This window comes from Streptosporangium sp. NPDC002607, from assembly GCF_053592655.1.
Window position 1 is genome coordinate 56645 of record NZ_JBSFWD010000019.1, and the last position, 57671, is coordinate 114315.

Annotated in this window: 42 protein-coding genes, 4 tRNA genes and 1 pseudogene (2 of these 47 running past the window's edge); 30 read left to right on the forward strand and 17 right to left on the reverse strand. The window is 71.2% G+C overall.

What is annotated here, in order from left to right:
* Both ACWD3H_RS22120 and pgsA read right to left on the reverse strand, forming a co-directional pair.
* Window positions 1-265, reverse strand: the 5' portion of a protein-coding gene (locus ACWD3H_RS22120) for a phosphatidylinositol mannoside acyltransferase (protein ID WP_451956301.1). The gene continues 650 nt to the left of window position 1, outside the view; the window shows 265 of its 915 coding nt (coding positions 1-265); it begins with the start codon at window positions 263-265; its stop codon lies off the left edge, out of view.
* 11 nt (window positions 266-276) lie between these two features.
* Entirely contained in the window at window positions 277-894 is a 618-nt protein-coding gene (pgsA, locus tag ACWD3H_RS22125; RefSeq protein WP_355553598.1) for a phosphatidylinositol phosphate synthase, read from the reverse strand.
* Window positions 895-1168: 274 nt separating this feature from the next.
* Between pgsA and ACWD3H_RS22130 the strand changes: the two genes are divergently transcribed.
* The 3 genes from ACWD3H_RS22130 (at window position 1169) to ACWD3H_RS22140 (ending at window position 7370) form a co-directional block, all read left to right on the forward strand.
* On the forward strand, window positions 1169-3301 hold the full coding sequence (locus ACWD3H_RS22130) for an elongation factor G-like protein EF-G2 (RefSeq protein ID WP_355553595.1): 2133 nt from the start codon (window positions 1169-1171) through the stop codon (window positions 3299-3301).
* A 159-nt stretch (window positions 3302-3460) separates the two neighbouring features.
* The gene (locus ACWD3H_RS22135) at window positions 3461-5047 is read left to right on the forward strand and encodes a glycoside hydrolase family 10 protein (protein ID WP_451956302.1); all 1587 of its coding nucleotides are present in this window, start codon (window positions 3461-3463) and stop codon (window positions 5045-5047) included.
* Between the two features lie 208 nt (window positions 5048-5255).
* Complete coding sequence (locus ACWD3H_RS22140; protein ID WP_451956303.1) at window positions 5256-7370, forward strand: hypothetical protein; 2115 nt, start codon at window positions 5256-5258, stop codon at window positions 7368-7370.
* Here ACWD3H_RS22140 and ACWD3H_RS22145 read toward each other — a convergent pair.
* On the reverse strand, window positions 7313-7864 hold the full coding sequence (locus tag ACWD3H_RS22145) for an HIT family protein (RefSeq protein WP_350927251.1): 552 nt from the start codon (window positions 7862-7864) through the stop codon (window positions 7313-7315). The genes ACWD3H_RS22140 and ACWD3H_RS22145 overlap by 58 nt on opposite strands.
* A 183-nt stretch (window positions 7865-8047) precedes the next feature.
* On the opposite strand from ACWD3H_RS22145, the gene ACWD3H_RS22150 reads away from it, so the two are divergent.
* Entirely contained in the window at window positions 8048-8713 is a 666-nt protein-coding gene (locus ACWD3H_RS22150) for an Asp23/Gls24 family envelope stress response protein (RefSeq protein WP_451956304.1), read from the forward strand.
* Window positions 8714-8797: 84 nt separating this feature from the next.
* Here the strand turns inward: ACWD3H_RS22150 and thrS are convergent, their stop codons facing one another.
* Window positions 8798-10765 carry a threonine--tRNA ligase gene (gene thrS / locus ACWD3H_RS22155; protein ID WP_355553582.1) on the reverse strand — a complete coding sequence of 656 codons (1968 nt, stop codon included), beginning with the start codon at window positions 10763-10765 and terminating at the stop codon, window positions 8798-8800.
* 68 nt (window positions 10766-10833) lie between these two features.
* Complete coding sequence (locus tag ACWD3H_RS22160; RefSeq protein ID WP_355553579.1) at window positions 10834-11439, reverse strand: glycoside hydrolase family 25 protein; 606 nt, start codon at window positions 11437-11439, stop codon at window positions 10834-10836.
* Window positions 11440-11532: 93 nt separating this feature from the next.
* Here ACWD3H_RS22160 and dapD point away from each other — a divergent pair, with 93 nt between their 5' ends.
* A complete protein-coding gene (gene dapD, locus ACWD3H_RS22165; protein WP_355553576.1) occupies window positions 11533-12510 on the forward strand; it encodes a 2,3,4,5-tetrahydropyridine-2,6-dicarboxylate N-succinyltransferase in 978 nt (325 codons plus the stop codon).
* A gap of 176 nt (window positions 12511-12686) precedes the next feature.
* On the forward strand, window positions 12687-13301 hold the full coding sequence (locus ACWD3H_RS22170) for a phosphatase PAP2 family protein (RefSeq protein ID WP_355553573.1): 615 nt from the start codon (window positions 12687-12689) through the stop codon (window positions 13299-13301).
* 25 nt (window positions 13302-13326) lie between these two features.
* Here ACWD3H_RS22170 and ACWD3H_RS22175 read toward each other — a convergent pair whose 3' ends face one another.
* The 5 genes from ACWD3H_RS22175 to ACWD3H_RS22195 form a co-directional block, all read right to left on the reverse strand.
* The gene (locus ACWD3H_RS22175) at window positions 13327-14223 is read right to left on the reverse strand and encodes an LLM class F420-dependent oxidoreductase (protein WP_451956305.1); all 897 of its coding nucleotides are present in this window, start codon (window positions 14221-14223) and stop codon (window positions 13327-13329) included.
* 97 nt (window positions 14224-14320) lie between these two features.
* On the reverse strand, window positions 14321-14983 hold the full coding sequence (locus ACWD3H_RS22180; RefSeq protein WP_350927237.1) for a potassium channel family protein: 663 nt from the start codon (window positions 14981-14983) through the stop codon (window positions 14321-14323).
* A gap of 133 nt (window positions 14984-15116) precedes the next feature.
* The gene (recQ, locus tag ACWD3H_RS22185) at window positions 15117-17015 is read right to left on the reverse strand and encodes a DNA helicase RecQ (RefSeq protein WP_451956306.1); all 1899 of its coding nucleotides are present in this window, start codon (window positions 17013-17015) and stop codon (window positions 15117-15119) included.
* Window positions 17016-17147: 132 nt separating this feature from the next.
* The gene (locus ACWD3H_RS22190) at window positions 17148-20747 is read right to left on the reverse strand and encodes a discoidin domain-containing protein (protein WP_451956307.1); all 3600 of its coding nucleotides are present in this window, start codon (window positions 20745-20747) and stop codon (window positions 17148-17150) included.
* A 788-nt stretch (window positions 20748-21535) separates the two neighbouring features.
* Window positions 21536-21607 (reverse strand) — tRNA-Val (locus ACWD3H_RS22195).
* A 464-nt stretch (window positions 21608-22071) separates the two neighbouring features.
* Between ACWD3H_RS22195 and ACWD3H_RS22200 the strand changes: the two genes are divergently transcribed.
* Entirely contained in the window at window positions 22072-22488 is a 417-nt protein-coding gene (locus ACWD3H_RS22200) for an SsgA family sporulation/cell division regulator (RefSeq protein WP_350927231.1), read from the forward strand.
* Between the two features lie 36 nt (window positions 22489-22524).
* Here the strand turns inward: ACWD3H_RS22200 and ACWD3H_RS22205 are convergent, their stop codons facing one another.
* Window positions 22525-23157: a DUF305 domain-containing protein gene (locus ACWD3H_RS22205; RefSeq protein ID WP_451956308.1), complete on the reverse strand. Its 633-nt coding sequence runs from the start codon at window positions 23155-23157 to the stop codon at window positions 22525-22527.
* A gap of 71 nt (window positions 23158-23228) precedes the next feature.
* On the opposite strand from ACWD3H_RS22205, the gene ACWD3H_RS22210 reads away from it, so the two are divergent.
* On the forward strand, window positions 23229-24614 hold the full coding sequence (locus ACWD3H_RS22210; RefSeq protein WP_451956373.1) for an LVIVD repeat-containing protein: 1386 nt from the start codon (window positions 23229-23231) through the stop codon (window positions 24612-24614).
* A 72-nt stretch (window positions 24615-24686) separates the two neighbouring features.
* On the opposite strand, the gene ACWD3H_RS22215 is transcribed toward ACWD3H_RS22210, so the two are convergent.
* From ACWD3H_RS22215 to ACWD3H_RS22230, 4 genes and pseudogenes are all read right to left on the reverse strand, one after another.
* Window positions 24687-25517, reverse strand: coding sequence for an aminotransferase class IV (locus tag ACWD3H_RS22215; RefSeq protein ID WP_355562178.1), 831 nt, complete (start codon window positions 25515-25517; stop codon window positions 24687-24689).
* A gap of 17 nt (window positions 25518-25534) precedes the next feature.
* Window positions 25535-26533 (reverse strand): chorismate-binding protein, encoded by a 999-nt coding sequence (locus ACWD3H_RS22220; RefSeq protein WP_355562181.1) that lies wholly within the window; start codon window positions 26531-26533, stop codon window positions 25535-25537.
* 114 nt (window positions 26534-26647) lie between these two features.
* Window positions 26648-26758 (reverse strand): annotated as a pseudogene (locus tag ACWD3H_RS22225) (LysR family transcriptional regulator); the annotation flags it as partial.
* A 415-nt stretch (window positions 26759-27173) separates the two neighbouring features.
* Window positions 27174-27377: a helix-turn-helix transcriptional regulator gene (locus ACWD3H_RS22230; protein ID WP_451956309.1), complete on the reverse strand. Its 204-nt coding sequence runs from the start codon at window positions 27375-27377 to the stop codon at window positions 27174-27176.
* Window positions 27378-27439: 62 nt separating this feature from the next.
* Between ACWD3H_RS22230 and ACWD3H_RS22235 the strand changes: the two genes are divergently transcribed.
* Together ACWD3H_RS22235 and ACWD3H_RS22240 are read left to right on the forward strand one after the other, a co-directional pair.
* Window positions 27440-28684 (forward strand): RNA-guided endonuclease InsQ/TnpB family protein, encoded by a 1245-nt coding sequence (locus ACWD3H_RS22235; protein WP_451956310.1) that lies wholly within the window; start codon window positions 27440-27442, stop codon window positions 28682-28684.
* Window positions 28685-28775: 91 nt separating this feature from the next.
* Window positions 28776-29045: a RidA family protein gene (locus ACWD3H_RS22240; RefSeq protein WP_451956374.1), complete on the forward strand. Its 270-nt coding sequence runs from the start codon at window positions 28776-28778 to the stop codon at window positions 29043-29045.
* Between the two features lie 25 nt (window positions 29046-29070).
* Here the strand turns inward: ACWD3H_RS22240 and hutH are convergent, their stop codons facing one another.
* On the reverse strand, window positions 29071-30618 hold the full coding sequence (hutH, locus tag ACWD3H_RS22245; protein WP_350927217.1) for a histidine ammonia-lyase: 1548 nt from the start codon (window positions 30616-30618) through the stop codon (window positions 29071-29073).
* A 150-nt stretch (window positions 30619-30768) separates the two neighbouring features.
* Here hutH and ACWD3H_RS22250 point away from each other — a divergent pair.
* The 4 genes from ACWD3H_RS22250 to ACWD3H_RS22265 all read left to right on the forward strand — a co-directional run bounded on the left by ACWD3H_RS22250 (window position 30769) and on the right by ACWD3H_RS22265 (window position 32519).
* Window positions 30769-30840 (forward strand) — tRNA-Gly (locus ACWD3H_RS22250).
* 25 nt (window positions 30841-30865) lie between these two features.
* Window positions 30866-30936, forward strand: a tRNA-Cys gene (locus tag ACWD3H_RS22255).
* Window positions 30937-30950: 14 nt separating this feature from the next.
* Window positions 30951-31025 (forward strand) — tRNA-Val (locus ACWD3H_RS22260).
* Between the two features lie 567 nt (window positions 31026-31592).
* A complete protein-coding gene (locus ACWD3H_RS22265; RefSeq protein WP_451956311.1) occupies window positions 31593-32519 on the forward strand; it encodes an NAD(P)H-binding protein in 927 nt (308 codons plus the stop codon).
* A 4-nt stretch (window positions 32520-32523) separates the two neighbouring features.
* On the opposite strand, the gene ACWD3H_RS22270 is transcribed toward ACWD3H_RS22265, so the two are convergent.
* Entirely contained in the window at window positions 32524-34062 is a 1539-nt protein-coding gene (locus ACWD3H_RS22270) for an MFS transporter (RefSeq protein WP_451956312.1), read from the reverse strand.
* Between the two features lie 476 nt (window positions 34063-34538).
* Between ACWD3H_RS22270 and ACWD3H_RS22275 the strand changes: the two genes are divergently transcribed.
* The 16 genes from ACWD3H_RS22275 to ACWD3H_RS22350 all read left to right on the forward strand — a co-directional run.
* Window positions 34539-35231 carry a TetR/AcrR family transcriptional regulator gene (locus ACWD3H_RS22275; protein WP_355562194.1) on the forward strand — a complete coding sequence of 231 codons (693 nt, stop codon included), beginning with the start codon at window positions 34539-34541 and terminating at the stop codon, window positions 35229-35231.
* A 272-nt stretch (window positions 35232-35503) separates the two neighbouring features.
* The gene (manA, locus tag ACWD3H_RS22280) at window positions 35504-36604 is read left to right on the forward strand and encodes a mannose-6-phosphate isomerase, class I (RefSeq protein ID WP_451956313.1); all 1101 of its coding nucleotides are present in this window, start codon (window positions 35504-35506) and stop codon (window positions 36602-36604) included.
* Between the two features lie 175 nt (window positions 36605-36779).
* Window positions 36780-38441 carry an AMP-binding protein gene (locus ACWD3H_RS22285; protein ID WP_451956314.1) on the forward strand — a complete coding sequence of 554 codons (1662 nt, stop codon included), beginning with the start codon at window positions 36780-36782 and terminating at the stop codon, window positions 38439-38441.
* Window positions 38438-39478: an alcohol dehydrogenase catalytic domain-containing protein gene (locus ACWD3H_RS22290; protein WP_451956315.1), complete on the forward strand. Its 1041-nt coding sequence runs from the start codon at window positions 38438-38440 to the stop codon at window positions 39476-39478. The genes ACWD3H_RS22285 and ACWD3H_RS22290 overlap by 4 nt, the downstream gene beginning before the upstream one ends.
* A 1-nt stretch (window position 39479) precedes the next feature.
* Complete coding sequence (locus tag ACWD3H_RS22295) at window positions 39480-42122, forward strand: family 78 glycoside hydrolase catalytic domain (protein WP_451956316.1); 2643 nt, start codon at window positions 39480-39482, stop codon at window positions 42120-42122.
* A complete protein-coding gene (locus tag ACWD3H_RS22300; protein ID WP_451956317.1) occupies window positions 42119-43648 on the forward strand; it encodes a carboxylesterase family protein in 1530 nt (509 codons plus the stop codon). The genes ACWD3H_RS22295 and ACWD3H_RS22300 overlap by 4 nt, the downstream gene beginning before the upstream one ends.
* A gap of 129 nt (window positions 43649-43777) precedes the next feature.
* On the forward strand, window positions 43778-45895 hold the full coding sequence (locus ACWD3H_RS22305; RefSeq protein ID WP_451956318.1) for an alpha-L-fucosidase: 2118 nt from the start codon (window positions 43778-43780) through the stop codon (window positions 45893-45895).
* Window positions 45896-46193: 298 nt separating this feature from the next.
* A complete protein-coding gene (locus tag ACWD3H_RS22310) occupies window positions 46194-47558 on the forward strand; it encodes an MFS transporter (RefSeq protein WP_451956319.1) in 1365 nt (454 codons plus the stop codon).
* Between the two features lie 104 nt (window positions 47559-47662).
* On the forward strand, window positions 47663-48472 hold the full coding sequence (locus ACWD3H_RS22315) for a TIGR03084 family metal-binding protein (RefSeq protein ID WP_451956320.1): 810 nt from the start codon (window positions 47663-47665) through the stop codon (window positions 48470-48472).
* A gap of 19 nt (window positions 48473-48491) precedes the next feature.
* Window positions 48492-50126 carry an acyl-CoA carboxylase subunit beta gene (locus ACWD3H_RS22320; RefSeq protein ID WP_451956321.1) on the forward strand — a complete coding sequence of 545 codons (1635 nt, stop codon included), beginning with the start codon at window positions 48492-48494 and terminating at the stop codon, window positions 50124-50126.
* Window positions 50123-52171, forward strand: a complete 2049-nt coding sequence (locus ACWD3H_RS22325; RefSeq protein ID WP_451956322.1) for an acetyl/propionyl/methylcrotonyl-CoA carboxylase subunit alpha — start codon at window positions 50123-50125, stop codon at window positions 52169-52171. Before ACWD3H_RS22320 ends, ACWD3H_RS22325 begins: the two co-directional genes overlap by 4 nt.
* Window positions 52168-53940, forward strand: a complete 1773-nt coding sequence (locus ACWD3H_RS22330) for an acyclic terpene utilization AtuA family protein (protein WP_451956323.1) — start codon at window positions 52168-52170, stop codon at window positions 53938-53940. Before ACWD3H_RS22325 ends, ACWD3H_RS22330 begins: the two co-directional genes overlap by 4 nt.
* Window positions 53937-54686 (forward strand): enoyl-CoA hydratase-related protein, encoded by a 750-nt coding sequence (locus ACWD3H_RS22335; protein ID WP_451956324.1) that lies wholly within the window; start codon window positions 53937-53939, stop codon window positions 54684-54686. The genes ACWD3H_RS22330 and ACWD3H_RS22335 overlap by 4 nt, the downstream gene beginning before the upstream one ends.
* 282 nt (window positions 54687-54968) lie before the next feature.
* On the forward strand, window positions 54969-55778 hold the full coding sequence (locus ACWD3H_RS22340; RefSeq protein ID WP_451956325.1) for an SDR family NAD(P)-dependent oxidoreductase: 810 nt from the start codon (window positions 54969-54971) through the stop codon (window positions 55776-55778).
* Window positions 55779-55836: 58 nt separating this feature from the next.
* On the forward strand, window positions 55837-57012 hold the full coding sequence (locus tag ACWD3H_RS22345; protein ID WP_451956326.1) for an acyl-CoA dehydrogenase family protein: 1176 nt from the start codon (window positions 55837-55839) through the stop codon (window positions 57010-57012).
* Between the two features lie 124 nt (window positions 57013-57136).
* Window positions 57137-57671 carry the 5' portion of an SDR family NAD(P)-dependent oxidoreductase gene (locus ACWD3H_RS22350; protein ID WP_451956327.1) on the forward strand. The gene runs 401 nt beyond the window's last position, so 535 of the gene's 936 nt are visible here — the first part of the coding sequence; its start codon is at window positions 57137-57139; the stop codon falls past the right edge of the window.

The following is a 57671-nucleotide window of genomic DNA, read 5'->3' on the forward strand; positions in this document are numbered from 1 at the left end:
AAACCTCGTGGAAGTAGCGGAAGTAGGAGCGCATGCCGTCGCGGCTGAGCTCCCGGATCGCCGGGTCGCCCGGCGAGGTGCCCTTGACCCTGGCGAGGTTGGCCTCCAGCCTGAGCACCGACTTTCCCCGGTGCCTCCACAGCCGGTCGGCGGCGGCGCGGAAGGCCCAGGCGGTGAGCCGCTCGGGCAGGCGGGGCACGATCCTCCATCCGGCGCCGAACGCGGCCGCGACGAGACGGTCCTGGGGGGAGGGCTTGTCTGTCATCGATTTTCCGATCAGCGGAGGGGCCGGGGCGAGGTGGAGACGGCCTGCCGGCGCACGTGCAGCAGGCGCTGGCCGACCGTGACCGCACTGGCCGCGGCGAGCAGCCAGAGCCCCGCGGCCAGGATGTACGGCACACCGAGGCCGCCGAGGCCGGCCGAGACCAGACCCACCACCAGGCGCTCCGGCCGCTCGGCGAGACCGACGTCGCATGTCATGCCCAGCGCCTCCGCCCTGGCCTTGACGTAGGACACCACCGCTCCGGCGACCAGGCAGAACAGCGCGACCCCCGCCAGCGTCCGCTGATCGCTCACGATGAACCAGAACACCAGCCCGGAGAAGATTCCCGCGTCGCCGACCCTGTCGAGCGTGGAGTCGAGGAAGGCGCCCCAGGTGCTTCCCACGCCCGTCATCCTGGCCATGACCCCGTCGAGGAGGTCGGCCAGCACGAAGAAGGTGATCACCATCGTGCCCACGAACAGCTGGCCCCGGGGGTAGAAGAACAGCGCGGCGGCGACGGTGCCGAGCGTGCCCACGGCGGTGACCGCGTTGGGGCTGATCCCGCGGCGGGTGAGTGCCCTGCCCAGCGGGGTCAAGACTCGGGTGACGGCGGGGCGCAGAAGTTTCAGCATCGCGCTCCGATCGTAGGCCACCCGGCCTGAGAGCGCGCATCGGCGAGCCGTGTGACAAGGCGTTGCCGTCACGGCGAGAGCTCTCCGGAGGAGGCTCGGACACCTAGCGATCAGACTTCCCGCTCGCAATAGGATCGCCCCACCCCTCTTGTGATATTCGCCACATGGGTATTTGGTGAACACACCGCGTCCATGCGGTGTATGGACGCGGCAGCGGATCCCGGGGGTGGGCCCCACCAGGCCGCGCCCCTTCGGCAACGACGCGGGAGGCGATGTGGCGGAGAGAGCAACCGGCGGAACAGCGGGAGCCGCGGGGAGGGCACCCACGGTCGATCAGCCGGACAAGATAAGAAACGTCGTGCTGGTCGGCCATTCCGGTGCCGGGAAGACAACGCTCGTGGAGGCGTTGCTGGCCGCGACCAAGACCATCCAGCGGCCCGGCCGGGTCGAGGACGGCACGACGGCCAGCGACTTCGACGAGGTCGAGGTGCGCCAGCAGCGCTCGGTGAATCTCACCGTGGCCCCCGTGATCCACAACGACATCAAGATCAACCTGCTGGACACGCCCGGCTACGCCGACTTCGCCGGCGACCTGCGCGCCGGGTTGCGCGCGGCCGACGCGGCGCTGTTCGTCGTCTCGGCCGTCGAGGGCGTGGACGGCCTGACCAGGATGCTCTGGGAGGAGTGCGCGGCGGTCGGGATGCCCCGCGCGGTCGTGATCACCAAGATCGACCACCAGCGGGCGAACTTCGAGGACGTCCTCGCCGCCTGCCAGGAGGCCTTCGGCGACGGCGTCTCGCCGCTGTACCTGCCGGTGGTGACCAACGGCAGGGTGAACGGCCTGATCGGGCTGCTGAGCCAGAAGTTCTACAACTACGCGACCGGCACCAGGACGGAGAACTCCCCAGGCCCGGCCTACGCCGACCAGATCGAGATCTACCGGGGCACCCTGATCGAGGGCATCATCCAGGAGAGCGAGGACGAGTCCCTGATGGACCGTTACCTCTCCGGCGAGGAGATCGACACCAAGGCCCTCATCGGGGACCTGGAGAAGGCCGTCGCGCGCGGCGGCTTCTACCCGGTGCTGGCCGCGGGGACCGGCGTGGGCGCGCTGGAGGTCCTGGAGCTCATCACCCAGGGGTTCCCATCGCCACCCGAGCACCCGATGCCGGAGATCACCTCGATCGACGGCCGGCCCGTCGCCGGTATCACCTGTGACCCCGACGGGCCGCTGGTCGCGGAGATCGTCAAGACGACCAGCGATCCGTACGTGGGCCGGATCAGCCTGGTGCGGGTCTTCTCCGGCACGCTGCGCCCCGACATGACGGTGCACGTCTCGGGGCACGGCCTGGCCGACCGCGGGCATGAGGACCACGACGTGGACGAGCGCATCGGGGCGCTCTCCTCGCCGCTGGGCAAGCTCCAGCGGACGACCGCCAAGTGCGTGGCCGGGGACATCGCGGCGGTGGCCAAACTGTCACGCGCGGAGACCGGCGACACCCTGTCGGACCGGGAGAACCCGCTGGTGATGAAGGCCTGGACGATGCCGGAGCCGCTGCTGCCGGTGGCGATCCAGCCCAAGTCCAAGGCCGATGACGACAAGCTGAGCCAGGCGCTGCAGCGGCTGGTCGCCGAGGACCCGACACTCCGGCTGGAGCACAACCCCGAGACCCGCCAGCTCGTGCTGTGGTGTATGGGCGAGGCCCACACCGACGTGCTGCTGGAGCGGCTGAGCAGGCGGCACGGTGTGGAGGTGGAGAAGATCGAGCTGCGGGTGCCGCTCAGGGAGACCTTCGGCGGCCGCTGCCAGGCCCTGGGCCGCAACGTCAAGCAGACCGGCGGCCACGGCCAGTTCGCCGTCTGCCACCTGGAGGTCGAGCCCCTGCCGTCCGGCGGCGGCTTCGAGTTCGTGGACAAGATCGTCGGCGGCGTGGTGCCGCGCCAGTTCATCCCATCGGTGGAGAAGGGCGTACGCACCCAGATGCAGCGCGGGGTCCTCGCCGGCTACCCCATGGTGGACGTGCGGGTGACGCTGTACGACGGCAAGGCCCACTCGGTCGACTCCTCCGACATGGCCTTCCAGATCGCCGGGGCGCTCGCGCTGAAGGAGGCCGCGACCAAGGTGCCCACGCTGCTGCTCGAACCTGTCGACGAGGTGTCCGTGCTGGTCTCCGACGAGCACGTGGGCGCGGTGATGTCCGACCTGTCCTCGCGCAGGGGCCGCGTGCTCGGCACGGAGCCGGTGGGGGTGGGACGTACCCTGGTCAGGGCCGAGGTGCCCGAGCTGGAGATCACCCGGTACTCGATCGATCTGAGATCCATGTCACACGGCACGGGGACGTTCCAGCGGGTCTTCCTGCGCTACGAGCCGCTCCCGTCACATCTGGTGGAGAAGGTCACCGGCTGATCGGGCGATGAGGCGTGTGCCCGGCGGCACGTCGCCACCAGGTGGACACACCCCATCGGACACACGCCTCCCAGCACGCACTCGCATAACAAAATCATCACGGAACGATTTCTTTTTTCCGGCCAGAGCACACCGGTCCAGGTGCCAGACTTGGGAACCATGCGAAACGGACGCCCTCTTCTGGCCGCTGCCGCCCTCGCCGTTCTGACCACGGGTGCCGCATACACCTTCGGCCCCGACACCGCGCCGGCCCGGCCCAAGGGCGCCAAGAGCTCGGCGGTCTCGGCCGAAACGGCGGGAGCGACGACCTCCACCTCGGCACAGTGCCCGGTGGATGTGAGGTACCCCAAGCGGCAGTTGCGCGGGGTGTGGATCGCCACGGTCAAGAACATCGACTGGCCCTCGCGGACCGGTCTGTCCGCCGCCCGGCAGCAGGCGGAGTACGTCAGGATCCTCGACAACGCGGTCAAGCGGCGGTTCAACGCGGTGTTCGTCCAGATCCGCCCGGCCTCCGACGCGCTGTACAGGTCGAACCTGGAGCCGTGGTCGCAGTATCTGACCGGCACCGCGGGCAAGGACCCCGGCTGGGACCCGCTGCCCTTCCTCGTCGCCGAGGCCCATCGGCGCGGCCTGGAGTTCCACGCGTGGTTCAACCCCTACCGCGCCTCCCCCGACGGCGACCTGTCCAGGCTGCCCGCGAACCACCCCGCCCGGGTCCACCCCGAGTGGATCGTCAAGCACGGCGGCCAGGCCTACTACAACCCCGGCCTGCCCGCGGTCCGCGATCACGTCACCAAGGTCGTCAAGGACGTGGTGACCCGCTACGACGTCGACGGGGTCCACTTCGACGACTACTTCTACCCCTATCCCTCCGGGAACGCGAGGTTCGCCGACGACGCAGCCTTCGCCAAGTACGGCAAGGGCGCCAAGCTCGCCGACTGGCGCCGCGCCAACGTCAACAAACTGATCGCGCAGGTCGACAGGGCGGTGCACGAGGTCAGGAACAGCGTGAAGTTCGGCGTCAGCCCGTTCGGGATCTGGCGCAACAAGTCCGAGGACCCCACCGGCTCGGCCACCGGCGGCATGTCGGCGTACGACTCCATCTACGCCGATGCCCGCCACTGGATCCGCAAGGGCACCGTCGACTACGTCATACCGCAGCTCTACTGGCCGCGCGGCTTCAAGGCCGCCGACTACGACGTGCTGATGCCCTGGTGGGCGAACGAGGTCAAGGGCACCGACGTGCACCTCTACATCGGCCAGGCCCTGTACCGGGTCGGCGCCACCGACACCCCCGCCTGGACCAGGCCCGGCGAGCTGCCCTCCCACCTCACTCAGAACCGCAAGCACAAGCAGGTCTCCGGCGACGTCTACTTCAGCGCCAAGCAGCTGTCCACCGACCCTCTGGGGGTGCTGGACCGCATCGTCAAGAGCCACTACCCGCGCCCGGCGCTGCTGCCGCTGATCAAGGACCGCGGCGGGCAGGCCCCGGCCAAGCCCGCGGACCTGCGGCTCCAGGGCACCTCGCTCAGCTGGAAGAGCTCCCCGGAGGCCCGCTCGTACGCGGTCTACCGGATCGCCTCCGGCAAGCCAGGCGAGTGCGCCACCGCCGACGCCCGCAACCTGGTCGCGGTCGTGCCCGCGGTGAACGGCGACCGCCAGACCTTCACCACGACGGGCGGCGGCACCTACCTGGTCACCGCCCTGGACCGCCTGCAGAACGAGAGCGCCCCCACCGGGAGCTGACCGGACACGCCCACGCCCTCTCGGACACGCGTCCGTGCCGGCGTGGGCGCGCCGTGGGGCGGGCAGGGCGCGGCGGTGAGCGCCCGGGTACCCCGCGGCCTGCCTCCGGACTCGCCGCGCCCCCGGCCACCCCCGGATTCGCTGGACCCGTGACACGATCTTCCCCTACGGTGCGAGCACCTGGCAGAAGCTAAAGGGGAGGTCGTCGGTGAAGCGGACGCTTTTCGCGTTTGCGCTGGTCCTGGGATTGCTGTGGCCAGGTGTCGCGCAGTCCGCCACGCGGGTGGACGGACGGGTGGTGCTGATCGGCATTCCTGGCCTGCAGTGGAGCGACCTCAGCCCCGGCGGCACCCCGAATCTGTGGCGGCTGGCCACGCAGAGCGCGATCGGCTCGCTGTCGGTCCGCGCGGTGGGCCGGGTGACCTGTCCCTATGACGGCTGGCTGACGATCTCGGCCGGGGTGAGGTCCGCGGTCGGCTACGGCTGCGGGCTTCCCCCGCTGCCCGAGGCCGACAAAACGGGTGCCGTCATCCCCGGCTACGGATACCTGCGCGACGTCGCCGGGCAGCGCAACGCGGGCGCCCTCGGCGAGGCCGTGCACGCCGCCGGGGAGTGCACGCTGGCGATCGGCCCGGGGGCCGCGCTGGCACTGGCCGACAGATCGGGCAGGGTCGACGTGTACGCTCCCTCCCCCGCGCAGATCCGCTCGGGCGTGCTCACCAGGTGTCGTGTGATCGCCGTCGACATCGACGATCTGATCAGGCCCTACATCACCGACGGACGGCTGCCCAAGGTCGAGGAGCGGCTCACCCTGCAGCAGCGGGCGGCGGCGCTGCGCCTGGCCGACGCCAAGGCCGGAGCGGTGCTGAGCGTGCTGCCCAAGGATGCGCGCGTGCTGCTGGCGGGCCTGTCCGACCACGGCGCCGACCCGCACCTTCGGGTTGCCATGATGCGCGACGGAGACCTCTCCGGCCGCTTCCTGGGAGCGGCCTCCACCCACCGCGACGACATCACGATCCTGCCGGACGTCACCGCGACGGTGCTCTCCCTGACCGGCGTCGAGGCACCGCCGGGCATGGTCGGGCTCCCCTGGCAGGCGAGCGAGAGGCGGACCGGCACCACCGAGGCCGCACGGGCCGACCTGGAGAGGGCCGACGTGGCCGGGCAGACGATCAGGAACGTGGGCGGCGTCTTCTTCACCTCGGTCGCCGTGCTGCAGGTCGCCTTCTACCTGACCGCGTTCCTGCTGCTGCGCCGCGGGCGCGGGCTGAGGCGCATGCGCGTGGCCGCGGTGGCACTGGCCTCGGTGCCCGCCTCGACGTACCTGGTGAACCTCACCCCCTGGCAGGACGCGCGTACACCGCTGCTCGCGCTGGTCGGCGGGATCGCCGGATGCACCCTGCTGCTGGCCACGCTGGCGCTGGCGGGGCCATGGCGGCGCGCACCGCTCGGACCACCGGCGGTGGTGGCGGGGGTGACCGCGGCGGTGCTCGCGGGCGACCTGCTGACCGGGACGACCCTGCAGCTCAACAGCGTGATGGGCTACAGCGCCGTGGTCGGGGCCCGCTACTACGGCCTGGGCAACATCCCGTTCGCGCTCTTCGCCACCTCGGTGCTGCTGCTGACCGCCACGATCGCGCACCGGCTGACGCGCGGAGGCCACACGGGTGCGGCGGTCACCGCCGTGGCGGTGCTGGGCGGCTTCGCGATGATCCTGGGCGGCTGGCCGGGCGTGGGCAGCGACTTCGGCGGCGTGATCGCGTTCGTACCGGGGATCGCGGTGACCGCGCTGCTGATCGCGGGCAGGCGGGTCTCGATCGTCAAGCTGGGCGCGTTCTGCGTGGCGGGCGGCGTCACCGTGATGGGCATCGCCTACCTCGACTACCTGCGCCCGCCTGCTTTCCAGACGCACCTGGGGCGCTTCGTCGGCCAGGTGCTCACCGGCGAGGCCACCGAGGTGATCGGCCGCAAGCTCGGCGCGATGCTGGGCACGCTGCTCAGCCCCAACCTGATGCCGGTCGTGATCGCCGCGACGGCGTTCCTCGTCTACGCGCTGCTACGGCCGGAGCAGGCGACCGCGGGAGTGCTGCCCGCCGCGTTCGCGCACTCCCCCGCGCTGCGGGCCGGGTTGATCGGCACCCTGGTCAGCGGGGTGGTCGGCATGCTGGTCAACGACTCGGGCGCCGCGGTGCTCTCCATGGCACTGGCGCTCGCCGTGCCGCTGACACTGTCGGCGGGCATCAGGACCTTGGGCGGAGCCTCGCGCTACGACGAGGCGGGCCAGGAGCCGGCGAGCAGTTCCCTTGTGTCACGCAGCAGCTGAGGAAGCACCCTGGTCTGGCCGACGACGGGCATGAAGTTGGTGTCGCCGCCCCAGCGGGGCACCACGTGCTGGTGAAGGTGGGCGGCGATCCCGGCGCCCGCCACACCTCCCAGGTTCATGCCCACGTTGAAACCCTGCGCGCCGCTGGCCTTGCGCAGGGCGACCAGCGCCCGTTTGGTGAAGTCGGCGAGCTCGGTGGTCTCGGTCTCGTCCAGGTCCGCGTAGTCCGGCACGTGGCGGTAGGGGCAGACCATCAGATGGCCGGAGTTGTACGGGTAGAGGTTGAGCAGCGCGAAGACCGCGTCACCTCGGGCGACGATCAGGCCGTCCTCGTCGCTCATCTGGGGGATCTCGCAGAACGGGCAGCCGTCCTCGGGACCCGAACCCGTCGGTTTGCTGGCCCCCTTGATGTAGGCCATCCGGTGCGGAGTCCAGAGTCTCTGGAACGCGTCCGGTGTTCCCGCTCCGTACTGCGCCTCCGGCTCGTTGCTCATGGTCGCCAGCATATTGCCAAGCCGATTCCCTCGGTCTGGCGCCTCCCCCGCCGGGGCACCGGAATCGGCCGGTATCCGGCGGCTGGACGGGATCCCGATCTATATCTCACCGTATTAACGGACGAATGCCGCAAATTTCCGGCAGAATCCCCCAGCAAGACCACCGACAGTCGAGGAGTACCCATGACCGACGTCTCCGTCGAGGAGCCGACCGAGGAGACCGTGTCTCCCGCCGAGACCGGCGGCAGGCCCACCCGCCCGTTCTCCCTCAGCCTGTCCCTGTCCGCCGACACGGAGCCGCCGGCATCCTCCACGAGCGAGCCCGTCCTGGCGGTGGTCGAGACGATCACCCCGGCACCGGACGAGGTGCCCTCCCCTTCCCCGGCCGTGACGGCGATCGTGTCTCCCGTCTCTCCGCTGACTCCCCCGGCCCCGGTCATCCCGGTGTCCTCGGCCGTGGTGAAGGGCCGGATCAAGGTGGCGGACGAGGTGGTGGAGAAGGTCGCGGCCCTCGCCACCCTTGAGGTCACGGGCGTCGCAGAGCTGGGGGGCGAAACCGCCCACGCGGTGGAGCCGGTGCGTGAGCGGGCCGGCATCGGTGCCAGGCGCGGCCCCCGGGGCGTCAGCGCCCATGTGCAGGACCGTACGGCCGCGGTGGACGTGTCGATCGTGGCGGAGTACGGGCACGTGGTGATGGACGTGGCCAACGAGGTGAAGACCAACGTGGCCCGGACCATCAGCCGGATGCTCGGCATGCGGGTCGTCGAGGTCAACGTCGACGTGGAGGACGTCCGCCTGCCGGGCGAGATCCGGCCCGAGGCACCCGCCGAGCCCGCGAAGCACGACTAGGGACGCCTGGCGGGGCCTGGCCCCGCCAAAGGAACGGGTCCGGCCCCCGAGGGGAAGCCGGACCCGGAACGCCTCGGAGAAGGCTCAGACCTGGAGACGGCGCTCGATCGCGTCGACGATCTCGGTGATCGCCTCGTCGACCGGGACCCCGTTCTTCTGCTCGCCGTTGCGGAAGCGGAAGGAGACAGCGCCGTTGGCGATGTCGTCGTCGCCCGCCAGGAGCATGAAGGGCACCTTGGACTTCTGCGCGTTGCGGATCTTCTTCTGCATCCGGTCGTCGGAGGCGTCGACCTCGATCCTGATGCCCCGCTCGCGGGCCTTCTTGGCGACGTCCTGAAGGTAGGGCACGTGTGCCTCGGCGATCGGGATGCCGACCACCTGGACCGGCGCGAGCCAGGGAGGGAACGCGCCCGCGTAGTGCTCGACCAGGACGCCGAAGAAGCGCTCGATCGAGCCGAACAGCGCCCGGTGGATCTTGACGGGACGCTGCCGGGTGCCGTCCGCGGCCTGGTACTCGAGCTCGAAGAGCTCGGGCAGGTTGAAGTCCAGCTGGATGGTCGACATCTGCCAGGTGCGGCCGATGGCGTCGCGGGCCTGAACGGAGATCTTCGGACCGTAGAAGGCGGCGCCCCCGGGGTCGAGGACGAGCTCCAGCTTCTCGGACTCGGCGACCTCGCGCAGCGTCTCGGTCGCCTCCTCCCACACCTCGTCGGGGCCGACGAACTTCTCCGGGTCCTTGGTCGACAGCTCCAGGTAGAAGTCGTCGAGCCCGTAGTCGCGGAGCAGGTCGAGCACGAAGCGCAGCAGCGACTTGAGCTCGTCGCGCATCTGCTCGTGAGTGCAGTAGATGTGCGCGTCGTCCTGCGTCATGCCGCGCACGCGGGTCAGGCCGTGGATGACGCCGGACTTCTCGTAGCGGTAGACCGTGCCGAACTCGAACAGCCGCAGCGGCAGCTCCCGGTAGGAACGCCCGCGGGACCTGAAGATCAGGTTGTGCATCGGGCAGTTCATCGGCTTGAGGTAGTACTCCGCCCCCTCCAGCTCCATGGCCGGGAACATCCCGTCCTTGTACCAGTCGAGGTGGCCGGAGATCTCGTAGAGCTTGCTCTTGGTGATGTGCGGGGTGTTGACGAAGGAGTAGCCCGCCTCCTCGTGCCGCTTGCGCGAGTAGTCCTCCATGACGCGGCGGATCACGCCGCCCTTGGGGTGGAAGACCGGCAGGCCGGAGCCCAGCTCGTCGGGGAAGGAGAACAGGTCGAGCTCGGCGCCCAGCTTGCGGTGATCCCGCTTCTCGGCCTCCTCCAGCAGGTGGAGGTACTCGTCCTGCTTCTCGCGCGACTCCCAGGCGGTGCCGTAGATCCGCTGGAGCTGCGGGTTCTTCTCGCTGCCCCGCCAGTAGGCGCCGCCGGTGCGCATCAGCTTGAACGCCGGGATGGACCGGGTGGTCGGCACGTGGGGGCCGCGGCACAGGTCCTTCCAGCACAGCTCGCCGGTCTTGGGGTCGAGGTTGTCGTAGATGGTGAGCTCGGCACCGCCCACCTCGACGCTCTCCTCGTCGGCGACCCCGCCCTTGAGGCCGATCAGCTCCAGCTTGTACGGCTCGGCGGCGAGTTCCTCGGCCGCCTGGTCGTCGGAGACGGGCCTGCGGGAGAAGAGCTGGCCCTGCTTGACGATCTCGCGCATGCGCTTCTCGATGCGCTTGAGGTCGTCGGGGGTGAAGGGGTTCTTGACGTCGAAGTCGTAGTAGAAACCGTTCTCGACCGGCGGGCCGATGCCCAGCCTGGCCTCGGGGAAGATCTCCTGAACGGCCTGGGCCATGACGTGCGCGGTGGAGTGGCGGACGATGGCGCGCCCGTCGGGGCTGGCCGCCTCGACCGGTTCGATCACGTCGCCCTCGGCCACCGGGGCCGCGAGGTCCTTCAGCTCGCCGCCCACGCGGGCGGCGACCACGGAGCGGCCGTCCGCCTCCAGCGCCTCCCCGTACGTCGTGCCTCCCGCCACCACACGCGCGGCTCCGGCGAGGGTGATACGAAGTTCTGGCACGGCCGACACGGTTGCTCCCTGGGAGACGTCGATGGATGGTCCGAAATCGATGCTACCGGTGTCGGCGACGCGATTTCTCAGGCGTCGCGGCTCCGGCGGTAGCCCAGCGAGGTCAGCTCGGCCCGGGTCCCGCGAAAGACGTTGCGATCCAGCGGCTTGTGCGAGTGCTGGTGAATGGTCCACCTCCGCCACGGGCTGGGCACCTGCGGCCTGCCCCGGGGCGCGTCGGGCGCGGCGATCCACAGCGGGTAGGTCTCCAGCCCGGCGCAGTTGCCGTTCTGCGCGAACGCCTGGAACGTGTAGACCACCGGCTTCACCCCGGCCAGCGCGATGATCGCCTGACACCAGCTGCGGGCGAACCGCGCCACCCTGGCGGCGGGCAGGTGGTCGTTGGTCTCCAGGTCGAGGGCGAGCAGATCGCCCCTGCGCAGCCCTCCGGCCCGCTGCACGATCTTCAGGAAGTGCACCGCCTGCACCTCGGGGTCGCCCGCGGGGCGGGCGAAGTGGTAGGCGCCGCAGACGATCCAGCTCTCGCGCATGCCGTTCCAGTTGGTGCCGAACCACTTGTCGGTGAAGGTGCTCCCCTCGCTCGCCTTGGCGAAGGCGAAGGAGACCCCGCCCTTCGCCTGCGCGCCCCAGTTGACGGCGCCCTGCCAGTTCGACACGTCGATCCCCTGCAGCATGGCGGCCACGCTAACCGGCGGGCACCGCGGGCACACGCCCGACGCTCCCTCGGCATACTGCCGTTGCGACCGCTTTGGCTAGGCTTGGTCGGTGTGAACGCAGCAGCTCAGATCTCCGGCGCGTACGCGACCGGCATCGCGACCATAACTTCCGGCGGGACCGTGCTCGACACGTGGTTCCCGTCCCCGCAGCTGGGCGAGCCCTCCGCTCCGGGCACCAGCCGGCTGAGCGCGCAGGAGGCCGCCCAGGAGCTCGGCTCCGAGGTCGCCGCGCTGCTCGGCGTGGACGAGGACCGCGGCGTGGAGGTGGTCGCGGTGCGGACTCAGATCACCAAGCTGTCGGAGGCCCCGGCCGACACCTACGACGTCTACCTGCGCCTGCACCTGCTGTCGGCACGCCTCGTCCAGCCGCACGGCCTGAACCTGGACGGGCTGTTCGGCCTGCTCGGCAACGTGGTGTGGACCAACCACGGTCCGTGCGCCGTCGAGGGCTTCGAGCGGGTACGGCTCCGCCTGCGCGCCCGCGGCCAGGTGACCGTCTACGGCGTGGACAAGTTCCCCAGGATGGTCGACTACGTGGTGCCCAGCGGCGTCCGGATCGCCGAGGCCGACCGGGTCCGTCTCGGCGCGCACCTGGCGAGCGGCACGACCGTGATGCACGAGGGTTTCGTCAACTTCAACGCCGGGACGCTCGGCGGCTCCATGGTCGAGGGCCGTATCTCGGCGGGCGTCGTCGTGGGCGACGGCTCCGACGTCGGCGGCGGCGCCTCGATCATGGGCACCCTGTCCGGCGGCGGCAAGCAGGTCATCTCCATCGGGCAGCGCTGCCTGCTGGGCGCCAACAGCGGCATCGGCATCTCCCTCGGTGACGACTGCGTCGTGGAGGCGGGCCTCTACGTCACCGCCGGGACCAAGGTGGCCCTGCCCGAGGGTCAGGTGGTCAAGGCGGCCGAGCTCTCCGGCGCCTCCGGCCTGCTGTTCCGCCGCAACTCCACCTCGGGAGCCGTCGAGGTCGTGCCCCGCCAGGGGACGGGCGTGGAGCTCAACAGCATCCTGCACGCCAACGACTGATCAGCGGCACGCCGCCGCGCTCGCGGGGGTGTTCCGGAGGCCGTGGGGCCCGCGGATGCTCGTCCCCGGGTCTCCCGGCTGGCAGGGTGGCCTTTCACGGACCTCACCCCGATGCGGGCGCCTCCGGCCTCCTGCCCGGATCTCGGGACCGAGGTCCTGGCGCTGGAAGGATTCAGATGACCGGTCAGGAGATGGCGGACGACGGGAGCGGCGCGACGGCGGCGGCCCGGTGGCTGACGGGGCTGTTCGCGCCGCAGGTGCTGGTCATCGGGCTGCCCCCGGTCGTCGGCCTGGTGGCCGACGGGTGGCGGGGCGGGGCATGGGGCCTGGTGGCCTCAGCCCTGTGCGGCGGCATTCCCGCCCTGGTGATCCTGGCCGGGGTCCGTTCCGGACGCCTGGACTCCCACCATCTGGTCGACCGGGCGAGCCGGACCAGGCCGCTGCTGGTGGCGGTCGCGGCGGTGGTCGTCGCGCTGGTGCTGCTGATCTCCCTCGGCGCGCCGCGTCTGCTGGTGGCCACGGTCACCGCGATGCTGGCCGCGCTCGCGGTGACGGTCCCGATCACTCTCAAGTGGAAGATCTCCTTCCACGCGGCCGTGTCCGCGGGCACCGTGGTGGTGCTGGCCCACGTGCTGCCCGCGGCGCCCACCCTGGTCGTGGGCGCGCTGGTGGTGGCGACGGTGTGCTGGGCGCGGGTCCGGCTCACCCACCACACCCCCGCCCAGGTCGCCGCCGGGGCCGTGACCGGTGCCGGCACGGCCTGGGCGGCCCTGAGCGCCTTCGGCGTCTGAGCGGGGCGGGTGCGGGGGCGACGCGTCAGAGAAGGCTCTTGAGGAACTCCCTCGTCCGGGTGCCGGGAGAGTACTCGGCGGCGACGAAGTCGGTGACCCCCGCCTTGGCGAGCGCCTCGATCCGCGCCGACACCTCGTCCTCGTCTCCGACGATCGCCACGTCGGCCGGGCCCGCGGCCCCCTCCCGATCCAGCATCGCCCGGTAGGACGGCAGCTGGCCGTAGATCTCGAACCGCTCCGCGGCCAGCGCCCTGGCCGCCTCGGCGTCGTCGGTGACGCAGATGGGCAGCGCGCACACGATCCTCGGCCCGGGGCGCCCCGCGGCCCGCGCGGCCTCGGTGACGGCGGGCGCCACATGCTCGGCCACGGTCCGGGGACCGGTCATCCACAGCACGGTGCCGTCGGCCATCTCCCCGGCCAGCCTGAGCATCCTGGGGGCCAGCGCGGCGATGAGCACGGGCATGTCCCTCGGTCCCGGTGTGCTCAGCCCGAGCTGTCCGGTGAGGGTCTCCCCCTGGAAGGACGCGTTCTCCCCGCGTACCAGCGGCATCAGGATCGACAGGTACTCGCGCATGTGCCGGGCGGGCCGCTCGAAGCCGATGCCGTACATGCTCTCGATCACCAGCTGGTGCGAGAGCCCGATGCCGAGCGTGAGCCGCCCGTCGAGGGCGGCGTTGACCGTGAGCGCCTGCTGGGCGAGGGCCGCCGGGTGGCGCGGGTAGGTCGGGACGACGGCGGTGCCGAGTTCGATCCCGGGCACCTGGTTTCCGGCCACGGCGAGCGCGGTCAGCGCGTCGAGGCCGAAGATGTGGGACATCCAGGCGGAGGAGAAGCCGTCGTCGGCCGCGCGGGCGATGCGCTCCCGCAGCTTGCCGAGCACGTCCGGCTCTTTGGGTTCGTTGAGCAACAGTCCGAATCGCATCGCTACCGAACTCCGTTCTAGTGGTTCCGCCCAGTGTAGATCGACGACGGCGACCACACCCGGATATACCGGCACGCGGGCCACACGGCGGGGGCGGTCACGGGAGTTCGGTGAACCGCTCCACCTGCTCTATCTTGCCCGCGATGACGATCACGTCGCCGTAGCTCAGCACCGTTCCGGAGTCGGCGTAGGTGAACTCGTCGTACTGGCCCTTGACGCAGACCACCGTCACGCCGTACTTGCGCCGCAGGTTGGACTCGCCCAGGGGCACGCCGACGTACTCGCGAGGCGGCCGGGTCTTGACCACCGCGTAGTCGCCGTCCACCTCCATGTAGTCGAGCATCCGCCCGTTGAGCAGGTGGGCCAGCCGCTCCCCCATGTCGTGCTCGGGGAGGATCACGTGGTGGGCGCCGACCCGCTCCAGGATGCGGCCGTGCTCACGGCTGATCGCCTTGGCCCAGACGTCCTCGATCTCCAGTTCGACGAGCAGGGAGGTGGTGAGGATGCTGGACTCCAGGTCGGTGCCGATGGCGACCACCGCCCGGTAGAAGTCGGGCACTCCGATCTGGCGCAGCGCCTCGATGTCCGTGGAGTCTGCGACGACGACGTGGGTGAGCTTCCCCGCCAGGCTCTGCACCACCTTGGGGCGGCTGTCGATGGCCAGCACCTCGGTTCCCCGCCGGGAGAGCTCGAGTGCGAGGGAACCGCCGAAGCGGCCGAGCCCGACGACCACCACGGGGTCGTTCCTTCTGTCAGGCAACGATCGTCCTCTTTCGGGAGTCCGCAGCCGCGGGGGGCCGTCAACGCGAGGAGCCCGGAGGTGGACGACAGCCTCCAGGCCCCTACCTGCGTGTCATTGGGGCGCTGAGGCCCGGATTCCGCCCGATTCTACCTCAGGGGAAGGCCAGGAGACCTTCCTCGCTTCCCGCGGAATCGGGGCCGGAGCCGGTACCGGCGAGGGTGTCGAGGACCTGCTGGCCGTACTTGGCCAGCTTGTTCTCCCCGACCCCGCTCACCGTACCCAGCTCGGCCAGGGACGAGGGGGACCGGGTCGCGATCTCGCGCAGGGTCGCGTCATGGAAGATCACGTACGCGGGCACCCCCTGCTCCTTCGCGGTGGCTCCGCGCCAGGCGCGGAGCAGCTCGAACACCGGCACCGCCTCCTCGGGCAGCTCGACGGGCTCGGCCCGGCGCGAGGAGGAGGTCTTCGCGGCCTTGGCGGGCCGGGCCGCCATCGTAGGCTCGCGCCGCAGCGGGACCTGGCGCCGGCGCCCCAGCACCTCCGCGCTCGCCTCGGTCAGCACCAGCGTGCCGTAGTCCCCCTCGACGGCCAGCAGCCCCTGCGCCAGCAGCTGGCGCACCACGCCACGCCACTCGGCCTCGCCCAGCTCCGTGCCGATGCCGAACACCGTCAGGCCGTCGTGGTCGTGCTGGATGACCTTGGCCGTCTTCTTCCCGAGCAGGATGTCGATGATCTGGCCCGCGCCGAACTTCTGGCGGCGCTCGCGCATCAGCCGGAACACCGTCGACAGGACCTTCTGCGCGGCGACCGTGCCGTCCCAGGACTCGGGCGGCGACAGGCAGGTGTCACAGTTGCCGCAGGCGGCGGCCTGCTGGCCGAAGTAGGCGAGCAGCAGCACGCGGCGGCACTCGACCGCCTCGCACAGGGCGAGCATGGCGTCCAGGTGGGTGGCCAGGCGGCGACGGTGGGCGTCGTCACCCTCCGAGGTGTCGATCATCTTGCGCTGCTGCACGACGTCCTGGAGGCCGTAGGCGAGCCAGGCGGTGGAGGGCAGGCCGTCGCGCCCCGCCCTGCCGGTCTCCTGGTAGTAACCCTCGATGGACTTGGGCAGGTCGAGGTGGGCGACGAACCGCACGTCGGGCTTGTCGATGCCCATGCCGAACGCGATCGTGGCGACCATGACGAGGCCGTCCTCGCGCAGGAAGCGTGCCTGGTTGGCGGCGCGGGTGCGGGCGTCGAGGCCCGCGTGGTAGGGCAGCGCCTGGATACCGTTCTCCACCAGGAACTCGGCGATCTTCTCGACCGAGTTGCGCGACAGGCAGTAGACGATGCCCGCGTCCCCGGCGTGCTCGGCGCGGAGCAGGTCGAGCAGCTGCCGCTTCGGCTCGTTCTTGGGAGCGATGCGGTACTGGATGTTGGGCCGGTCGAAGCTCGCCACGAAGTGGCGGGCCCCCTCCAGGCTGAGCCTGGAGGCGATCTCGGCGTGGGTGGCCCTGGTGGCCGTGGCGGTCAGCGCGACGCGCGGCACGTCGGGCCAGCGCTCGTGCAGCGCGGACAGGGCGAGGTAGTCGGGCCGGAAGTCGTGCCCCCACTGGGCCACGCAGTGCGCCTCGTCGATGGCGAACAGCGAGATCGTCCCGCTGTCGAGCAGGCGCAGCGTCGCATCGACCCGCAGCCGCTCCGGCGCCAGGTAGAGCAGGTCCAGCTCACCGGAGAGGAAGGCCGACTCGACCTGGCGACGCTCCTCGAACTCCTGAGTGGAGTTGAGGAACCCGGCCCGCACGCCGAGCGCCGTCAGGGCGTCGACCTGGTCCTGCATGAGCGCGATGAGCGGCGAGATCACCACCCCCGTGCCCTTCCGCACGAGCGCGGGGATCTGGTAGCACAGCGACTTGCCGCCCCCCGTCGGCATGAGCACCAGGGCGTCGCCGCCGGCCACCACGTGATCGATGATCTCCTGCTGGCCCTCCCGGAACGAGTCGTAGCCGAAGACGCGCTGCAGGACCCGCGACGCGTCGCTCACCTCGGGGTCGTTCTCGGGGAAAGACATCGGGTCATTGTACGAGGCACCCCCGACAGCCGGGGGCGAACCGGCCACAAGGCCGGAGGACGGCGAAGGTGCCGCCGGGAGGGGCGTCCCTCCCGGCGGCACCGGCGCTGTCTTCCCGCTCCTGCTACGGGTTTACGGGTTGACGTTGATCGTGAAGGTCGACGTCGTGTTCTTGATGTTCTGGAAGTTGTTGCTCATCTGGAGGTTGTTGAACGTGGCCGAGCCGACCGCCGGGCCCTGGCCGGGCTCGGGCATCTCGTTGGCCCAGATGGCCCAGCCGGACTTGGCGTCGAAGGCGTCGCCGCTCTTCTTGGCGCCCGTGATCGAGATGTTCGTGAACACGGTGTCCTTGACCGGGAACTGCGGCTGGCCCCCGACGTAGTTCGTCTGGAACATGATGCCGCCGTAGGTCGGGTCCACGATGTCCACGTTGCTGACGCGGATGCCCTGGAAGACCTTGGAGGCGGAGAAGACCCAGATCGCCGGGAAGACCTGCTGTCCCCAGAAATGACCGCCGGCGCGGACGATCGAGATGTTCTCGAACCGGGTGGGCGGGCTGGCGCCGAAGCCGTTCATCGGGTAACCGAAGTCCAGCGAGCTGATCGTGATGCCGGAGTAGACCAGCGTGTCGGCGATGTAGATGTTCCTGAAGACGTTGTCGTACCCGCCGTAGACCGCGACGCCGGCGGCCCGCCAGGTCAGGATGGACGTCAGGTTCTCGTAGACGTTGCCCCTCATGTCGGCGCCGCCGGCGTCGATGGCCGAGAACAGCGCGAAGCTGTCGTCACCGGTGGCGCGGGCCTCGTTGTTGCTGACGAGGTTGTCGGTGCTGCCGTTGGTCATGTTGATGCCGTCGGCGAACATGTTGCGGATGCGGGAGTTCTTGATCGTCACGCGGTCGGTGTTGGCGCCCCAGTAGAGGCAGACCATGTGCTCGTTCCAGATGTTGTCGATCACCACGTCCGCGACGTTGGCGAAGTCGAACACCTTGCCCGGGCCGTCGATGCGCGAGGTGTAGTTGCCGAAGTAGGCGAAGTTGGCGAAGGACGAGCCGTTCGCGGTTCCCTCGGCGCGGAACCCGATGTCGGTGTTGTCCTGGTTCGACGGCGCGCGGAACTGGGTGTACCAGGGGCCGGCGCCGACCACCTTGACCGCCTTGCCGTAGACCTGGAACTTGCTCGCCGTCTGGTAGGTGCCCGGCGGCAGGTAGACGCCGACGAGGGTGCCGGTGTTGTCCATCCGCACCTTGTCGAGCGCGTTCTGCACGTCCTGGTGGGTGAATCCGGCCGGAACGGTGTACCTGGCGGGGTCGGGGTTGGCGATCGGCGACACCTGTTCGGTGTTGATGAAGTCGATCGCGTACGTCGTGGTGTTGGCGGGGTCCTTCTGCAGCTTGATCTTGCTGCCGGCCGGGACGGTGGTCCCGAGCATCATGCTGGCCTCGTCGTAGATGTGACGCGGCGTGCCGGCACCCGGCGAGTTGCCCGGGCTCGCCTCCGCGCCGTACAGCCAGGCGTACTTGGACGTCAGGTTGATGGCCTTGAGGAAGGTGCCGTCGACGTAGACGTTGAGCGTCGAGTCGATGCCGCCGCCGCCCGCCGAGTCGGGGATGGAGAAGCGGGTGACGAGGGTGTTGGTGCTGGCCTTGGTGGTGAACTCGACGTAGCTGCCCGTCGTGTTCAGCGTCACCGCCCTGCGGCCGGACGCCTCACCCGCCAGGGTGCCGATGTCGCGGCTCGGGCCGACCACGGCCGCCCCGCCGCCGACGACGGCGTCCTCGGCCTCGTACATGTCGTACGGCATGTTGGCGCCGCGGCCGACGAAGAACGGCTGGGTGACCGTGTTGTTGGCCCGCTTGACCGGCAGTTCGTTGGCGTCGTCGGCGAGGACCGTCTTGACGGTGAACTTGCCGTTGGCCGCCGTCCAGGTGCCCAGGTTCACCGGGCCGGTGGTGGCGCCCGCGGCGATCACACCGGTGTGGGAGCCGGTCAGCGTGCGGACCACGGTCCCCGCCTCGTTGGCGACGGTCAGCGTGATGCCGTGGGCGCCGCCCGCGGAGGCCACGGTGCCCTGGTTCTTGATCGCCACGGAGAAGGTGACGACGTTGCCGTTCGCCGGGTTGCTCGGGGTCCAGCTGGTCGTCGCGACCAGGTCGGAGGTGTCGACGGGCCTGACCACGAGCGGGGAGGCGCTGGAGAAGTCGTTGTTCGACTCGTTCTGCTCGATGACGCTGTTGGCCTCGTCGACCTTGGCGCTCAACGGGTAGCTGCCGGCGTCACGGGTACCGATGCCGGCCGAGACGGTGGCGGAGGCCCCCGCGGCCAGCGCGGCGACCGGGGCGGTGCCGACCTTGGTGGTGCCCAGGTAGAAGTTGACGTCCGTCGCGCCGGCGGCCGCGTTGCCGTTGTTCTTGACCGTGGCCGACAGCGTGATCGCGTCGGTCTCGATCGGGGAGGCGGGGGACGCCGTCAGGCCGGTGATCGTCAGGTCCGGGTTCGGCGCCGGGGTGCCGATGACCTGGAACTCGGCGACCTGACCGGCGGGGGCGCCGGTGTTGGAAGTGATCTTGAGCTGGACGTCGGCGTAGGAGCCGCCGACCGGGATCGTCACCGTGTTGCCGGAGGCGGGATTGAAGGTGTAGTTCGCCGCCGCCGCCAGGCTGGTGAAGGAGGTCGAGCTCTGCTCACGCCCGAGAACCTGGATGTTCTGGGTACGCGTCGCCCAGACGTTGTCTGGGTTCAGCTTCAGCACGACCGAGTTGAGGGTGGCGTTCGCGCCCAGGCTGACGGTCAGCGTGTTGGGGTAGCTGCCGCCGTTGCCCTCCCAGTAGGTCGCCGTGTTGTTGTCGTTGGCGTTGGCGGCCACGAAGGTGAAGACCGAGGAGGAGGCGGTGATCGCCTTGCCGACGGCCAGGTTGGAGCCGCCGCCGGTGCTGCCGGTACGGGTGACGGTGTTGCTGTTGCCGGACTCGTTGTTCGCCGCGTCCCTGGCCTTGACGTAGTAGGACACCGTCGCGGTGGCCGGCTGGGTGTCGGTGTAGGTCAGGACATTGCCCGCCACGCTGGCGCGCAGGACGTTGTTGGCGTAGATGTCGTACCCGGTCACGCCCACGTTGTCGGACGAGGCGCTCCAGGTCAGCCTGATCTGGCCGGAGCCGGGCTCGGTGTAGGCCAGGTTCGACGGCGTGGTCGGCGGCGACGTGTCACCGCCGGAGCCGGTGGGTCCGTACACCTCGAACTCGGAGACCTGGCCGGCCGGCCAGCCCGTGTTGGCGGTGATGTTCAGCCGGAGGTAGCGGGCGGTGGTCGCGGCGAAGTTGATCGTCACCGTGTTGCCGGTCGCCGGGTTGAAGGTGTAGCCGGCGGAGCCGACGATGGTGGAGGTGGGCGAGGCGCTCGTGCCCGCCAGCACCGACAGGGTCTGCGTCCTGGTGGCCCAGGCCGCCGCCGGGGGCAGCTTCAGGATGATCTGGTCCACGTTGGTGACGGCTCCGAGATCCACCTGGAGCCACTGCGGGAAGGCGTTGTTGCTGCTCTCCCAGTAGGTGTTGGCATTGCCGTCGGTGACGTTGGCCGCGCCGTAGGGGGCGGTGGTGCTGCTTGACGAGGTCGCCTTACCCACCGCGAGGTTGGGGCCGGCCGCCGCGGCGGGTGAGACCGCCCCGGCCAGGACGAGCAGGCTGGTCGCGGCCATCGCCGCCACCAGCCTTAACGCCAGGTACTGCTTTCTCATCGCGTTCCTCTATCTCTCGGCTGGAACGACAGGGTCGGATGGGAGGCCGGGGCCTCCGCCGTGCGGCGCGAGGCGCGCGGGCGCCTCGCTCACGAGACGCGGACTCGGAGTCGTGACATCCGGCGGGCGGGCCGACCGGTGTGACCTGCGATGGGGCGGTCCGCGAAACTCGTCTCGTTCGTCGCTGGGGGGTGCTGGTCGCCGGGTGCGCCCATGCGACGCCGGGAACGACGTCACCTGGGGGCTCTTCCGGAGGGATACGACGGATGTGTGGCGCGGCACATCACTACCGGAAGTTGCGGAGAAGAGAGAAAATTTAACAGGACTTTGCAATATTCTTGCATCGCGTTGGCCAAAGGTTACATACGTGCTACGGCCGCGTCAACGGGTCGAGAAGGACGGCTTACTTCGCCTTACAGCCCCGAGTGCGATCCCTTGCCTCCGGGCCCGCAGGTTCCCTCAAGCCGGTGCGAGGGAACGCCCGCGGGCCTCGGGGCACGGGGCACGGGGAGAAACCGGCACCACGAAACCGGCACGGCGAAACCGGGCGGCGAGCTTGGCGCGGGAGACACATCGGGCAGGCACGGCGGGGAAGGCGGAGCCGCCCCCAGGACCGGATTCCGATGCGTGGATGCCGGGCGTGACCCGCCCTGCCGGAAACCCGTCCCACCCGGCGAGCGGGGCCGGGAACTCGTCCGGGATGCCCGGCCGTCCGAAAGATCGCGGAACAACGAAAGAGCCCGGCGGTTGATGTCAACCGCCGGGCTCTGACCTGCGTCTTGCTAGTGTGGGCGATACTGGGATCGAACCAGTGACCTCTTCGGTGTGAACGAAGCGCTCTCCCGCTGAGCTAATCGCCCGCCCTGTCCGGCCCCTCGCGGTGCCGACGTGGAAAACCATACAGCAATCCGGGAGCGCCCGCGAAGCGGTGTCCGCCACTAAATTTGATCTTGAGAGATGACGCACTCGGGAGGCAAAGCTCTGAGGATGCATCCGACGGGGGGCTACGGTGTCATAGCATCATCCTGATCCATAGAAGCACCGAACGACCCGGGCTCGACCCGAATCACCCGAGACGCCCCGCCAGGGAGTCGACGGTGACCAAAACGAGACGCAAAACCCTTGCAAATACGGCCCTGTTGGTGATGTTTAGCCCGGTAGATGCCCAAATGTCGCGCTGTGATGTGCGTTACAGAAGGGCGTAGAGGCGGAATCTTTCCTACAGGTTTCTTTGTTCCGCGTGATGGCTCATGCGGAGCGAAGTCCGCTTGAAAGCAGTGAAAGCCCCGAAGAGGGGACCGACGACGAAAAGGTTTGGCTGACGATGAACAGCGCCACCGTCTCTGCCGAGCTAGGCCTTCGGCTTGTGGTCCCCGACCGTACCACCGTCCCCCTGCTTGCCGGACTCAGCTACACGGCCGATGATCCTTACGCGATCAGAATGGCCTTCCACGTGGGGAACGACGAGCCGGTCGAGTGGATCTTCGCCCGCGAGTTGCTGACCGTCGGCATCGTGCGGCGGGTGGGCGACGGCGACGTGCAGGTGTGGCCGGCGCGCGCCGACGGCGAGCGCACGCTGCACATCAGCCTCACCTCGCCGTTCGGACAGGCGCTGTTCGAGGTGCCGCTGACTCCGCTCACGGAGTTCCTGCACCGGACGTACGAGCTGGTGCCCGCGGGTCGCGAGACCGACTTCATGGATCTGGACGCCGAGCTCAGCAACATGCTCTGGAGCTCCTGACCCGGCTCTCACCGCGCCCTTCGACGGAACCGCCGCCTACGCCGCGGGCTTGAGCAGGCGCCGCATCCGGGCGATCTCGATGCCCTGGCCCGAGACGACGTCCTTGGCGACGGCCAGCATGGCCCGGTCGGCGCCCTCGCGGAGCTGGAGCCCGGCCATCGTGACCGCCGCCTCGTGGTGAGCGATCATGAGGGTCAGGAAGAGCGTGTCGAAGGCCGCTCCCCTGGCCCCCCTGAGCCGGTTCATCTCCTCCAGCGTGACAGCGTGCTCGTCATGCCCCTCGTGCCCCTGCGGCGCCCGGCCGATCGCCTCCAGCCATGACGTCATGGCCGCGATCTCCGGCCGCTGCGCCACGGTGATCCGCTCGGCGAGTTTCCGCAGGACCGGCGAGGACGACCTGGCCGGGACCAGCTCCGCCATCTCCAGTGCCTGCCGGTGATGCGGGATCATGCCCTCGGCGAACCTCACGTCGGCCGCCGTGACCCTGGCCTCGGACTCCCCGAGATGCTCGCCCGGCCGCGCCGTACGGCCCGCCTCGCCGGGGCCGCCCGGGATTATCACCGGCGCACCGGTCTCCGCGACGAGCGGTGCCGATCCTCGCTGTGCCGCCTCCGTGCATCCGCCAAGGACCGCTGTCGCCATGATCACCGCGATAACCTGACTCGGCATACGAATCCTCCGCATAGCTTCAATAATGGGGCAAGTGGACCGACGTAATGGGGGGCACCGTGCGATCGACCATGGCGTTCGGCCTGGCCGCGCTACTTCTTGTGGCCGGATGCGGGGCGGATCCAACGCCCCAGGCCCCAGCGCCCGCGGCCGCCTCGGAGAAGAGCACGAGCGCCACTGAGAAACCGGCGGAATCCCCCTCCCCCGGGATCTCCGGGGACGGCACCCACAGCGACAACGTCACGCACCTGGCCAACGTGCCGCTCGGCGCCCCGCTCGACGGGCCCCAGGCCTGGGGCACCGACCTGGCCTTCCAGGGCGACTACGCGTTCGTCGGCAACTTCGACGGCTTCAGCGTCTTCGACATCTCCGATCCCTCCCACCCCTCGGTGGTCAGCCGGGTGCTCTGCCCCGGCGAGCAGAACGACGTCTCGGTGAGCGGGAACCTGCTGTTCCTGTCGATCGACTCCGCCCGGGTCGGCCCGGAGTGCGACGCCCAGCGCGGCGAGCCGGAGTCGGACGGCTGGGAGGGCATCCGGATCTTCGACATCGCGGACAAGTCCCACCCCAGGTTCGTCTCGGCGGTCCGCACCGACTGCGGCTCGCACACCCACACCCTCGTCCCCGGCGGCGACGCGGGCCGCGTCTACCTCTACATCTCCTCCCCGGGCCCCGAGCCGCAGTCGACGACCTGCCCGGCGCCGCACAACAAGATCTCCGTGGTCGAGGTACCCGTCGAGGCCCCCGAGACCGCCAAGGTGATCTCGCAACCGGTGCTCTCCGACAAGCCCGGCGAGGGCGGCCTCGGCGGCTGCCACGACATCACGGCCTACCCCGAGAAGAACCTGGCCGCCGCGGCCTGCTTCGGCGACGGAGTCCTGCTGGACATCACCGACCGGGCCAACCCCAAGGTGCTCCAGCACGTGAGCGACCGGGAGAACTTCGCCATCTGGCACTCGGCGACGTTCAACAACGACGCCACCAAGGTCGTCTTCGGGGACGAGCTGGGCGGCGGCGTGAGCGCGACCTGCGACTCCGGCACCCCGAAGACCAAGGGCGCCAGCGCCGTGTACGACCTCGGCAAGGACCGCAGGCTCACGCTCCGCGGCTACTTCAAGATCCCGAGGGAACAGACGTCCGACGAGAACTGCGTCGCGCACAACGGGTCGCTGCTACCCGTGCCGGGAAAGGACATCATGGTCCAGGCGTGGTACCAGGGCGGGGTGTCCGTCTGGGACTTCACCGACTCGGCCAGCCCCCGGGAGATCGGCTTCTTCGAGCGGGGCCCGGTTTCGGGAGTCGGCGGCTCGTGGTCGGCGTACTACTACAACGGCCACATCTACTCCAGTGACATCACCAGGGGCCTGGACGTGCTCCGCATCGACGACCCGCTGACCGATCCGGCGGCCAAGGTCAGGCTCAAGGAGCTGAACGCGCAGACCCAGGTGTCCTACTAGCCGGTCGGTGACCGCCGGACGACCGGCCTTCCGGCGGGGGCGTGCCCTCGCCGGAACCGGAGACCCGGAACCTCAGGGGTCGAGGTCGGCGGCGGAGCGCTCGGCGAAGACCTGCATGGCCTTGGCGGTGATCGGACCGGGCGCGGCGGGCAGCACGGTCTGGTCGACCGCGCGGATCGGCTGGATGTCACGGGTGGTGGAGGTCAGGAACGCCTCTTCCGCCTCGTACAGGGCCGAGAGCGGGACGTCCTCCTCGGCTCCCCCGCACCACTCCAGCGCGAGCGCGCGGGTGACCCCGGCCAGGCAGCCCGAGGCGAGCGTGGGGGTGACCAGCCGGCCGTCACGCACGATGAAGACGTTGCTGCCGGTGCCCTCGCAGAGGTCTCCCGCGGTGTTCTCGAAGATCGCCTCGCCGCCGCCGGCGGCCTTGGCGTAGAACAGCGCCCTGGCGTTGTCACCGTAGGAGGTGCTCTTCACCCCGGCGAGCGCGCCGCGCTCGTTGCGCGGCCAGGGCACGACCGTGACGTCGGCGGTGGCCGGGAACGGCTTCTGCTCGTCGACGATCACCACGGTCGTGCAGCCCGCCTCGCCCCGGTCCGAGCCGAGCGGCCCCGGGCCGCTGGTGTAGGTGACCCGGACGCGGCCGAGCCGCCACTGCGGGGCCTCGGCCAGGCAGGCACGGATCCCGTCGGCGATCGCGTCGGTGTCGGGGTCGGGCAGTTCCATGCGCCGCGCCGAGAGCGTGAGCCGGTCAAGGTGGCGGGTGAGCGCGAACGTGGTGCCGTTCACGCACTTGATGGTCTCGAACACCCCGTCCCCGACCATCAAACCATGATCGAAAACTGAAACGGTGGCCTGATCCGGAGAGACAAGTGCCCCGTTGAGCCATATAGGTACCTTCATGCGACTCCTTCTGAACCTTATGTTGATGCCAGAGCGACGAGCCGGGAGGCCTTCAACTCGGTCTCGTCCCATTCGCGGCGCGGGTCGCTCCCCCAGGTTATGCCCGCGCCCGTGCCGAAACGGATCTCGCCGGACGACAGCCAGAACGTGCGGATCCCCACGGCCAGCGACGCCCGCCGCCGGCCGGCGTCGACCCAGCCCACGGTCCCACAGTACGGCCCGCGCGGCTCGGGTTCGAGCTCATCGATGATACGCAGGGCGGAAGATTTCGGGGCCCCCGTCACCGACCCCGGCGGGAAGGTCGCGCCGAACAGCTCGGGCCACCCGCACCCCGGCGCGAGCCGCGCCCTGACCGTGGAGACCAGGTGCACGAGACCGGGATGCTCCTCCACCTCGCACAGGGCGGGCACGCTCACCGAGCCGACCTCGGCGACCCTGCCCAGGTCGTTGCGGACGAGATCGACGATCATCACGTTCTCCGCGTAATCCTTCTCCTGCAGGTCCTCCTCGGTGACTCCGGTCCCCTTGATCGGTCTGGACTCGACCACGTCGCCGTCCCTGGACAGGTAGAGCTCGGGAGAGGCCGACACGACGCTCAGTCCCGGCAGGCTCACCGTCGCGGCGTAGGGGGCGGGGTTGCCCTCCGCCAGCCGTACGGCCAGTGCCAGCGGGTCCGGTTCCCCTCCCGCGGGCAGCGGCGCGTTCAGCACCCGGCACAGATTGGCCTGGTAGACCTCGCCACGCTCGATGTACGAGCGGATGCGCCGCACGCCGTCCTCGTACGCGGCCCGATCCAGGGAGCTGCGCCACGACGACGGGTGCGGCCCGCGCCAGGGACCGCGCGGCACGGGCAGCGGGGCCTGACGGACGTCGTCGAACCTGGCGCACGTCACCTTGCCCTCGTAGTCGACCACGACGGCCCACCATCCCTCGCCGTCCAAGGCGGTCAGGTCGGTGGTGATGTCTCGGAGCCCCGTGGCCAGATATCCGGTGACATGCGCAAAAGAGTCATGCACTTCCCTATTGTCTCGCTTGTACGGCCAGCAGGCGCACCAGGGTGCGGGCCGCGGGCAGCGGGACCGGCGGCAGGGCCGCGTAAACGGTCCTGGGGGGGCGAGCTCGCCGAGAGAGCGGAGCACCAGATCGGGCGGTACGGCGTGCGCGGCGATGGCGGGCACCAGCGTGATGCCGAGCCCGGCCGCGACGAACCCGAACTTGCCCGTCCACTCGCTGATCCTGACCGAGGCACGGGGGGTGAACCCGGCCCTGGCACAGGCCGCGGCGAGGGCGGTGGCCCGGCCCGGCGGAGGCGCCTTCCAGGTCGCCTAAGGGCATGACACTGGCCGCGCACGGGCCCCGGACCCTCGCCGCTGCGACCGGGAAGCGGCTGGCCGGCGCGACGGCGGCCGGGCTGGGCGACGCGGACCTGACGGCGATCTTCGCGCACCTCACCGTGACCGGTCCCGCGGGGGGGCGGCCCGGGACACGGAGCGAAGCGACAGGAAGGGCCGTACCGGACTGGAGAGGATAAACCCGGCCACGGTCCCCACCACCAACGGGCGCCACCTGAATGCGGGCCAGTGCTCTGGCCTTCGGGCCGGAGGTGAAAGCCCGCACGAGAGGGCCGCCAAGGCCCGAGTATGCCCTGACCTGTACTCAGGAGCCTGGAGTGCTGTGTTTGCGGGTTGGATGGGCGGCGCGCCAGGCGTCGAGTTCGGCTTCGGGCCACAGCAGGGTCCGGCCGACACGGGCGGGCTGAGGGAAGCCTTCGAGGCACTGGGCGAAGGTGTACACCGATGCCACTTTGATACCCAGCCGTTCGGCGGCCTGTTCGGTGCTGAGGAAACCTTCTACGTTCACAATGACCACGATAAGTGCGGGATATGTTACTCAAAGTCACTACAAACAAAGGGGGGTGTGGGGTGCAGCTCAGATACAACTTCCGGCTGTATCCCACCACTGCCCAGGAGCGTTCCCTGACCCGCGCCTTTGGGTGCGCACGCGTGGTGTTCAACGACGGGCTGCGCGCCCGGCGGAAGGCCTGCGAGCAGGGCTTGCCGTACATCTCAGACGGGGATCTGTCCACGCGGATCATCACAGGGGCCAAGGCGACACTGGAGCGGGCGTGGCTCGGTGAGGTGTCGGCCGTGGTCCTTCAGCAGGCGCTGGCGGACCTGAACGCCGCTTACCGCAACTTCTTCGCCTCGCTGTCGGGCAGGCGCAAGGGCCGCAAGGTCGCGCCGCCCCGGTTCCGCTCACGCAAGGATTCGCGGCAGGCGATCCGGTTCACCAGAAACGCCCGGTTCACTGTTACGGCGGGCGGAAAACTCCGGCTGCCGAAGATCGGCGATGTCGCGGTGCGCTGGTCGCGAAAACTGCCGTCGGAGCCGTCGTCGGTGACGGTGGTCAAGGACGCGGCGGGCCGCTACTTCGCCTCGTTCGTCATCGAGACCGGCGACCGGCCGTTGCCCAAGGCACCGGGCAAGGTCGGCATCGACCTCGGTCTGACGCATTTCGCGGTTCTGTCCGACGGCCGGAAGATCGACAACCCGCGTATCCTGCGGCGGGCGGCCAAGAGGCTCCGCAGAGCACAGAAGGCGCTGAGCCGCACACAGAAGGGGTCGGCGAACCGCAGGAAGGCCAGGCTGAAGGTCGCCCGAGCGCACGCCAAGGTGGCCGATACCCGCCGCGACTGGGCACACAAGCTGTCGGCCACGTTGATCCGCGACAACCAAGCGATCTACGTGGAAGATCTTTCCGTGTCCGGCCTGGCCCGCACCCGGCTGGCCAGGTCGGTGCACGACGCGGGCTGGTCACAGTTCGTGGACATGCTGGAGTACAAGGCGAAACGCTACGGCCGCCACTTCGCCAAGATCGACCGCTGGTTTCCCAGTTCGAAACTCTGCTCGGCGTGCGGCACTCTCGCTGAGTCGATGCCGTTGAACGTCCGGTCGTGGACGTGCGCCTGTGGCGTCACCCACGACCGGGACGTCAACGCGGCGATCAACGTGCTGGCCGAGGGAAGACGAATCGTCGCCGCTGGACGGAAACCCGTCGCTGAGACGCGACAGGAGGCGGAGACGTTAAACGCCTGTGGAGGTGACGTAAGACCACCGCTCGCGGTGGCGGACGCCGGCGAAGCAGGAAGCATCAGAGGTGCCGCGTGACGCGGCACGGACTGAACCCCGCCCTTCAGGCCGGGGAGCACGTCAATCTCACGCCACCAGGGCGGGGAACCTGCTGTTCGTCTCCGGGCAGGTGGCCCTGGACGGGGAGGGGAAGGTGGTCGGCGAGGGGGACATGACGCGCCAGTCCGAGTACGTGATGGACCAGCTGTCACGCGTCCTCGCCGATCAGGGCTGCACGTTCGACGACGTGACCCACATCCGGACCTTTCTCATCGACATGTCGCTGTTGCCGGAGTACGGGGCCGTGCGCGGGCGCCACATCACTGGCGGCCCCCGGCCAGCACGACGGTGGAGGTGTCGCGGCTGTTCTCGCCGGAGCTGCTCATCGAGGTGGACGTGATCGCCGCCGTCCCGGCGGGACGGTATTAGGCCAGGGGGCCGGTGACCGTCTCGGCGGCGGCGACGACCGCGTTGCCCGCGACGAGCCCGACCACCGCCTCGATCTCCGGTGCGAGGAAGCGGTCGGGTCCCGGGCCGGGGACGGCCTGGCGCAGGGCGGCCACCACGGCTCCGGTCGCCGGGGCGGGACGCAGCGGGGCGCGCAGGTCCAGGGCCCGCGCGGCGGTGAGGATCTCCACCGCGAGCACCCGGGTGAGGCCGTCCACCGAGCGGCGCAGCTTGCGCGCGGCCGACCAGCCCATGGAGACGTGGTCCTCCTGCATGGCGGAGCTCGGGATCGAGTCGACGCTCGCGGGCACGGCCAGGCGCTTGAGCTCGGAGACCACCGCCGCCTGGGTGTACTGGGCGATCATGTGACCGGAGTCGACGCCGGGATCGTCGGCGAGGAAGGCCGGTAGGCCGTGGCTGCGTGCCACGTCCAGCATGCGGTCGGTGCGGCGTTCGGAGATGCTCGCCATGTCCGCGACCGCGATGGCGAGGAAATCGAGCACGTAGCCGACGGGGGCGCCGTGGAAGTTGCCGTTGGACTCCACCCGGCCGTCGGCCAGGACCACCGGGTTGTCGATCGCCGAGGCGAGCTCCCGTCCGGCGACCGAGGCGGCGTGCGCCAGGGTGTCACGGGCGGCGCCGGCGACCTGCGGGGCGCACCGCAGGGAGTAGGCGTCCTGGACGCGGGTACAGGTGCCGTCCCGGTGGGAGTCCATGATCTGCGAGTCCGCGAGCAGCGCCCTGAGGTTGGCGGCGCTGGCCGCCTGCCCGGGGTGCGGGCGCAGGGCCTGCAGGTCGGCGGCGAAGACGCGGTCGGTGCCCAGCAGCGCCTCCACGCTCATGGCCGCGCCGATGTCGGCGGTCCTGAACAGGCGGGCGAGGTCGTCCATGGCCAGGATGAGCATGCCGAGCATGCCGTCGGTGCCGTTGATGAGCGCGAGCCCCTCCTTGGCCACCAGTTCGACGGGCTCGATGCCCGCCTGCTTGAGCGCCTCCGCGGCGTCGGCCCGCTCTCCGGCGGCGTCCCGGACGACGCCCTCACCCATGATCGTGAGGGCCACGTGGGAGAGCGGCGCGAGGTCGCCGGAGCAGCCGAGGCTGCCGTACTCGTGCACGACGGGGGTGATCCGCGCGTTGAGCAGGCTCTCCAGCACCTTGGCCGTCTTCGGGCGTACGCCGGTGTGGCCGGTGGCCAGGGTGTGCAGGCGCAGCAGCATCATCGCGCGGGTCACCTCGACCTCGACCTCGGGGCCGGACCCGGCGGCGTGCGAGCGGACGAGGGATCGCTGCAGCTGTGCGCGGAGCGCCGGGTCGATGTGCCGGGTGGCCAGGGCGCCGAACCCGGTCGAGACGCCGTAGGCGGGGGTGGGGCTCTCGGCCAGCTCGTCCACACGCGTGCGGGCCGCGGCCATGGCCGCCACGGCGTCGTCGGTGAGGCGCACGGGGGCACCGTGCCTGGCGACCTCGACGACCTGCTCGAAGCTCAGCGGCTCCGGTCCGACGTTCACGACCTCGTTGTCGCGCATGCTGTCACTCTCTCGCGTAGGTTGAACTTGGTAACTGGTGAACCCGTTGCTGGCTCCTTACATCTCACGATACCGGTACCGCTCGGTTTGGGGAGTGGCCGGGTATTCGCTAGAGTTCTCGCAGTGAGTCCGGGCAGGCCCCGGAGGCACGCGGAAGTGGCTCAGTGGTAGAGCATCACCTTGCCAAGGTGAGGGTCGCGGGTTCGAATCCCGTCTTCCGCTCGGAAGGGACTCCGGTCCCCCACTCGGTGGAGTGGCCGAGAGGCGAGGCAACGGCCTGCAAAGCCGTGTACACGGGTTCAAATCCCGTCTCCACCTCTGGTTCGCAGCGAGGACGATTAGCTCAGCGGGAGAGCGCTTCCCTGACACGGAAGAGGTCACAGGTTCAATCCCTGTATCGTCCACCACCGCTCATGGCAGCCATGAGCAGATCACCGCAGACGGCCGTCAAGGTCCCGATTCAGGGGCCTTGGCGGCCTTCCGGCTTCCCTGGGTGATGATGGAGGCGATCCAGCCCATGTTTCCCAGGCGTTGATGGAGGTACCGCCCAGATTGGTTTGATACCCGGTCACCTCGTTGTATCGGGCAGCCGCTTGATCCTGAGAGAGGCCGCACACATAGCGGTGTGCTTGAAGGCTGGATATGTCAGGATTCCGATTCATCAGCTCGACGGCGGCTCCCTTGTTGAAGGCTCAGGGGTTCGCTCCCGCGCCGTTCACACGATCAGCCTGAAACCGTCCGAGAACGGCAGGCCGTGGCCACCGGGGGAACGCGGGCGGATTGAAATGGTCATGTGACCGGTAAGTGGTCGAATCGGCCGGTGCGCCGGAACATGGCTCGGAGTAGCGTTTCGATCACGGTGCGTCAGAGCGCCGGGGGCGGTGCGCGCCGCGATCCGTGACCGGCCGGGAGCGCCGCGGCCTCGGCACCGTGACCACCCCGACGTGACCACCCCGAGGTGAGGAGACATCGCGATGGCCGACGACGACCTCGTCCTCGTCACCGGTGCCGGCGGAGGTGTCGGGGGCGTCGGGCGCACCGTGGTGGAGCTGCTGCGCGCACGCGGCCTGCCCGTACGGGCGATGGCGCATCGCGACGACGAGCGCGCGGACGCGCTGCGCGCCCTCGGCGCGCAGGTGGTGATCGGTGACCTCACCAGCCCCACGGACGTGGCGGACGCCCTCGACGGCAGTTCCCGGATGTTCTTCGGTATGAGCGTGTCGCCGTCGTACCTGGAGGCCGCCGCCACCGTCGCGACGGTGGCCCGCGCGGTGGGCGCCCTTGAGGTCCTGGTCGGCATCTCGCAGCTGACCGTGTCGCAGATGAACGCGTTGAGCACCGCGGAGTCCCACCAGCAGCGGCTGCACTGGCTGTCGGAGCAGGTGCTCGACTGGTCGGGGCTCCCGGTCGTGCACGTCCGGCCCACCGTCTTCCTGGAGAACCCGATGTTCACGACGCTGGCCGAGCGTTCCATCGCCGACAGCGGGACCATCCGGCTTCCCTTCGGGACCGGCCGCACGTCGCCCGTCGCGGCCGGCGACGTCGCGGCCGTGGTCGCCACGATCCTGCGGGACCCCCGGCCTCACGTCGGGCACGTCTACGAGCTGACGGGCCCCAGGTCGCAGGGGATGGACGGGGTCGCCGAGGAATACTCCCTGGCCCTGGGAAGGGAGATCCGCTACGTGGACGTCCCGCTCGACACCTGGGTCGAGCGGGACCTCGCACTCGCGGGACTCCCGGCGCACACCGAGGAGCACATCGTCACCATGGCACGCCTGCACCGCCAGAACCGCTACGACCGGATGACCGGGGACGTCGAATCGATCACGGGAAGGCCCGCGACGACGGTGCGGGAGTTCGTCGCGGAAAGGGCCGCTCTCTTCACCCGTCGCCCCCGGTGAGCGGTCACTCGGCGCCGCCGTCCGCCGTCGAGGTGTCCACCCGCACCGGCCGGAGCAGGAGCACGGTCAGCAGCGCCGTCAGCGCCATGCAGGCGGCCCCGAGGAGGGCGGCCAGGTGCATGCCGTCGGTGAAGGCCGAGCGGGCGACGTCGAGCAGGGCCGCTCCCGCCTCTCCCGGTATCCGCGCGGCCACCTCGACGGCGCCGCCCAGGGTCTCGCGCGCCGCCTCGGCGTACTCGGGGGGCAGCGCGGGACCCGTCGCGGTGAGCCTCTCGCCGTAGACGGCCAGGCCGATGCTGCCCAGGATCGCGACGCCGAGCGCACCGCCCAGCTCGGTGGCGGCCTCCATGATCGCGGACGCCGAGCCCGCGCGCTCCGGCGGGGCGACAGCGACGATCATGTCGGAGGCCGTCGCCTGCACCGCTCCGATCCCCGTCCCCAGCAGGAGCAGGCCGCCGATGAGGGGCCACCGCTCGGAGTCCACCTCGATCCCGCTCATCACCAGGAAGCCTCCGGCGACGAGCGTCATGCCGCCGCCCATGATGTGTCCCGGGCGTATCCGCTGCGCGATCACGGCGGCCAGCATCGAGCCGGCGAGGGCGGTTCCGGCCGCGGGCAGGGTCAGCAGCCCCGCGACGAACGGCCGTAGCCCGAGCACCATCTGCAGGTACTGCGCGACGAAGTAGAACAGCCCCACCAGGGCGAAGACCGCGAGCGTGCTCGCGATCAGGGACACGGTGAAGCCCCGGCCGGCGAACAGCCCCAGGTCGAGCATCGGGGTGGGCAGCGTCCGCTGCCTGCGCAGAAAGGCGACGCAGAACACCGACCCGGCGACGACGCCGAGCAGCGCCTGGAGGCCGAGTCCGTCGACGGCGAACTGCTTGATCCCGTAGACCGTCGGCAGTACGGCCGCCATTGAGAGCGCGGCACTGGGCAGGTCGAACCTCCAGGGGCGCGGATCACGGTACTCGGGGAGCACGATCGGCCCCAGCACCAGCAGCAGGACCATGACCGGCACGTTGATCAGGAACACCGACCCCCACCAGAAGTGCTCCAGCAGCCGACCTCCCACGATCGGCCCCAGCACGCTGCCCCCGGCGAAGCCGGCGGCCCATACCGCGACGGCCATCCGGCGCTGCCGCGGATCGCGGAACATGTCCCGGATCAGCGCGAGGGTGGGCGGCATCAGGCTCGCCGCCGCAGCGCCCTGCAGGGCGCGGGCCGCGATGAGCGACTCGGCGTTGGGGGCGTAGGCGGCGATGACCGACGTGACGCCGAACGCGGCGGCTCCGATCAGCAGCAGCTTCCGGCGGCCGATCCTGTCCCCCAGGGCACCCATCGTGATCAGCAGACCGGCCAGCAGGAAGGCGTAGATGTCGACGATCCACAGCAGCTGGGAGCCGGTCGGCATGAGGTCCGCGCTCAGGAAGGGCAGCGCGAAGTAGAGCACCGTCACGGTCACCGAGACGAGCAGGACGGGCAGGACGAGCACCGCGAGTCCGAGCCATTCCCTCCGCCCTGCCGTGGCCACCGTTCGCACCATTGCCGAAACCTCCTCGGATACCCTGTACGCCAAATATGCGTATACATCGTACGCAAAATTTTTGGACGCATGCAAGGATTGATATCCAGGCCAAGGCGGCATGCATTAAAGTGCAGAAATATCCTCAAAAACAAGGCGGTCCAGCCAGGTGGCGGCGTATCTCACTCGCCATAACGTCACACCGCCGCCTTTCATTACGTCACAAAAAACACGTGTTAGAATTTCGTCACACCAGTGAGCGTGCCGGAATTGGACGAGGACGCATGTTGACGTGTGCGCAATGTGGAAAGCCGTTGGACGCCGCACCCCGGGGGCGACGCCCGCGGTACTGCTCCCGTGCCTGTCAGGCACGGGCCTACCGGATCCGCACCGCCGGGCGAGCCGCGCGCCCCGCCGAGCCCGCGCCGCGGACCGTTCTCCCCACGCCCCCGCCGAGCAGCGGCGATCCAGCGGGACGGCACGAGCCCCCAGCCGGCTTGAGCACCGAGCGGATCGTGCGCACCGCGGTCCGGATCGCCGACGCCGAGGGGCTGGACGCGCTGTCGATGCGCCGCGTCGCGACCGAGTTGGGCACCGGCGCGATGTCGCTGTACCGCTACGTGCCGGGCAAGGACGCGCTCGTCGAGTTGATGGTCGAGGCCGTCTTCGGCGAGGACCCGCATCCGGGCTCCGTTCCCGGTGGCTGGCGCACAGGGCTGGAGGCCGCGGCGAGGCGGGAGTGGCGCATGTACTCCAGGCACCCCTGGGTGCTGCGGGTCATCGCCACCCCCCGGCCGCCGATCGGGCCGAACGTGCTGGCCGACGTCGAGTGGGCGATGCGCGCCATGGACGGCCTCGGCCTCGACCCGACGACAACGCACTGGGTGGCCATGACGGTGAGCGCCCAGGTGCAGGGCGCGGCCCTGCTGCTGGTGAACGAAGTGGAGGCCGAGCGTCGCACCGGGGTCACGGCCGGGCAGTGGCGTGTGTCGAGGGCGCCGGCGCTCCTGGAGATCCTGGAGTCCGGGCGGTTCCCGATACTGTCCAGACTCCACGCGGAGCGGGGGGACGTGATCGACATCGACGAGTGGTTCGAGTTCGGCCTGCGGCGTCTCCTCGACGGTCTCGCCGTCCTGGTGGAAGGCCGGGAGAGAGCGGAACCGGATTCGGCCCGCGGCCTGGCACGGTAAGGACCGCCGTGTGGCGGTGCCCCGGGCGGTGAGACCCCACGGTCGACGGACTTGTTCACCCGGTCTTGGCCGTGCATTGGCGGCCGGGAGACACCGAAGACGCGTAGCATCGGCGTTCTGTGGCATTCATTCGTTTCCTGCTCGGACTCACGGACACGGAGGATCATGAACGGCCCCCTCATCCCCGCCGCCCGCGTGGCGGCCGACCAGACCGGGCCGGGCGAGATCCCCGCGTCGCGGCGCTCCTCCCTGCCGGAGACGGTGGAGACGTCGTGACGGGCCTGCTGCGCAATCCCGTGAAGAACTACGACTGGGGCTCGCGCACGGCCATCGCCACGCTGGCCGGGCGCCCCTCCCCCGCGGAGCGACCCGAGGCGGAGATGTGGTTCGGCACCCACCCGTCCGGCTCCTCGTCGGTGTTGCGGCGGGGGACGTGGCGCTCCCTCGCCGAGACGGTGGCCGCCGACCCGGTGGCCGAGCTCGGGGAGAGGACCGTTGAGCGGTTCGGCTCGCGGTTGCCGTACCTGCTGAAGCTGATCGCCGTGGACCTGCCGCTGTCGCTGCAGGTTCATCCGTCGCGGCAACAGGCGGAGGAGGGCTACGCCAGGGGCGTCTACGTCGACCCGTTCCCCAAGCCCGAGCTGATCTGCGCGCTGACCCCGTTCACCGCGCTGGCCGGGTTCCGTCCGCCCGCGGAGGCCGCGGCGCTCATCGGCGGGCTGGGCATCCCGGAACTGGAGCCCGTCGTGGCGCCGCTGGCCACCGGGGACGCCTCCGCCGCGCTCCGCGCGCTGGTGGAGTGGCCGAAGGAGGGCAGGGCGGACCTTGTGGCCGCGATCGCGCGGGCCGCGTCGGCCGCGGGCGGCCCCGACGGCGAACTGGTGGTACGCCTGACCGGCATCCACCCGGAAGACCCGGCCTGCCTCGCCCCGCTCTTCCTGCGCCGCCACGAGCTGCGGCCCGGTGAGGCGCTGTTCCTGGGCGCGGGAGTCCTGCACTGCTACCTGAGCGGTTTCGGTGTGGAGATCATGGGCAGCTCCGACAACGTGCTCCGCGCGGGGCTGACCAGCAAGCCGATGGACGTCGACGAGCTGCTGCGCGTCACCGACCCCTCGATCTCACCCCTGCCGGTCGCGCCGGTCGGCAACCTCTACCGCACGCCCGCCCCGGAGTTCCGCCTCGGCACGGCCGTTCCGGGCTCCGGGCTCACCCTGGAGGGCGGAGTAGCGCGCATCCTGGTGTGCACCGAGGGCGAGGTCGAGGCCGGCGGGCAGGTGCTACGACCGGGCGAGTCCGCCTTCGTCCCCGCCGCCGGACCGGTCCGCCTGCGCGGTTCCGGGACGATCTTCTGGGCCGAACCGGGCCTCGACTGACCCGCCCACCACCTCGGCCGCCGTAGGCCGGGGCCGGGGAAGCACGGCGCACGCCATCGTCCCCGCCCCGGCGCTCCGGCCGCGTGACGACGGGCAATCCCGTCCGGAGTCCTTGACCCGTCACGGCTCGGCTAGTTAGCGTATCGCTAATAGTTCTGAAACTGTGGGGTGGTCGATGTCGCTCGAAGCTCATTTCGCCAGTGTCTGGGAGGCCATGGCCGACGCCGTCGGAGACCAGGTCGCCGTCAGGCAGGCGGACCGCGCGATCACCTGGAGCGACTACGAGGACCGGGCGGCACGGCTGGCATCGGCCTTGTCGGAGGCCGGGCTCGGTCCCGGGTCGAAGGTGGGCCTGTATCTCACCAACCGTCCGGAGTACCTGGAGGCGCAGTTCGCCGCCTTCAAGATCCGGGCGGTGCCGGTCAACGTCAACTACCGCTATCTCGACGACGAGCTGCGATACCTGCTGGACAACGCCGACGCCGAGGCGGTGGTCTTCGACGCCGCCCTGGCCGGGCCGGTCCGCCGGGTCCGGGACCGGCTGCCGGGCGTCCGGTTCTGGATCCGGGTCGGCGACGAGCAGGACGCCGCCCCGGGCGAGGGGGTGGTCGCCTACGAGGACGCCGTCTCGGCGCACCGGCCGGCCCCACGCGTCGCCCGTGGCGAGGACGACGTCTACATGCTCTACACCGGCGGCACGACCGGCATGCCCAAGGGCGTCATGTACGCCATGGGAGAGTTCGTCCGGCGCTGGCTCGCCAGCGCGGCCGAGTTCCTCGGGCAACCTCCTCCGGACGACCCGGCCTGGGGTGTCGCCACCGCGCGGGCGATGGCGGACGGGGCGCTCCTGCCCCGGTTCATCCCGGCGTGCCCGCTGATGCACGGCACGGCCATGTGGCTCGGCGTCATGCTCCCGCACATGGTCGGCGGCCAGGTCGTGCTGCTGCCCGGCGGCGGCTTCGCCCCGGACGAGTTGTGGGCCACCGTGGAGCGGGAGGCGGCGAGCGGGATCGTCATCGTCGGGGACGCCTTCGCCCGGCCCATGCTGCGCGCGCTGGAGGCGGCCGAGGCCGCGGGCCGCCCGTACGACATCGCGTCCATGCGGGTCATCCTCTCCTCCGGGGCGATGCTCAGCGCCGGCACCCGGCAGTCCCTGATCGAGCGGCTCCCGGCGGGCGCCGCGATCGGCGACATGATGGGCTCCACCGAGGGACCGGGCGGCTCGGCCCTGACGACCCGCGGGCAGGCGGCGAGCACCGCCAGGTTCACCCCGACCTCCCGCACGAAGGTCTTCACCCCCGACTGGCGGGAGGTGAGGCCCGGCTCGGGCGAGCAGGGCCTGCTGGCGGTGAGCGGCCCGGGCAACGTGCCCATCGGTTACCACAAGGACGCGGCCGGCACCGCGCGGCTGCTCAAGGTGGTCGACGGCGTCCGCTACTCCGTCCCCGGCGACTGGGCGACGGTCGAGGCGGACGGCACCATCACCCTGCTCGGCCGCGGTTCCGGCTGCATCAACACCGCCGGCGAGAAGGTCTATCCCGAGGAGGTGGAGGAGGCCGCCAAACTCCATCCCGCCGTGGAGGACTGCCTGGTGCTCGGGCTCCCCGACGAGAGGCTCGGCCAGCGGGTGGTCGCGGTCGCCTCCCCCCGCCCCGGCGCCGCGCTGTCGGGCGCCGACGTCACCGACTGGATCAGGAAACGACTCGCGGGCTACAAGGCCCCCAAGGAGGTACGCATCGTGGAGACACTGCCGAGAGCGGCGAACGGGAAGGCCGACCTGCCTGCGGCCCGCAGGCTGTTCGCCGAGCAGCCGGGCGGGAGCGTGCGGACCGCATGAAGGCGCTCATCTACCACGGCCCCGAGGACGTGCGGTACGAGACCGTCGCCGACCCCGCGCCGCGCGACCGGAACGGAGCCGTCGTCCGCGTCACGCACGCCGGCATCTGCGGCAGCGACCTGCACGTCTACCACGGCCACAACGTCAAGGAGCCGAACTTCTGCATCGGCCACGAGGCGATCGGCGAGGTGGTGGAGACCGGCGGGGAGGTAGGGCGCTGGCGCACCGGCGACAAGGTGCTGATCGCCGCCGGCGTGCGGTGCGGGCGGTGCGACTGGTGCTCCACCGGATACCCGGCCTGCCAGGTCCAGAAGGCCTGGGTGTACGGGCTCGGGCCGGAGTTGCCCGGCAGCCAGGCGGAGGCGGTCGCCGTCCCCTTCGCCGACACCAACCTGGTGCGCATCCCCGAAGGGGTGAGCGACGAGAACGCCCTGCTGCTCGCCGACTGCGCCAACACCGCGTGGTACGGCGCCAAGAAGGCACGGATCGCACCCGGCGCCACCGTCGCGGTCATCGGTCTGGGACCGATCGGCCAGGTGGCCGTGCTGGCGGCGAAGCTGCAGGGCGCCTCCCGGGTGCTCGCGGTCGACCCGGTCGCCGAGCGACGCGCGCAGGCCGAAGCGCTGGGCGCGGAGGCGTTCACCCCCGAGGCCGCCGCCGAGGAGATCCTCACCCGCGCTCCCCGGGGCGTCCCCTCGGTGGTGGACGCGGCGGGGACCGACCAGACGATCGACCTCGCGCTGCGCGTCGTCGGCCTGCGGGGCGCGGTGTCGGTGATCGGGCTGTCCCAGTCGCACCGTTACGCCTACCCGATGCAGCGTGCGCAGATGCTCTCGATCGACTTCCACATCGGCCTGGCCACCGGCGAGGACACCATGGGGCTGTTCGACCTCATGGCGGCCGGGCGCTTCGACCCCTCCGTGGTCATCTCGCACCGGCTGCCGCTCTCGGCGGGGCCCGCGGCGTACGAGATGTTCGCCGGCCGCCGGGACGGGGTCACCAAGATCGTCTTCAATCCGGCGGGGAGCGTGGCCTGAGATGGCGATCCCGACCCGCCTCCGCGTCGAGCACCTGGACGAGGCGTTCGGCGTCACCTTCCGCGCGCCGCGCCTGTCGTGGTGGCTGCCCGCCGGCGCGCACACGCAACACGCCTACCGGGTGCGGACCGACGGCTGGGACTCCGGCCGGATCGAGTCCGCGCGCAGCGTGCTCGTGCCGTACGGCGGGCCACCCCCCGCCTCCCGCGAGCGCACGTCATGGCAGGTGAAGGTCTGGACCGATCTCGGCGAGAGCGGATGGTCGGCGCCCGCCGAGTGGGAGACCGGCCTGCTGGAGGCAGCCGACTGGTCGGCCCGGTGGATCGCCCCGGTCGAGGACGAGATCGCCGAGCCCGGGGCGCGCCCCGCTCATCTGCTGCGCCACACCTTCACCCTCGACGGCCCGATCGTCCGGGCCCGTGCCTACGCGACCGCGCACGGGATCTACGAGCTGTTCGTCAACGGCCTCCGGGCCGGTGACGCCGAGCTCACTCCGGGCAGCACCTCCTACCACGCGAACCTGCACGTGCAGACCTACGACGTCACGCGCCTGCTGCGCCCGGGGGTCAACGTGGTCGGGGCCGTGCTGTCGGACGGCTGGTACCGGGGCCAGAACGGCTACTTCCGGCGGGCGGACTGCTTCGGCCGGAACCTGGCCCTCCTCGCCCAGGTCGAGGCCGAACTCGGCGACGGCACGCGGGTCACGGCGGCGACCGGTCCGGGATGGCTCGGCCGCCCCGGCTCCGTCGTCGCCGCCGACCTCATCGAGGGCCAGCGGAGCGACCTTCGCGCGTGGGACGGGCAGTGGGACGGGCCGCCGGACGGCTGGCGGGAGGCACCCGTGGTCGAGCACGACCTCGACCGGCTGCACGCCTCGCCCGCGCCGCCGGTCCGCAGGGTGCAGGAGCTGCGCCCCGTCTCCGTGCGGACCCTGGAGTTCGGCAGGCAGGTGGTGGACCTCGGCCAGAACATCAACGGGTGGGTGCGGATCGGCGGCCTGGGTCCGCGCGGGACCCGGCTGACGTTGACCCACGGGGAGATGCTCGACAAGACCGGTGACGTCACGCTGGACCACCTGCGGCCCGTGCTGTTGGGCACCGACATCCCGCGCTCGGCGGGCCAGGTGGACGAGGTGATCGCCGCCGGGACGCCGGGCGAGGTCTTCGAGCCGCGCCACACCACGCACGGCTTCCGGTACGTCCGCGTCGAGGGGCACCCGGGCGGCCTGGGACCCGACGACGTGACCGGCGTGATCGTCCACACCGACCTGCGGCGGACCGGCTGGTTCGAGTGCGACGACGAGCGGATCAACCGGTTGCACGAGGCGGCCGTGTGGAGCTTCCGCGGCAACGCCTGCGACGTCCCGACCGACTGCCCGCAGCGTGAGCGCGCCGGGTGGACCGGCGACTGGCAGATCTTCCTCCCCACCGCCGCCTTCCTGTACGACGTGGCGGGCTTCACCGAGAAGTGGCTGCGCGACCTGGCGGCCGACCAGTGGCCGGACGGCCGGGTACCCAACATCGTGCCCGCCCCGCACACCGCGGCCGGCCCGCCCGACCCCGTCACCGACTTCCTCACCGGTGCCGCGGGCTGGGGCGACGCCGCGGTGATCGTGCCGTGGGACATGTGGCGCGCCTACGGGGACGAGCGCGTCCTGGCCGAGCAGTACGGGTCGATGACCGCCTGGGTGGACTACGCCGCCCGGCGGGCGCGTGCGGACCGGTACGCCACCCGCGTCGCCCGCTCGGCGGAGCCCGCGCCGCACGAGGAGTTCCTGTGGGACACCGGCTTCCACTGGGGTGAGTGGTGCGAGCCGGACGGCCCGCACGAGAAGCTCTTCTCCCTGGAGCTCGACATGGGCGACGTCGCCACCGCGTACCTGCACCGGTCCTCGTCGCTCCTGGCCGAGGCCGCCGCGCTGCTCGGCCGCGACGACGACGCCCGCCGGTACGGCGAGCTGGCCCGTGCCTCGCTGGACGCCTGGCGGCGGGAGTTCGTCGGCGAGGACGGCGCGCTCACCCCCGACACCCAGGCCAACCACGTCCGGGCCCTGGCCTTCGGGCTGGTCCCCGACGAGCTGCGCGAGCGGACCGCGGGGCGGCTGGTGGAGCTGATCGGGGAGGCCGGCACCCACCTGGGCACCGGCTTCCTGGCCACGCCGTACCTGCTGCCGGTCCTGGCCGACACCGGCCACCTCGACGTCGCCTACGAGCTGCTGTTCCAGACCTCCCAGCCGTCCTGGCTGGCCATGATCGAGGCAGGCGCGACCACGATCTGGGAGAGCTGGGAGGGCGCGGACGACGAGCCCGGCAAGCCGCAGTCGCTCAACCACTACAGCAAGGGCGCGGTGGTGTCGTTCCTGCACCGGTACGTCGCCGGGATCCGCCCGGACGAGACGGCGGGCGCGGCGGGGGTGGCCTGGCGCCGCTTCCGGGTCGAGCCCCGCCCCGGAGGCGGCATCACGTCCGCCTCGGCCGCGCACGACTCGCCGTACGGGCGGATCGCGTCCTGCTGGCGGTCGGCGGACGGGGAGTTCACCCTGGAGGTCACGGTGCCGCCCGGCACCGAGGCCACCGTCGTGCTGCCCGACGGGAGCACCGCGCAGGCGGGCCCCGGCGTCTCCGTACACCGGTGCCCGGCATGAGGAGATACGCGGACCGGAACCTCCCCGAGGTGGAGCGCGCGACCAGGCTCGGCACCGTGCGCGGCGTGGAGCGCGCGGGCGCGCACAGCTTCTGGGGACTGCGCTACGCCCAGCCCACCAGGCGGTACGAGCCGCCGGAGCCGGCCACCGCCTGGCACGGCGTCTACGACGCCACCCGCCACAGGCCGATGGCACCCCAGGCTCCCTTCCTGAACGTCCTCGGCGACCCGCCCGAGGGCGGCATGTCCGAGGACTGCCTCCACCTCAACGTGCACCTCCCCGCCACGGCCCCGGCGGCGCCTCGCCCGGTGCTGTTCTTCATCCACGGCGGGGCACTCACCGGCGGCGCGGCCAACCAGTACGACGGGAGCGCGCTGGCCGTCGGGGCGGACGCCGTCGTGGTCTGCGCCAACTACCGGCTGGGCGTCTTCGGCGGCCTCGACCTGGACCGGTTCGGCCCGCCGTACGAGGGATCGGGCGAGCTGTGGCTGCGGGACCAGATCATGGCACTGCACTGGGTGCGGGACAACATCGCCGACTACGGCGGCGATCCCGGCTGCGTGACCGTGATGGGCGAGTCGGCCGGCGCGACGTCGGCGCTGGCGCTGTGCGCCTCTCCGGCCGCCGCGGGCCTGTTCCACCGCGCGATGTCCAACAGCGGCGGCAGCCCCGCGACCGAGCCGCCGGCCGTCGACCGCGTCGCCGAGATAGCCCGGATCAAGAAGATCGGCCCCGAGGACGTCCTCGACTTCCTGCTCTCGGCGCCGACCGGCGAGCTGCTCCAGATGTCGATGGACAACATGCGCCTCGCCCCCTCGGCGGTGTGCGGCACCGCGCTGCTCCCCGGGCCCGTCCCGGCGCTGATCCGCGACCGGGGCGCCGGCGCCGTACCGCTCGTCGCGGGGTTCGCCGCGCACGAGGGCGACAGCCTGGACTTCCTGATCGGGGAGGCCGGGCTCCGCGGTCCGATGGGGTTCCTCGCCCGCCACCTCATCGCCCGCGCGGTGGCCGCCACCAACGCCGGAGGCAGGTCCGGCCTGCGGGGCTACCTGCGGCGGCTGCGCGGGACGCACCGCGCCTGGGTCGGCGCACGGTTCAACGACCTCGTCTGGACGGACCTGTACCGGCGGGGCGCGGTGGAGAACGCGCTGGCCACGACCGGGGCGGGCAGCCGGGGATACGTGTACGTGCTGGACGTGCCCTGCAGGATCGGGGAGCGGAGGATGCGCTCCACACACGGCGTGGACCTCAGCCTCACCTTCAACCCGTGGGCCGACCCCGACGCCGAGGGCGGCGGCCTCGCCGACCACCCGGACGCGCCCGCCCTGGCGAACCGGTGGGTCGCGATGCTCGCACGGTTCGCGCGCACGGGCGACCCGAGCGGCCCGCTGGGCGACTGGCCGGTGTACGACGCCCGGACCCGGCCCACCCTCGTGATCGCCCCCGGTGAGTCCCGGATCGAGTACGACCTCGACCCGGAGTACCGGACCTCGGTCTGGCCCGTCCCCGGGGCGGCACCGGTCTGAGAGAGCCGCGCACCAGGCGGCGCCACCGAACGCGATACCACCGAACACGGCATCCCAGACAGGAGGAGGGGCGGCCTCCTCCGGCCGCGACACGTCGCGAGCGCGGAGGGCTCCGCCCCGTACCACGCGATGAACCGTTCCCCCCACGACGGGCCCGACCGCGCCGGGCGCCACGCCCTGCCCCGCCGGTCGGTGCACCTGGACTTCCACACCGGCCCCCGGGTGCCGGACGTCGGCGCGGCCTTCGATCCGGGCGCCTTCGCGCGGACGTTCGCGGACGCCGGTGTCGACAGCGTCACCCTCTTCGCCAAGTGCCACCACGGCCACCTCTACTACGACACCGACCGGCCGGAACGCCACCCCGGCCTGGCCGGGAACCTGGACCTGCTCGGCGAGCAGGTCGCCGCGCTCCGCCGGGTGGGCGTCAGGACGCCGATCTACCTGAGCCTCGGCGTGGACGAGTACGCCGCGAACGCCCACCCCGAGTGGCTGGCGCTGGAACCCTCCGGGCGGCAGGTCGGGTGGTCCTCCGGCAGGTTCGAGCCCGGCTGGCAGGTGCTCGACCTGAGCAGCCCCTACCAGGACTACTTCGCCGAGCAGCTCGCCGAGGTCCTGGACCGGTTCGCGCCGCTGGACGGCGTGTTCGTCGACATGTGCTGGGACCAGCCGAGCGCCTCGCGGTGGGCCGTGGACGGCATGCGCCGGGCCGGTCTGGACCCCGCCGACGAGGGCGCCCGCGCGCGCTGGGCCCGCCGGGTGTCGCACGGCTACATGCGGCGTTTCCGCGACATGGTCGTGCCCCGTCTCGCCGACGACGCGGCGATGAGCGTCTGGTTCAACAGCCGTCCCAAGACGGCGCTCGCCGAGGAGCGGGAGTTCGTCTCGCACGTGGACATCGAGGCGCTGCCGACCGGCGGCTGGAGTTACGGTTACCTGCCGTACGTCGCCCGGTACGTCCGGCCACTGGGGCTGCCCGCCCAGGGGCTCACCGGCCGCTTCCACCGGAGCTGGGGCGACAACGGCGGGCTCAAACCGGCGGCCGCGCTGAAGTACGAGTGCTGCCGGATGCTCGCCTACGGCCTGGCGAGCGGGGTGGGCGACCTGCTGCACCCGAGCGGACGGCTCGCTCCGGAGACCTACCGGCTGATCGGCGACGTCTATGCCCACCTGGCGGCGTGCGAGCCGCACCTGAACGGCGCGCGGCCGGTGGCCGAGGCCGCGGTGCTCATGGACCCCGCGCTGGGCGACACCCCCGGCCCGGCCGGGGCGGGGGTGGTGCGCGCCATGCAGCGGCTACGGGTCCAGTTCGACGTGCTGGCCCCCTCCGCCGACCTGGACGGATACTCGCTGGTGGTGGTCCCGGAGACCAACCGGATGGACGAGGCGCTGGCGGCGCGGCTGCGCGCGCACCTGGACGGCGGCGGCGGACTGCTGATCGCCGGGGCGGCCATGGGCGACGAGCCCCCACCGGAGCTTGGCGTGGACGTCGTCCCCGGCTCCGATCCGGCCGGGACCTTCCTGCGCCGGCACGGCGAGCGTGACGGCTTCGCGCACGCCCTGTACGAGTCCAGCCGCCGGATGACCGCGAGGCCGGGCGTCGAGGTCCTGCACGACCTGGTGGAGCCGTACTTCGAGCGTTCCTGGGACGCCTTCAGCGGGCACGACTACACCCCCGCCGACCCCCGATCCGGGTCCCGGTCAGGGGGCGGGGACGGCCCGCCGTACGCGGCGGTGGTCGCCCGCGGGCGGGCGGTCACCGTCGCCGGTCCGCTCTTCACCGCGTTCGGCCGGTACGCGGCGGAGGCGCATCTGGACGTGCTCCGCGAGGCCGTGGCACGGGCGCTGCCCGACCCACTGGTGCGCACCACCGGCCCGGCGCATCTGGAGGCGCTGGTCGTGGACGGCGACGAGGCACGGGTGGTGCACCTGCTCAGCTTCCTGGCCGGTCGCGAGGGCGACGTGGCGAGCCCGATCACCGTCGACAAGGTGATGCTGGTGCTCGGCCTGCTCATCGCCCACGGGGCCGAGGCCGCCGCCGCGATCCCCGCGCAGGCCAAGGGCCTGGATCTGGTCCTCGACCCGTTCCCGCTGGTGGACGTGGAGGTCGAGGTGCGTGTCGACGGCCCTCCGTCGTCGGTCATGCTGCGGCCGCACGACGTGGAGCCGGAATGGGAGTACCGGGACGGCCGCGTCCGCGCCCGGGTCACCGTCCCCGACGGTCACGGCATGCTCGTGCTGCGCCGGTAGCCGCCCCGGCGGAGGCGGGCAGCCCCGGACGGGCCGCCGATCATCGGTGGCCCCCGGGGCCGTTCGCGTGCCCGAAACCGGGCACGGCCGTAATCCGGTCCGTCACGCTCCGCGCATTCGTCGAGGCTGAAAGTTTCCAGCGGGTAAACACTTGACGCAAACCCTTTCATTTCGGACTCTTAGCGAATCGATAAACAGATTCGCACGGCTCCGAGGGAGAATCGGTGAACGCGACGAGAGACACGGCCGTACGATCGGCGACCCGCCCGAGCGCACCCGCGACCCCCACCGATCTCCGGTGAACGGCGAGCGTTCCCGGCCGGACAGCGTGGACACCCCCCGCACCGCGCCCTCCGGCACCCTCGCGCGGTTCCGCGACCTCGGCGGGCAGAGCTGGTGGCCGCTGGGCATCCTGTTCGCCCTCAACGCCGTCGACGAGCTGGACCGCGCCGCGACCGGTGTGCTGCTGCCGATGATGCGCGACGACTTCGGGCTGAGCATCTCGACCGTCACCGCCGTGATCAGCCTCGGCGGGACGGTGGCCACCGTGTTCGCGATCGTCGGCGGCTACTTCGCCGACCGGATCCCCCGGGTGCGGATGGTGGTGATCAGCTACACGCTGCTGGCCATGTCTACCTTCCTCACCGGGATGGCCACCACACTGCTGCTGTTCGCCGCCGGCCGCGTGGGGTCCTCCCTCGGCAAGGCCGTCGGCGAACCCATCCACAAGTCCCTGCTGTCCGACTACTACACGCCCGAGACACGCGGGCGGGTCTTCTCCCTTCACGGATCGGCCAGCGCGATAGGGACGCTGATCGCCCCGCTGCTGGCGGGTGCGCTCGCCCAGGCGTTCGGCTGGCGGGTGCCGTTCGCGCTGTTCGCGATCCCCACGGTGGTCTTCGTGGTGATCGCCGCCCTCAAACTGCGCGAGCCCGTGCGCGGCGCCCACGAGCGCCGGGCGGCCGGCGGGGACGAGACCGCGGCCCAGCAGGAGGAACTCGCGCCGACGATCGCCGAGGCGTGGCGGGAGCTGCACCGGATCCCCACCATCCGGCGACTCCTGGCCGCCCTGCCCCTGCTCGCCGTGGCCGTCCTCGGGCAAGGACTGCTGCTCAGCCAGTTCTACGACCAGCGCTACCAGCTGAAGGTCCTCGATCTGGGCGTGCTCGTCACGCTGACCAGCATCTCCAGCATCATCGGATTCCTGGTCTTCAGCAGGATCGCCGACCGGGGGATCGCCGCCACCAGCGCGGGCCTGTACCGCCTGATGGCGATCGGCACCACAGTCGCGGCCCTCTGCCTGGCCGCGGTCCCCCTCGCCCCCAACCTCCCGTCCTCGATGCTGGCTCTCGTCCTCAACGCGCTGTTCTCGGCGCCGCTCGCCGTCGGCACGGGAATCGTGCTGTCGCTCGTGGTGCCGCCCCGGATGCGCTCCACCGGCTTCTCGGTCTCGGCGATCTACTTCCTGCCGGGCTTCGTCCTGGTGAGCATCGTCGGCGTCGTCACCGAGAAGTACGGCTTCACCGTCGGGTTCATGTCCATCACGGCCTGCATGCTGCTGGGCATGCTGGTCTTCTGGCGAGGAACGCGGACGATCGACGCCGACGTGGCGCGGGTGCGCGCCGAGTCGCTGGCCGGCGCGGAGTCACTACTGAACCGCTGACCTACGGCACCGGCCCGCATCGGCCGGTGCCGTTGACAGCCCCCTGCCAAACTAATTAGCGTTTCGCTAAACTTGGCGCGACGCACTGGAAAGGACGGTTCCGGGTGAAACCCGCCCCCTCCCATCTCATCGGCGATCTGGCCGACGAGCACCAAGCCCTCGACACCATGGTCTCGGCCCTCGACCCGGCCGCGTGGCGCACGCCGACACCGGCCCAGGGCTGGGACATCGCCGACACGATCAGCCACCTGTACTTCTACGACGAGACCGCCCGCCTGGCCGCGGCCGACCCCGAGCCCTTCAGGCGGCACGCCACCGAACTCGTGGCCGGCCGGCTCGGCCCGGACCACGACGTCCGGGCCGGGCGGTCCCTCGAGCCCGCCGAGCTGCTGGAGCGCTGGCGGCAGGCGCGTGCCGGGCTCCTGTCCGCGCTCGCGGAGACGGCCCCCTCCGGGCGGATCCCCTGGTACGGGCCGGACATGAGCCCCGCCAGCTTCACCACCGCCCGCCTCATGGAGACCTGGGCGCACGGCCTGGACGTCGCCGACGCCCTGGGGCTGCCGCCGGTGGTGAGCCACCGGCTGCGCCACGTGTGCCACATCGGCGTCGGGGCCAGGCGCTACTCCTTCTTCGTCCACGGGATCGACGATCCGGGCGACCCGATCCGGATCGAGGTCGAGGCACCGGACGGATCCCTGTGGACCTGGGGCGAGCCTGACGCGGCCGACCGGGTCGGGGGCCTCGCGCTCGATCTCGCCCTGGTCGTCACCCATCGCCGCCACATCGGCGACACCGGGCTCCGGATCGAGGGGCCGGTGGCCCGCCGGTGGCTGTCGATCGCCCAGTCCTTCGCGGGCCCGCCGGGGAGCGGACGCTCCCCCGGCCTGCGCCCTCTTTCCCAGACCGTCTCCTAGGGTTCCCGGAGGGAGTCACATGCCCACCCTCGTTTCCACCGTCGACACGCGGTCCGACACCTTCAAGGCCAACCGCGACGACATGCTCGACGCGCTCGCGCACATCGGCGGCCTGCTCTCCCAGGCCGCGGAGGGCGGCGGCCGGAAAGCGGCCGACCGGCTCCGCGCGCAGCACAAGCTCCCGCTGCGCGAGCGGGTGTCGCTGCTCATCGACCGCGACTCGCCCTTCCTGGAGATCGGCGCCCTCGTCGGCAACATGACCGACTACACGGTCGGCGGCGGCGCCATCGTCGGGATCGGGGTCATCGAAGGCACCGAATGCGTGGTCTTCGGCAACGATCCCACCGTGCTCGGCGGCGCCATGACCGCGGTCAGCACCCCCAAGATCGACCGAGCCCTGCGGATCGCGCGGCAGAACCGCCTGCCCTACATCCAGCTCATCGAGTCCGCCGGCGGCGACCTGCGCGGCGGCGGGGGCGACGGCGACGTGGAGCGGATGCTGCGCGGGAACCTCGGCCACTGGGCCGGTTCCGGACGGCTGTTCTACGAGACCACCGAGCTGTCCGGGCTGCGCGTCCCGACCGTCGCGGTGGTGTTCGGCAGCTCGACGGCGGGCGGCGCCTACCAGCCGGGGCTCTCCGACTACACGATCTTCGTGCGGAACCGCGCCAAGGTCTTCCTCGGCGGACCGCCGCTGGTCAAGATGGCCACCGGCGAGGACGCCGACGACGAGGAACTGGGCGGGGCGGAGATGCACGCCACCGTCAGCGGTCTCGCCGACTATCTGGCCGAGGACGAGCACGACGCGCTGCGCACGGCCCGCGACGTGGTGCGGCACCTGAACTGGACCAAGGGCGGCCCCGGCCCCGTCCTCCCCGCCGACCCACCGGCGCACGACCCCGAGGACCTGCTCGGGCTGATGTCGTTCGACCTGCGCACCCCCGTCGACGTGCGGGAGGTGATAGCCCGCGTCGTCGACGGCAGCCGGTTCGAGGAGTTCAAGCCACGCTACGGGCCGACCCTGGTGTGCGGGTGGGCGTCGGTCCACGGCTTCCCGGTGGGGGTACTCGGCAACAACGGCCCGCTCTTCCCCGAGTCGTCGCAGAAGGCGGCCCAGTTCATCCAGCTGTGCAACCAGTCGGACACGCCGCTGCTGTTCCTGCAGAACATCACCGGCTACATGGTGGGGCGCGACTACGAACGCGCCGGAATCGTCAAGCACGGCAGCCAGATGATCAACGCGCTGTCCAACTCGTCGGTCCCGCACATCACGGTCGTGCTCGGCGCGAGCTACGGCGCGGGCAACTACGGCATGGGCGGCCGGGCCTTCGACACCCGTTTCCTGTTCCTGTGGCCCACGGCCAAACTCGCCGTCATGGGGCCCGCGCAGATCGCCGGCGTAATGTCGATCATCCGGCGGGCGCAGGCCGCGCGCCGGGGCGTCCCCGTCGACGAGGCGGTGGAGAAGGCCATCACCGACGGGGTGGCCGACGTCGCCGAGCGCATGTCGCACGGCCTGTACGCCACCGGCCGCGGGGTGGACGACGGTGTCATCGACCCGCGCGACACCCGGACCGTGGTCGGGCTCGCCCTGTCCGCCTGTCACAGCGCCCCCGTGCGGGGCACCGAGCGTTTCGGGGTGTTCCGGCCATGACCATCACCACACTGCTCGTCGCCAACCGGGGCGAGATCGCCCGCCGGATCATCCGCACCGCGACGGCCATGGGCATCCGCACGGTCGCGGTCTACTCCGACGGCGACGCGTGCGCGCCGTTCACCCGCGAGGCCGACGAGGCCGTTCCGCTTCACGGGCGGACCGCCGCCGAGTCCTACCTCGACACCGGGAAGGTCCTCGCGGCGGCGCGCGCGACGGGGGCCGACGCCGTGCACCCCGGCTACGGCTTCCTGTCGGAGAACGCCGCCTTCGCCCGCGCCGTGCGGGAGGCGGGAATGACCTGGGTGGGCCCCTCCCCCGAGGCGATCGCCGCGATGGGCGACAAGCTCGCGGCCAAGGCGCTGATGGAACGGGCGGGGGTGCCGACACTGGGCTCGGTCGAACTCGGCGCGGACACCGGCATCGGCCCCGCCGACGGCATGGCCGAGGACCCCGATGCGGGCCCCGATGTCGCCACCCGGCTCGCCTCCGCGCGGATCGGCTTCCCCGTGCTGGTCAAGGCGGCGGCGGGCGGCGGCGGCAAGGGCATGCGGGTGGTCGAGCGGGCCGAGGACCTGGCCGAGGCGGTCGCGGGAGCGCGGCGCGAGGCGCTCGCCGCCTTCGGCGACGGCACCGTCTTCCTGGAGCGCTACCTCACCGGAGCCCGGCACGTCGAGGTGCAGATCCTCGGCGACCGCCACGGCAACCTGGTGCACCTGTTCGAGCGGGAGTGCTCGCTCCAGCGTCGCCACCAGAAGGTGATCGAGGAGGCCCCCTCCCCCGCCGTCGACCCCGCGCTACGGGAGCGGATGGGAGCGGCCGCGCTCACCGCCGCCAGGGCGATCGGCTACGAGAACGCCGGCACGGTCGAGTTCCTGCTCGCCTCGGACGGGTCCTTCTTCTTCCTGGAGGTCAACACCCGGCTGCAGGTCGAGCACCCGGTCACCGAGGCGGTCACCGGGCTGGACCTGGTGCGGGAACAGCTCCTCATCGCCCAGGGCGCTCCCCTCGCCCTCACCCAGCAGGACCTGTCGATCACGGGCCACGCGATCGAGGCCCGCCTGTACGCGGAGGATCCGGAGAACGACTTCCTGCCGGTCACCGGTACGGTGCTGACCTGGGAGCCGGCCGCGACCCCCGTGGCCCGCTACGACAGCGGCATCGAGTCGGGCAGCGTCGTCGGCGTCGAGTTCGACCCGATGCTGGCCAAGGTCGTCGCCCACGCCCCCACCCGCTCCGAGGCCGCCCTGCGGCTGGCGCTGGCCCTGGAGCGCACCGCGATCCAGGGCACCACGACCAACCGCGACTTCCTCGTCGAACTGCTGCGCCACCCGCGCTTCCTGGCCGGCGACACCGACACCGACTTCATCGCGACCACGGACGTGCGCCGCGGCAGGCGCCCGTCACGGGCCGACCTGGAGGCCGCCGCGGTGATCGCGGCACTGACCGGGCAGTTCCTGCGACGCGCCGCCGCCCCGGTGACCGCCGGCTTTCCCAGCGGGTGGCGCAACAGCGTGCTGCCCGAGGAGCGGGTGAGCCTCCGGCACGGCGACGACCTGGTGGAGGTGGGCTACCGGCACCGGCGCGACGGCGACTTCGAGATCTCCCTCGGTGAGCGCCGCCTGGTCGCCCGCGTGCTCTCCCCGCCGTCCCCCCGTACCGGGCCGGGCACCGGGATGGAGATCGAGGTGGAACTCGACGGCCGGCGCCGCAAGGCGGTCGTCCGTGCCCACCAGGCCCGCTGGTGGGTGCACGGCCCCGGAGGCGACATCGTCCTCGACGAGCTGCCGCGCTTCCCCGAACCGGAACCCGACGGCGTCGCGGGCGGCCTGGCCGCCCCGCTGCCGGGCACGGTCGTCGCCACCCCGGTCGCCGAGGGTGACCAGGTCGCCGAGGGCGCCCTTCTCATGATCGTGGAGGCCATGAAGATGGAACACCGCATCCTCGCGCCCTACCCGGGGACCGTCACCGAACTGCGGGCCGCCCCGGGAGACCAGGTGTCCGGCGGGGACGTGCTCGTCGTCATCAAGGAGGAGCCGTCGTGACGTCCGCCCTGCGCATCGCCAACTGCAGCGGCTTCTACGGAGACCGGCTGGCCGCGGCCAGGGAGATGGTGGAGGGCGGGCCCGTCGACGTACTCACCGGAGACTGGCTCGCCGAGCTGACCATGCTCATCCTCGCCAAGGACCGGCAGCGCGACCCTCGGGGCGGCTACGCCCGCACGTTCGTCAAGCAGCTGGAACAGGTCATGGGCAACTGCCTGGAGCGCGGCATCAAGGTGGTGGCCAACGCCGGGGGCCTGAATCCGGCCGGCTGCGCGCAGGCCGTGCGCGAGGTGGCCGACCGGCTCGGACTGGCGCCGGTGGTCGCCCACGTCGAGGGCGACGACCTGCTCCCCCGCCTCGGCGAGTTGCGCGCCGCGGGTCACGAGCTGCGCAACCTCGACACCGGGGCGCCGCTCGGCGAACGCACCGTGCTGACCGCCAACGCCTACCTGGGCGGGTGGGGGATCGCGGAGGCGCTGCGCCGGGGCGCCGACATCGTCGTGACCGGCCGCACGACCGACGCGGCCCTCGTCGTCGGCCCGGCCGCCTGGCACCATGGCTGGGCGCACGACGACTGGGACGCCCTGGCGGGGGCGGTGGTCGCGGGGCACGTGATCGAGTGCGGCACGCAGGCGACGGGCGGCAACTACGCGTTCTTCCAGGAGGTACCGGGGCTGGAGCACCCGGGTTTCCCGATCGCCGAGGTCGCCGCGGACGGCTCGTCAGTGATCACGAAGCACGAGTCCCACGGCGGGCTCGTCTCGACCGGCACGGTCACCGCGCAGCTGCTCTACGAGATCGCCGGACCTCGCTACCCCAACCCGGACGTCACCGCCAGGTTCGACACGGTCAGGCTCTCCCGGATCGGGCCCGATCGCGTCGCGATCCAGGGCGTGCGGGGCGAGCCGCCACCCCCCACCTCCAAGGTCTGCGTCAACCTGTACGGCGGGCACAAGGCGGTGCTCTCGTTCTTCCTCACCGGGCTCGACATCGACGACAAGGCCGACCTGCTGCTGCGCTCCCTGTGGGCCGCGCTGCCGGGCGGCCGGGAGTCCTTCGCCGAGAGCGAGGTGGACCTGATCCGCTCCGAGCACACCGACCCCGGGCGCAACGAGACGGCCTTCGCCCAGCTCCGCGTCACGCTGAAGGATCCCGACCAGACCAGGTTCGGCCGCCCGCTCACCTCGGCGGTCACCGAGCTGGGCCTGGCCAGCTATCCGGGCTTCTTCGGCGCCCCGGCCGTCACCCAGGCCTACGGTGTCTACTGGCCGGCCGCGGTACCGAGCGAGCTGCTCACCCACGAGGTCGTGATCGGCGAGGAACGCCACCTGGTGCCACCGACCCTGCCCCCCGGACCGGCGGCCGAGGAGACGGCGCCGGACTCCCCGGCCCCGGCGGGGGCGGAGGTGGACGGCTCGGGAGCCGTGGTCCGCCTGCCCCTCGGGCGGATCGCCGGTGCCCGTTCCGGGGACAAGGGGGGCAACGCCAACCTCGGCGTCTGGGTGCGCACCGACGAGGAGTGGGCCTGGCTGGAGGCGTACCTCACCGTCGACCGGCTGCGCGAGCTGCTGCCGGAGACCGGAGGGCTCGACGTGCGGCGCCACGCGTTCCCGCTGCTGCGCGCGGTGAACTTCGTGATCACCGGCCTGCTCGGCGAGGGGGTCGCCTCCTCCACCAGGATGGATCCGCAGGCCAAGAGCCTGGGCGAGTATCTGCGCGCGAAGGTGGTCGAGGTGCCCGCCACCATCGCGGGAAGGACGGAGTCATGAGTGGCGTGCGGTACGAGGTGGCGGCCGGGGTCGCCACCCTCACGATGGACGAGCCGGAGAACCGCAACGCGCTGAGCCCGTCACTGGTCGACGGGCTGGGTGACGGCCTGTCGGCGGCGGTGGCGGACGGGGCGGTGCGGGCGATCGCGCTGACCGGCGAGGGCGGCACCTTCTGCGCGGGAGCCGACCTGCGGCCGGCGGGCGGCGTCGTCGCCCGTCACACCTTCCCGGAGCTGCTGGCCATGATCCTGGACTCCCCCAAACCGGTGGTCGCGAGGATCGGCGGGCACTGCGTGGGCGGCGGGGTCGGCCTGGCCGCCGCCTGTGACCTGTCGATCGCCGCCGAGCACGTCCGCTTCGGGTTCACCGAGGTCCGCCTCGGCGTCGCCCCGGCGATGATCTCGGTCGTCTGCCTGCCGAAGCTGCGGCGCGCGGACGCCGCGGAGCTGTTCCTCACCGGCCGGAAGTTCCCGGCCGCCCGCGCGGCCGAGATCGGCCTCATCACCCGTGCCGTCCGGGCCGAGGAGCTCGGCGAGGCCGTCGAGGAGGTACTGGGCGAGCTGGTCGCGGGCGGGCCGGCCGCGCTGGCCGCCTCGAAGGAGTTGCTCGCGCGGGTCCCGGCGATGGACAGGGACGCCGCCTTCGCGTACACGGCGGAGCTGTCCCAGCGGCTTTTCGGCTCGCCCGAGGCCGCCGAGGGCATCTCCGCGTTCCGTGAGCGGCGTCCGGCGCACTGGGTCCCCTGACAGTCCCGCCGTGACGGACTCGGCCACGGCACCGTACGGGGTGCCGGCCGGGCAGCGGGCCCGGGGCAGGCGACCTCTCGGTTACCTGGACCACAAGGCGCTCGCCCCCTCACCCGGCTCTTCGCTTCGCTGTGGCACGCCTTGACCGGCTGACCATTCTTTTTCCGCCCCCCGGCCCCGGCGCGGCCGGGGGGGGCGCGGGCGGGCACGACGCCCGTTGACACCTCGGCGCCACCATGTCTAATGTTTTAGCGAATCGCTAATTAACCAGAAGGGTGATCGATGGACAAGGTCACCGCACACACCGGCACGGACGCGGCCTCCGGCCCCACCGGGGCCGATCCGCTCTTCGACCTGACCGGCAAGGTGGTACTCGTCACCGGCGGCAGCCGGGGCCTGGGACGGGCGATGGTGCGGGCCTTCGCGGCCCGCGGCGCGCACGTGGTCATCGCGAGTCGCAAGCTGGAGGCCTGCCAGGCCCTCGCGAAGGAGGTGACGGCCGCCCACGGCGGCGAGGCGTTCCCGGTGAGCTGCAACGTGAACGACTGGTCGCGGTGCGACGAGCTCGCCGACGTGGTGTACGAACGTTTCGGGCGGGTCGACGTGCTGGTCAACAACGCGGGCAGCTCGCCGACGTTCCCGAGCCTCGACGCGGTCACCGAGGAGCTTTACGACAAGGTCCTCGCGCTGAACCTGAAGGGCCCCTTCCGGCTGATGGCCAGGATCGGCACGGCGATGGCCGCGGCGGACGGCGGCTCGATCATCAACATCTCCTCGCTGGCCTCGGTCCGCCCCAGCCCCATCCTGGTGCCCTACGCCGCCGCCAAGGCCGGGCTCAACGCGCTCACCGAGGGCTTCGCCCGGGTGCTGGCGCCGAAGGTACGGGTCAACGCCATCCTCGCCGGGCCGTTCGCGACCGATGTCTTCGCCGGTTGGGACCCCGAGACCTTCAATGCCGTCATGGCCGAGCCCCTGGCCCTGAAACGGGCCGGGCGCCCCGAGGAGATCGTCGGCGCCGCCCTGTACTTCGCCTCGGCGGCGTCCAGCTTCTGCACCGGATCCCTGCTCCGGGTCGACGGCGGAGCCCCCTGAGGCTCACCGGGCCGCGGCGGCGGCCACAGTCAACCGGACACAGTTAAGGCGGACAACGTTGGACTTTCTCACCCCTCCCCCCGACCACCCCTCGCGCCGGAAAATCAGGCGATGGCTGGGCGACAATCCCGACCCGGACCACGACACCCTGGCCGGCGCCGGATACGTGGCGCCGCACTGGCCCGCCCCCTACGGGCTGGACGCCGGCCCGCTCGACCAGCTCGGCATCGACGAGGAGCTCCGCGCCGCCGGAGTGTCGCTGCCGGTGAACCCCATCGGGATCGGCTGGGCCGGCCCGACGATCCTGGTGGGCGGCACCCAGGAGCAGAAGGACCGCTACCTGCGCCCGATGCTGGCGGGCCGGGAGATCTGGTGCCAGCTCTTCAGCGAGCCCGGCCACGGCAGCGACCTGGCCAACCTGTCGACCCGGGCGGTGCGCGACGGCGACCACTACGTGGTGAACGGCCAGAAGCTCTGGACCTCCGACGCGCACCGCGCCCACTTCGGGATCCTCATCGTCAGGACCGACCCGGACGCCCGCAAGCACCGGGGGATCTCGTACCTGATCTGCCCCATGGACACCCCCGGCATCACCGTCCGGCCCGTCTACGACATGACCGGGACCTTCTACCTCAACGAGGTCTTCTTCGACGACGTCCGCATCCCCGCCGCCAACCTGGTCGGCGCGGAGAACGACGGGTGGCGGCTGGCGAAGGTCACCCTGGGCAACGAGCGGGTCTCGCTGTCCGGCGAGGGCGCGCTGTGGGGGTCGGGCCCGACCGCGCACGACCTCGTCGAGCGGCTGCGCGAGCGAGGTGGTGTGGCCGACCCGATCCTGCGGCAGCGGGTGGCCCAGGTCTACATCGTCGGGGAGATCCTGCGGCTCATCCGGCTGCGCACCGTCGCCGCGGCGGTGCAGGGCAGGCCGCCGGGCCCGGAGGCCTCCATCCGCAAGGCGCTCTCCGACGAGCACGGCCAGGAGGTGATGGCGGTCGCCAAGGAACTCGCGGGCAGCGCCGGGATGCTGCTCGACCACACCCCCTTCGACGGCGAGCACCAGATCTGGGACCACGGGTTCCTCTTCGCCCCGGCGCTCACCGTCGGCGGGGGCACCGCGCAGATCCAGCGCAACATCATCGCCGAGGCCGTGCTGGGACTGCCTCGCGAGATCGACGTCGAGGCCGGTCTCACCTGGAACGAGGCCCGCGCGGCGGTCGCGGCGGCCCGCCGGTGAGCGCCGTCCGGGCGGACACCCCGGCCGGCGAGGTCCCGGCCGCCACCGGCGCGGCGAGACACGAGCCGACCCGGAAAACGGCCCAGCAAACGGCACGGACGACAGCGCGGAGGACGGTACAGAAATGATCGAATTCGACGGGCGGGTGGCGATCGTCACCGGTGCGGGCGGCGGGCTCGGCCGCACCTACGCCCTGGAGCTGGCCCGGCGCGGCGCGGCGGTGGTGGTCAACGACCTCGGCGGAGCCCGGGACGGCGCCGGCGCGGACACGACCGCCGCGGATCGGGTGGTCGCCGAGATCCGCGAGGCGGGAGGCCGCGCTATCGCCGACCACGGCTCGGTGACCGACCCCGAGGCGGGGCAGGCGATGGTGGACCGCGCCGTCTCCGAGTTCGGCGGCGTCGACATCCTCATCAACAACGCGGGCATCCTGCGGGACCGCAGCGCCGCCAAGCTCACCCCCGGCGACGTGGACGCGGTGCTCGACGTCCACCTGCGGGGGGCGTTCAACGTCACGCTGCCCGCCTACCGGGTGATGAAGGCGGCCGGCTACGGCCGGATCGTCTTCACCTCCTCGATCGCCGGGCTGCTCGGTAACTTCGGGCAGGCCAACTACGGCGCGGCGAAGATGGGCCTGGTCGGGCTGGCCAACGTCATCT

Coding starts and splice junctions, on each gene's coding strand:
- ACWD3H_RS22270 (WP_451956312.1), bottom strand. CDS start 34,062: ATGGTGCGAACGGTGGCCACGGCAGGGCGGAGGGAATGGCTCGGACTC.
- ACWD3H_RS22135 (WP_451956302.1), top strand. CDS start 3,461: ATGCGAAACGGACGCCCTCTTCTGGCCGCTGCCGCCCTCGCCGTTCTG.
- ACWD3H_RS22335 (WP_451956324.1), top strand. CDS start 53,937: ATGAGTGGCGTGCGGTACGAGGTGGCGGCCGGGGTCGCCACCCTCACG.
- ACWD3H_RS22170 (WP_355553573.1), top strand. CDS start 12,687: ATGACCGGTCAGGAGATGGCGGACGACGGGAGCGGCGCGACGGCGGCG.
- ACWD3H_RS22300 (WP_451956317.1), top strand. CDS start 42,119: ATGAGGAGATACGCGGACCGGAACCTCCCCGAGGTGGAGCGCGCGACC.
- ACWD3H_RS22150 (WP_451956304.1), top strand. CDS start 8,048: ATGACCGACGTCTCCGTCGAGGAGCCGACCGAGGAGACCGTGTCTCCC.
- ACWD3H_RS22325 (WP_451956322.1), top strand. CDS start 50,123: ATGACCATCACCACACTGCTCGTCGCCAACCGGGGCGAGATCGCCCGC.
- recQ (WP_451956306.1), bottom strand. CDS start 17,015: ATGTCTTTCCCCGAGAACGACCCCGAGGTGAGCGACGCGTCGCGGGTC.
- ACWD3H_RS22295 (WP_451956316.1), top strand. CDS start 39,480: ATGGCGATCCCGACCCGCCTCCGCGTCGAGCACCTGGACGAGGCGTTC.
- ACWD3H_RS22285 (WP_451956314.1), top strand. CDS start 36,780: ATGTCGCTCGAAGCTCATTTCGCCAGTGTCTGGGAGGCCATGGCCGAC.
- ACWD3H_RS22290 (WP_451956315.1), top strand. CDS start 38,438: ATGAAGGCGCTCATCTACCACGGCCCCGAGGACGTGCGGTACGAGACC.
- ACWD3H_RS22190 (WP_451956307.1), bottom strand. CDS start 20,747: ATGAGAAAGCAGTACCTGGCGTTAAGGCTGGTGGCGGCGATGGCCGCG.
- hutH (WP_350927217.1), bottom strand. CDS start 30,618: ATGCGCGACAACGAGGTCGTGAACGTCGGACCGGAGCCGCTGAGCTTC.
- ACWD3H_RS22305 (WP_451956318.1), top strand. CDS start 43,778: ATGAACCGTTCCCCCCACGACGGGCCCGACCGCGCCGGGCGCCACGCC.
- ACWD3H_RS22265 (WP_451956311.1), top strand. CDS start 31,593: ATGGCCGACGACGACCTCGTCCTCGTCACCGGTGCCGGCGGAGGTGTC.
- ACWD3H_RS22145 (WP_350927251.1), bottom strand. CDS start 7,864: ATGAGCAACGAGCCGGAGGCGCAGTACGGAGCGGGAACACCGGACGCG.
- ACWD3H_RS22160 (WP_355553579.1), bottom strand. CDS start 11,439: ATGCTGCAGGGGATCGACGTGTCGAACTGGCAGGGCGCCGTCAACTGG.
- ACWD3H_RS22205 (WP_451956308.1), bottom strand. CDS start 23,157: ATGCCGAGTCAGGTTATCGCGGTGATCATGGCGACAGCGGTCCTTGGC.
- ACWD3H_RS22200 (WP_350927231.1), top strand. CDS start 22,072: ATGAACAGCGCCACCGTCTCTGCCGAGCTAGGCCTTCGGCTTGTGGTC.
- ACWD3H_RS22210 (WP_451956373.1), top strand. CDS start 23,229: ATGGCGTTCGGCCTGGCCGCGCTACTTCTTGTGGCCGGATGCGGGGCG.
- ACWD3H_RS22175 (WP_451956305.1), bottom strand. CDS start 14,223: ATGCGATTCGGACTGTTGCTCAACGAACCCAAAGAGCCGGACGTGCTC.
- ACWD3H_RS22215 (WP_355562178.1), bottom strand. CDS start 25,517: ATGAAGGTACCTATATGGCTCAACGGGGCACTTGTCTCTCCGGATCAG.
- ACWD3H_RS22320 (WP_451956321.1), top strand. CDS start 48,492: ATGCCCACCCTCGTTTCCACCGTCGACACGCGGTCCGACACCTTCAAG.
- ACWD3H_RS22340 (WP_451956325.1), top strand. CDS start 54,969: ATGGACAAGGTCACCGCACACACCGGCACGGACGCGGCCTCCGGCCCC.
- pgsA (WP_355553598.1), bottom strand. CDS start 894: ATGCTGAAACTTCTGCGCCCCGCCGTCACCCGAGTCTTGACCCCGCTG.